Below are 57,671 nucleotides of genomic sequence, written 5' to 3' on the forward strand. Positions count from 1 at the left end.
CTCCCGGTGATCATTGGCTTTGGACTACCGGATCCGGTAGTCAAAAGCCAATGATCACCGGGAGGAGGGGGAGGAGGGAGGTGGGGTGGTGGTGACGCCGTGCAGATGACACGCGGCAAACTGCTCCACGCTGGCACTCCCACCCACGGCCTGCAGCACAGGATCGTGATCGGGGCACGGCTCGAACACCTTCGGACACCGGGTGCGGAACCGGCACCCCGACGGCGGCGCGGCGGGGCTCGGGATGTCGCCAGCCAGGACGATCCGCCGACGCTCCCGCTCACGTTCCGGCTCAGGCACCGGCACCGCCGACACCAACGCCTCCGTGTACGGGTGTTCCGGCTTACTGACCAGCGACGACGCTGCCCCCACCTCCACCACCCGGCCCAGATACATCACCGCTACCCGGTCCGCGATCTGGCGGACCGCCGCCAGGTCATGTGACACGAACAGATACGTCAGACCCAGCTCACGCTGGAGCCGCACGAGCAGGTTGAGCACCGTGGCCTGCACCGATACGTCGAGGGAAGCAATCGGCTCGTCACAGACGATGAAGTCCGGCTCGCCGGCCAGCGCGCGGGCGATCCCTACCCGCTGACGTTGACCGCCCGAGAACTCGTGTGGGTACCGACCCCGGTGATCAGGGTTGAGCCCGACGATCTCCATCAACTCACCGACCCGGGCGGCCCGCCGGGCCCGGCCGCGGTGCAGCCGGTGGATAGCCAAGGGCTCACCGATGCAGTCACCCACGGTCCGACGTGGATCAAGCGAGGCGTACGGATCCTGGAAGATCATCGCCATCCGGCGCCGCAACGAGCGCAACTCGCTCGCCGGCAACGACGTCACGTCCGTACCGTCGAACTCGACCCGGCCCGCGGTGGGCTCCACGAGTCGCAGCAATGCGTTGCCCAAAGTGGACTTCCCGCAGCCGGACTCTCCCACCAAGCCGAGTGTTTCGCCCCGACGAACCTCGAGGTCGACGCCGTCGACGGCGCGTACGTGCCCGACCACACCCCGCAACGGCGTGCCGGACCGGATCGGAAAGTACACCCGCAGCCCTGAAGCCGCCACCAGCACATCGGCGCCCATGGTGGCCGGACGATCCGCGGCAGTAGGCCCAGTGGTCTCGTCGTCGCCCATCATGCACCCTCCGGCGAGTAGAACGTCGCCGCCCAGTGCCGCCGGCCACCGGCTACCGGGGTCAACGGCGGAACCTCGTGTGCACACCGCTCGTCGGCGCGGATCGGGCACCGCGGGAAGAACGCGCACCCGGCCGGCAGCGCCACCGGATCCGGTGGAAGACCCGGGATGGTCAGCAGCGGGTCCCGCTCACGTGCGGTGCGTGGATCGTCGACGACGGGCATCGCACCCAGCAGGCCGCGGGTATACGGATGCACCGGCGCACCGAACATTTCGGCCGCGCTGCCTTCCTCGACCGTGCGGCCGGCGTACATGACGAGGACGTGGTCGGCGATCCCGGCCACCACTCCGAGATCGTGGGTGATCCACACCACCCCCATCCCGCGTTCGTCCTGCAATCGCCGGATCAGTTCCAGGATCTGCGCCTGCACCGTGACGTCGAGCGCGGTGGTGGCCTCGTCGGCGATGAGAACCCGTGGTTCACCGGCCAGCGCCACCGCGATCATGACCCGCTGGCGCATCCCTCCGGACAGCTCGTGGGGATAGGCGTCCAATCGCGATGCCGGGTCGGGGATGCCGACTTCGGCTAGCAACTCCGCAGCTCGGCTCCGGGCGGCCGCCTTCGGCACCGACTGGTGCGCCCGGATCGCCTCGACGACCTGCCGCCCGACCGTCAGCACCGGGTTGAGGGAGGTCATCGGGTCCTGGAACACCATGCCGATGCCGGCGCCTCGGACCTGCCGCAGCTTGTCCTCCGACCGGCCGACCAGCTCCGCTCCGTCGAAGGTAGCGCTCCCCCACACCTGAGTGGTGGCCGGCAAGAGACCCAGCAGTGCAAGGATGCCGACGCTCTTTCCGGACCCGGACTCACCGACGATGGCCAACGTCCGGCCCGGCGGCACGTCGTAAGAGATGCCGTTGACGACGTGGGCCAACCCGCGCCGGGTCCGGAAGGCGACCCGCAGGTCGCGCACCGCCAACACTGCCGAGCCCGCGGCGCCGTCCGCACCGCCCGGCCCGGCCCCACCGCCCGGCCCGTCCGCGCTGCCCGGCCCGGCACCACCGGGCCGGTCCGCTGCGGGGCCCCCCACTGCCATCATCGTCCGGCCCCTTTCCCGGTCAGCACCGATCGCTGCCGCGGATCGAGCACGTCCCGCAGCGCGTCGCCGAGCACGTTGAACGCCAGCACCACGAAGAAAATCGCCAACCCGGGGAACAGCGCCATCCACCAGGCGTGCTCGACGAACCCACGCCCCTCGGACAACATGAGGCCCCACGACGGGTTGGGTGGTTGGGTGCCGAGGCCGACGAAGCTTAGCGCCGCCTCGGACAGGATCGCGAAAGCCAGGCTGATCGTGGTTTGGACGATGATCGGCGGCGCGGCATTGGGCAGCACGTGCCGGAAGATGATGCGTAGGCTGCCCGCGCCGCTGGCCCGGGAGGCCCGGATGAACACTTCCTCCCGCACGCTGAGCACACTGGCCCGGGTCACGCGGGCGAAGATCGGCGTGTAGACGATGCCGATGGCGATCATCGCGTTGTTCTCTCCGCGCCCCAGGATGGCCAGCACGGCTATCGCCATCAACAGTGCGGGGAATGCGAAGAGCATGTCCATGAACCGCATCAGGGCGTCGTCGAGCCATCGGCCGAAGTACCCGGCGAACAGGCCGATCAGCACCCCCGCTACCAGAGAGATCCCGACGGCGACCGCGCCGACCCGCAACGACACCTCGGCTCCCATCAGTACCCGGGAGAACACATCACGGCCGAACTCGTCGGTGCCGAACCAGTGATCGGTGGATGGTGACTCCAACTGGCCACCAACGAACTGCTCGTTGTACCCATACGGAGCCAGCCACTCGCCCAGAACCCCTACCAGGACGAGCAGCAGGAGCACCAACGACGCGGCTACCGCCATCGGGTTCCGCGCCAGCAGCAGGAGTGTCTCCTGCCATCGGGGACGGTGTTTGTCTCCGACGACGTCGAGCCGGTCCGTTGCGCCGAGCCGGTCCGTTGCGCCGGGCTGGGTCGGCCCGGCCGCGCCGGTCGGCCCGCCGCCTCTCGTCTCGTCGTTCATGAGCCCGCCCTCTGGTAGCGGATCCGGGGGTCGAGTTTGGCGTAGAGCAGATCGACGACGAGGTTCACGACGAGGAAGATGACGGCGAACAGCAGCACCGCGCCTTGCAACAGTGAGTAGTCGCGGCCTTCGACGGCTTGCAGCGCCATCTGTCCGAGCCCCGGCCACGCGAACACGATCTCGACGATGACCACCCCCGACAGCAGGTAGGCCAACTGCACGCCGCCGACGGTGACCAGTGGCAGCATCGCGTTGCGCAGAACATGCCAGGTGAGGACGTCACGGGCCCGCATCCCCTTGGCTCGTGCGGCCCGCACGTGGTCTTGACCCAAGGCCTCCAGGACCGACGAGCGCACGAATCTGGTCAGGATCGAGCCGCTGGCCACGCCAGCGGTAATCGCGGGCATGATCAGGTGCCGGGCCCACTCCACCGGATCGTCGGTCAGCCCGACGTAACCGCCTGAGGGAAGCCAGCCGAGTGTCCCGGCGAAGATCAGGATGAACATGATGCCCATCCAGAAGTCGGGGATACTCAGCCCCGCCTGGCTACTCACCGTCGCGAACCAGTCGACGACCGAACGTGGACGCAGCGCCGAGATCGTGCCCAGCGGGATCGCGATCAGCAGGGCGACGACGATCGCCGCCAGCGCCAACGACACCGTGGCCGGAACCCGTTCCAGGATCAACTCGCTCACCGGCCGGCCGCTGCGGAAGCTCACGCCGAGGTCGCCGGTCAACGCGTTGCCGATCCAGTTGAAGTACTGCACTACCAGGGGGTCGTCCAACCCGGCGCGTTCCCGCATCGCCAGGTAGGTGGCTTCGGTGCCGCGGGTGCCGAGGGCCTGCCGGATCGGGTCACCCGGCACCAGATGCATGATCGCGAAGACGAGGATGCTCACCCCGATCAGCACGATCACCGCTTGGAGCAGGCGGCGCAGGACGTATCCGCTCACTGATCACCGACCCAGGCAGCACCCGCCACCACGGCCCGACCATGATCGTCGTCCGTCCGGAGGGGCTCTGCCTCCCCAAGACGGACAACGATCACGCCGCGGCGGCTCCGCAGCCCCGGAGACATCACTCCGGCAGCGTCACGTTCTCGAAGTTGATCGCCCGGTCGGGCCGGATCTCGTAGCCGCCCAGGCCGTCCGCCCAGGCCTGCACCACGTCGGGGTTGTACAGGTAGATGTAGCTCGCCTCACCGGCGATCAGCTCCGCGGCTTGGTCGTACAGGGCCTTCCGGGCGTCCTGATCGGTCTCGGCGGCGGCTTGCTCCAGCAGACCGTCCAACTCGTCGTTGTGGTACCCCTGGGCGTTGAAGCCACCCTCGCTGTAGTGCTGAGCGTGGTAGAAGTCGAACGGGTCGAGGTTGCCCAACCAGGACCACATGAACGCGTCGAACTCCCCCTCAGCCTGCCGGTCCAGCCAGGTACTGCTGGGCTCCTGCTCGATGGTGACGTCGATGCCGATCTCGGCGAGGTTGGATTCGATCACCTGAGCGGCCTGTACACCCTCGGTGTCCTGGACGACCATCAGGCCGAGCGGCTGCCCCTCGTCGACGCCAGCCGCGTCGAGCAGCTGACGGGCCTGGCCGGGGTCATGGTCGAACGGCGTGTAGTCGTGGTACCAGAAGCTGTCTTCGGGGATGGCGGTCTGGTTGACCGTTGCCGCGCCGAACTGTGCGACGTCGACCACCTGCTGGCGGTTGATCCCGAACGCGACCGCCTGCCGAGCCTCGATCTGGTCCCATGGTTCGACGGCCTGATTGAGTGCGACGTACCAGTAGTCGACGCTGGGCGAGACCCCCACCTCGATACCGGATTCATCGCCAAGACCGTCGATGTCCTGCGGCGGGATGTTGTCGGTCCAGTGGATCTCACCGGTGCGCAACGCGGTCAGCGCCGTGGTCGCCTCACCGATGTAACGGAACTCCACCGCCTCGATCGAGGCGGGGCCACCCCAGTACTCGTCGTAGGCGGTGATGGTGATCCCCCCTGCGCCCAAGGTGCCGAGCTCGAACGGACCGGTGCCCACCGCCTCCGTCGCGAGATCCACCTCGTCGGCGGCTCCCTCCGGGATGATCGACATACCTTTGAAGCCGCCGATGTTGGCCAGCAATGCGGGTGTCGGCTCGGTGAGGGTGATGACGACGGTGTGATCGTCCGCGGCGCTGATCTCGTCTACCGAAGCGAACCGGAAGGCGTTGGCCATCTCGTCGTCGATGATCCGGTTGAACGAATAGACGACGTCGGCGGCGGTGAAGTCGCTTCCGTCGTGGAAGGTCACCCCCTCGCGAAGCGTGAACGTCCAGGTGAGGCCGTCGTCGCTGGTGTCCCACTCAGTGGCGAGACTGGGCTGGAACTCACCGTCCGCGTCGGGCGCGACGAGCGTGTCGTAGACGTTCTCCAGCACCTGGAAACTCGCGTAGGCCGAGGTGGCGTGGGGATCGAACTGGTCCGGCTCACCCGAGATCGCGGCGATCAAGGTGCCCCGCGGCGCTTCGTCGGCGTCGGGATCGTCATCCGCGGCGCCGGGGTCTTCGGTGTCGTCGGCCGGGGCGTCGTCGATGGGTACCCCTTCGTCGTCGCCGCCACACGCCGCCAGCGTCAGCGAGAGCCCGAGCGCCAGCGCACCCAGTGTTCGGAGTTGTCGTCGTCGTGTTGGCGCCATCGCCCTCGTCACCCTCTCACCACAGCTTCATGTCCGCGACACATTAGTGATCGCCCAGGATCGGCCGGGGCCGCGCCGCCTTAGAGCTTCCGCTCTTAGCAGTCGCTTACCCATCTCTCCTCCTTTCGACCCTGTCGAGCCGACCCCTACAGCCGTCCACCCGATCCCCACCTTCACCCATGTTCGTTGCCGTTTCGTGACAAGTGTGTGATTGAACTGCCCGGCGTGTCCGGCCCGGAGAGCCCGCGACGCCCGGCGCGGACATCGGGTACCCGGCCGGCCCGCACCAGGCTTCGGCGCCGGGGCTGGCCGTACGTTATCCACAGGTTCGGGGTCCGAGCGCCGATCAGTTATCCACATTCGCTCGAGACCCTCCTGACAGGGCCGCTCCAGCGGGTCAGGCTCATGCGTCATGAGCACCTCTCGACAACCGCCGTGGTACCCACACCGCAGCTCGCGGCGGCGCATCGTGGCCGCTGCCGTCGCCGTGGTCATGGCTGTCGCACTCACCCCAGGAACCCCGCTGGCCAGCACTCACCTGGGCGGCTGGAGTTACCCCGTGGGCCACCACGACGGACCCGCCGACGTCGTGCGTGGATTCGACCCGCCCGACGAGCCATGGCTCGGCGGGCACCGCGGAGTCGACCTACACGCCGCCCCAGGCTCGACGGTGCGGGCCGCAGCCGCCGGACACGTCACACACGCCGGACTGGTCGCCGGCCGCGGAGTCGTCGTCGTGCGGCACGGCACACTGCGCACCACGTACGAACCCGTCGACGCGATCGTCGACGCGGGCACGGACGTCGCCGCCGGAGCGCCGATCGGTACGTTGAGCACCATCGGCAGTCACTGCCCACCGGCGGCGTGCCTGCACTGGGGCGCTATCGACGGCGAGCGTTATGTCGACCCACTCCGGCTGGTGCGCTCCCCCGCTGTCCGGCTCCTGCCGCTGGGCGAGCGAACACTGACCGAACGGCCGCCTCCACCACCACGTCGGCCCGAGCCAACCGGCCTACGATGGCCGGTGCGCAACCCCTACGTCACCTCTCCGTACGGCATGCGCACACACCCCATTACCGGCGTGCGCAAACTTCACGACGGCACCGACCTCCGGGCCCCATGCGGCACACCTATCCTCGCCGCGGCCGCCGGTGAAGTGGTTAGCGTGGGCAGCCGCGGCGCCTACGGTCTCCAGGTGGGCATACACCACGGCACATTCGGCTCGACCACTCTGGCTACGTCCTACAGTCACCTGTCTCGGTTCGCCGTCGAGCGCGGGCAGCCGGTCGACGTGGGCGAGGTGATCGGCTGGGCCGGCACCACCGGGTTGTCCACCGGCTGCCACCTGCATTTCATGGTCTACGCCGACGGCCGGCTCACCAACCCCACGGACTGGCTGCCCGCGGACGAAGCGGCGGCGCGTTCCCCGGCCGGCCCCAACCCGTGACGGCGTCCCGCCAGGCGGATAGGTCCTATTCCGGTCTCGAATGATCGCTGTGCCGCCCCCGGTCCGCTGCCACACTCGGCATTGCTGCCCCGGCGGGAGCGGTCCATCACCGGCCTAGTGTCGGCAGACGGGGGGCTCCCGCCGGGCCCGTTCCAGTCCTGGGCGTGGGCGACCGTGGGGCCGCCGGCCGTCGAACCAAGCATTGTCGTACGCCTCACCACGCAGCGCCGTGGGCCCAGCACCGTCGTCCCGCGGGGCTCACCCGGCCGATGTCACTCGCCCCACGCGCGGACGACGCCAGCGACGTCGAAACAACCCAGGAGGCGAGCAGGTGCCCACCGCCGATTCACCACCTGACACACCTCCGATGAGCCCCCCGCGGTCACCCGCGGATCAGCCCGGCTCGCACCCACTCCATGGGGCGCGGCGCGTCGTCGTCATTGGCGGTACCGGCGGGATCGGCGCGGCCGTCGCCCAGCGTTTCGCCCGCGACGGTGCCGACGTCGTCGCCGCTGGGCTGAACACTCACGCCGGGCCGATTCCGGTATCCGACATCGGCACCGTCGAACTGGCCGAGTTGGACATCCGCCGAGACGGCGCGGTCGAATCGCTCATCGCCGGCCAGGACCGGCTGGACGTCCTCGTCAACGCCGCCGGTGTGCTCCGTCGCGACGACGAGTTCAGACCAGACGTCTTCGTCGACGTGCTCCAGGTCAACCTCGTCGGCACCATGCGGGCGTGTGTAGCGGCTCGACCACTGCTGGCCGAATCCGCTGGGTGCATCGTCAACGTCGCATCAATGCTCAGCTACTTCGGCGGTCCACGGGTACCCGCCTACACGGCCAGCAAGGGCGGCGTGGCCCAACTCACCAAGTCGCTGGCGGTGGCATGGGCGGCCGCCGGCATCCGGGTCAACGCCGTCGCCCCGGGCTGGATCCGCACCGAACTGACCAGGGAGTTGCGCGAATCCGACCAGACCGGCAGTCGGATCGTCGAACGCACGCCGATGGGCCGGTGGGGTGAGGCCCACGACGTCGCCGGCGCCGTGGCGTTCTTGGCCAGCCCCGACGCCGCCTTCATCACCGGCGCGATCCTGCCCGTCGACGGCGGCTACCTCGCTACCTGACCCACCGACGGCTCATCGAAGGAGTGTCCTCATGGCCACCGCACCACACATCGCGATCTCCGCCGACTATCCGGACGAGATCTCCGTCGCCGCCCAGCCGGATGACCCGCGGGTCTGGGTTCCGCAAGCACCCAACGTGTGGTTTCGCCCGTTGATGTTCAACACCGTCGTCGGCCAGTGGTGCAATCTGCTCAAGGTCACCGCGGCTGGCATCGTGTCTCGGCATCGCCATCCGGGCGCCGTGTTCGGCTACGTGATCAAAGGACGCTGGCACTACTACGAGCACGAGTGGGTGGCCGAGGCCGGTCACTTCGTCTATGAACCACCCGGCGAGATCCACACGCTCGCCGTGCCGGAGGACTGCACCGAGATGATCACCTTCTTCAACATCACCGGCGCCATGGTGTACGTCGACGAAGAAGGACACCAGATCGGCTACGAAGACACCTTCACCAAGATCGACATGTGCCGGGTGCACTACGAGAACGTAGGCCTCGGCGCCGACTACGTCGACCAGTTCATCCGGTAACCCGTCAGAGGGCACCACGCGGACCAGCCACAAGGAGGCTTACTGTCGCCAGGGCCACCACAAGGAGGCTTACTGCTGACGCGCACGAGCCACCATGTGACGGGATCAACCAGCCGGGGCCGAGGCAAGGCATACTGGTTCACGCTGTGAACTTTGCCAACGCCTTCCCGTACCGGCTGGACTGGATCGTCAGCTTCGTCGCCGTCGCGCGCGCCGGTGGTTTCTCGGCCGCCGCGAAAGCACAACACCGGTCGCAACCACGCATCAGCAGCCACATCGGCGCGCTCGAACGGGTGCTCGGCGCCACGCTGTTCGACCGTTCGGTGCACCCGGCAACCCTCACCCCCGAGGGACGGGCGTTGCTGCCACACGCCGAGGACATTCTGGCGCGGCTGGCCATCCTCGGTGAGGTGACCGGCGCCACGGGCGGCACCAAGCGGGGCGTGGTGCGAGTCGGGATGTACCCGAGCGCCGCGGCATTCCTGTACCCCCCGCTGGTCCGGCGGTTGCGGCACGCTGCCCCAGGGGTCACCGCCGTGCTCCGCGAGGGAGACACCCTCGCCTTGGACACCCTTCTGGCCGACGGCGACATCGATCTGGCCGTCCGTCCGGTGCTGCCACCGGTGCGCGCCGACCAGCTGGCCTACCGGCGCCTCTGGTCCGAGCCGCTGGTGGCGGTGGTTCCCGACGGGCACCCACTATCCGACGACGAGGCCACGACGTTGGCCCGGCTTGTCGGGTTCCCGCTGGTGACCATCGGTGAGCCGGACAGCGGCGAGCGCCAGTTCGAGACCAACCTGGCGTTCCTGCAAGCTGGCCTCCAGCCGAACATCGCGTTCCAAACCAACCAGCCTCAGACGCTGGCCGCCCTGGTCCGGTCCGGTCTCGGCGTCGGCTTCACGAACCGGCTGGCGATGACCACCACCGACCACCACGGGCTGGTGCTTGTGCCGGTCACCGCCGCACACGCCGAACGTCAGGTAGCAGTGTGGTGGCACGCCGCCCGGCCCGAGTCGCCGGCGACGACGCTGGTCCGCGATGTGATCGCCGTACTGCCACCACCCTCCCTAACCCCATGATCGTTGGCTTTTGACTACCGAATTCGGTAGTCAAAAGCCAACGATCATGGGGTTAGGCGCGTGGGTGGGCCTGCCGGTAGGCGGCCCGGAGCCGCTCGACCGAGACGTGCGTGTAGACCTGGGTAGTGCCCAGCGACGCGTGGCCGAGCAACTCCTGCACGGTGCGTAGGTCCGCGCCGCCTTCCAGCACATGGGTGGCGGCGGTGTGCCGCAGCCCGTGTGGTCCGAGATCCGGTGCCTGAGGAACCGCCCGCAACCGAGCGTGCACCATGGCACGCACCGCCCGCTGGCCGATGCGCCGGCCTTTGACTCCCACGAACAACGCCCGGCCCGCGGCGGCGACGGCAAGCTCTGGACGGGCCGCGTCGATCCACCGGCGCAAGGCACGTTCGGCAGGGACGCCATACGGCACACTGCGTTCACGCCCGCCCTTGCCGTAGACACGGAGCAACCGCCGGCCCGCGTCGATGTCGTCGAGGTCCAGCCCGGTCAGCTCACCCACCCGGATGCCGGAGGCGTACAGCGTCTCGAGGATGGCGTGGTCGCGGACCGCCACCGGATCACCGTCGGCCGCTTCGTCCGCGACGGCATCCAGCAGTTCGGTGGCCTCCGCCGGACGGAGCACCTCGGGCAGATCGCGCTGCGCCTTCGGCGAGGCCAGGCGGACGCCGGGATCGGTGCCGAGACGTCCCGTGCGGTGCGCCCAGGCGGTGAACACCCGGGCCGCCGACGCCCGACGAGCCAACGTGGTCCGCGCCTTCCCGCGGGTGTGCAGCAACGCGAGCCAGCTACGCAGAACGGCGACGTCGACGTCGGACACCTGGGTGGCGCCCATCCGGCTGGCATGCTCCAGGAGGCTGGCGACATCACCGACGTAGGCCCGCACGGTGTGGGTGGAGCGCCCACGCTCGGCCGCGAGATGCCGACCGAACTCGTCGAGGGTCGCCGCCATGTCCGGAGGCAACTCCGCGGGCGCGGGCTCCGGCGTAACACCAGGATCCGCAGCGTCATCTCGCATGCTCACGTGTTCACGGTGTGCTGCCGGGCGCGAAAGGTCAAGCACCGCCACCCCACAACCCCCAGTGTTGGAGGTGTTGGGGTGAGGACGATGGAGCCGGTCAGGGACGGCCCGGCGGGAGAGCACGGGCCAGCACTTCGGCGAGGTGGACCGCCCGACGCCCGGTCAGGTGCTCGATCTGAGTGCGGCAGCTGAACCCGTCGGCCAGGACGATGGCCTCGGGGGAAGCCGCCTCGACCTCGGGAACCAGCACCCGCCGAGCGGCCGCGACCGACACGTCGTAATGCCCCTTCTCCATCCCGAAGTTGCCCGCCAATCCGCAACAGCCGGAGTCGAGGGTACGCACGTTCACACCGGCCCGGTTCAGGACCTGCTCGTCGGCGACGTTGCCGAACACGGCGTGCTGGTGGCAATGCTGCTGGGCGATCGCCGCTGCGCCCACCTGCACGAACGCGGTATCCGGAGCGTACTCGGCGAGGAACCCCGCCAACGTGTAGACACGGTCCGGAACGCCGTCCAGTTCCCCGTCGGGCAGGAGTTCCCGAGCGTCGTGGCGCAGCATCGCCAGGCAACTCGGCTCCACCCCGACGATCGGCACAGCCTCCCCCGCACCCGGCCGCAGCGCCCGCACGGTGCGTCGCAGCACCCTTCGGGCGGTCCCGAGCTGCCCAGTAGACATCCACGTCAACCCGCAGCACACCGGTCCCCTCGGCAACCGCACGTCGAACCCGGCGTGTTCCAGCACCCGTACGGCCGCGACCCCGACGTCGGGGGTGAAGTAATTGGTGAAGGTGTCCGGCCACAACATCACCGCCGGCCGGCCATCGCCGGACCCGCGGCGGCGCCGTCGTAGCATCCGACGCAACGTGGTGGGGGCGAAGCTCGGCACCGGCCGCTCCGGCGCGATACCACCTGCCCATTTGAACACCGGCGCAACACCCGGCATACGCAGCATCGTGTTGGCCGCCCCTGGGGCCAGCGCGGCCAGGCGGGCCACCGCCGGCAGGTAACCAAGCGTGTAGTGGCTGGCCGGCCGGACCCGATTCGCGTAGTGGTGATGCAGGAACTCCGCCTTGTATGTCGCCATGTCGACGTGGACTGGGCAGTCGGACAGGCAGCCCTTGCAGGCCAGGCACAGGTCCAACGCGTCACGCACCTCGGTCGAGCGCCAGCCGTCGGGGACCGTCTCGCCGCGCATCATCTCGGCCAGCAGCCGGGCCCGCCCCCTGGTGGAATGCTCCTCACGGCCGGTGACCATGTAGCTGGGGCACATCACACCCGACGACGTGTCGATACAGGCGCCGACACCAACACAGCGCCGGGTTGCGGTGGCCAGCCCGCCGTCGTCGTGTGGATATCGCAGCGTGATGGGCAGCTGCCGCACCGGGCCGTCGAACCGGAGATCGGCGTCGAGTGGCCGCGGTCGGACGAGCACGCCCGGGTTGAGCCGGCCATCCGGATCCCATACCCCCTTGAACCGCTCGAACAGGTCGATCATCGCTGGCGGGTACATACGCGGCAGCAGCTCGGCGCGGGCCTGTCCGTCGCCGTGTTCGCCGGACAACGACCCGCCGTGGGCGACGACGAGGTCGGCCGCCTCCTCGACGAACGTGCGGTAGCGCCGCCGCCCGTCGGATGTAGTCAGCTCGAAGTCGATCCGGACGTGTAGGCAGCCTTCACCGAAGTGACCGTACGGAATGCCGCGCAGGTCGTGTTCGCGCAGTAGTGCCCGGAATTCGCGCAGGTATCCACCGAGCCGCTCCGGAGGGACCGCGGCGTCCTCCCAACCCGGCCAGGCCTCCGAACCGTCCGCCATCCGGGTGGCGATACCGGCGGCTGCTTCCCGGATCGCCCAGAGTTCGCGCTGGTGTGCCGGGTGGTGCGCCACCGTCGTCGTCGCCCCCGTGGCTCGGCGCAACGCCCGTGCCACCTGCCTCCCCCGGCGGATGGCGTCGTCGGCGCTATCGCCACCGACCTCGACGAACAACCAGCCGCCGCCGTCGGGTAGCTCACCGAGCGCGGCCGGGCGTCGCCCCCGGGCCACCATCGCCTCGATCAGGTCGGCCCCCATCCCCTCGACGGTGAGGGGTCCGAGCGGCAACACCTGTGGCGCGGCGTCGGCGGCGGCGACGTCGTCCTGATAGCCGGCGACGACGAGCACCCGCGCGGCCGGCGCCGGAACCAGACCCACCGTCGCCTCCATGACCAGCACACACGTGCCCTCGGTGCCAATCAACGCGCGGACCAGGTTGCCGCCGTTCTCCGGCAGCAGGTGATCCAGCGCGTAGCCCGAGACCCGCCGTGGCAACACCGGGAATCCCGTGCGCAACAGGGCAAGGTTCTGTGCGACCAACTCCTGGAGCCCACGGTGGATCTCGCCCTTCCGGCCGGGTTGTGCGGCGAGGTCGGCCGGATCGTCCGACGTGGGGTGCCCGACGCTCATCCGGGTGCCGTCGGCGGTCAGCACATCCAACCGCACCACGTTGTCCGAGGTCCGACCCCACGCCACCGAGTGGGACCCGCAGGCATCGTTGCCGATCATTCCCCCGATCGTGCATCGGCTGTGCGTGGACGGATCCGGCCCGAACGTCAACCCGTACGGTGCGGCCGCCGAGCGCAGGCCGTCGAGGACCACCCCAGGCCGCACTCGGGCGATGTGCTGCTCAGGATCGATCTCCAACACCTGGTTCAGGTAGCGGGTGAAATCCAGCACGAGCCCACGCCCCAGGGCTCCGCCGCCAATGCCGGTGCCGGCGCCACGGGCGGTGACCGGGACACCGTGTTCATGGCTCAGGCGGAGCGCTGCCACGACGTCGTCGGTGGAGCGTGGGAACAGCACAGCGGCCGGGACGTGCCGGTAGTTGGAAGCGTCCATGCTGTACACAGCCCGGGCGGCCGGGCCGTCCTCGACGTCACCCGCGACGTTGGAGCGCAGCTGACGGACGAGTCGCCGCGCCTGCTCGTCGTCTGGGATCATCCCGCGGTGCCCCCGCCATCTCCGTTCGTCGCCGCTACCGGCCCGACGTCACCGACCGGGTGGCTCGTCGATCCGCCGCATGCCGCCATTCTCGCACGTCGAGTGCGCTGCGACGCCAACGTGCCGCGGGCACCGGCGCACGCCTCAGGTGGCTCCACGCACCCGCACCCACCCATCGTTCCGCTCGGCCACGAGGCCGTCCCGCTCGAGTGTGCGCAGCGCCGAGGCGACGGACGAGGCGGGATACCCGCTGCCGGCGGCCAGCGCCGCGCCGGTGACCGGCGCCCGCGTCGGCATCCGTTCGTACACGTCACGCACCCGCGGCGGGTAGCGATCCAACACGCGGTCTTCACCAACCGGCGCGGCCACCGCGTCGACGCCCAACCGACCCGCCGCGTCGACCACCTCGGCCGCGTCGGACACCAGTGTGGCGCCCTTGTTGCGGATCCACTCGTGGCAGCCCGCGGACAGCTGCGAGGTCACCGGGCCAGGGAGCATCATGACCGTACGGCCCAGCTTGGCCGCCCAATGCGCGGTGTTCAGCGCACCCGAGCGCAACGCCGCCTCCACCACCACGGTGCCGGCCGTCAACGCGGCGATGATCCGGTTGCGCGCGATGAACCGAGAACGCATCGGGGTAGCCCCCGGTGGCAGCTCGCTGAAGACCAACCCGGTGCCGGCGATCCGCTCCAGAAGCTCCCGGTGCGAGCGCGGATAGGCGATATCCAGGCCACACGCCAGGACGGCGAAGGTGCCACCAGCCATCGCCAGCGCACCACGATGGGCCGCGGCGTCGATCCCATGGGCCGCACCCGACACGACCGACCAGCCGAGCATGGTGAGATCGGCGCCGAGGTCGGTGGCGACCCGGATCCCGTAGGGTGAAGCCGCCCGCGCCCCCACCACGGCGACTGCCCGCGGGCCCGGTGGGTCGATGGCGCCGTCGCCCCGCACCCACAAGCCAAACGGCGGTGGGACCGCGTCGGCTCCCGCCACCAAGGTGGCGTCCATGGTCGCCAACTCGGCTGGCCAGGCGGGATCTTCCGGACAGACGAACCGGATGTCGAGGTCCGCGGCCCGGGTCAGCACGGCGGCGCCGTCGATGCCGGCCGCCCGGCGCGCCAACGCTCCGTCCCGGTCGAACGGCTGACCACCAGCGACGACGGCCCGCCACGTAGCAACCGCACCGTGCTGGGCGACGTGCCGAGCTACCCGCACCGCGCCGGGTTCGACGACCGCGGACAGCGCCGCCCGGGCGACCCGCTCATCTCGTGGTGTCGTGCTCATCCGGCCTCCCCTAGGCGCAGCCGCGCCGCTCGTTGGACGTGGTCGGGGCTGGGTCGTCCGCTCCCGTCGAGATCGGCCACCGTCCAGGCCAGCCGTAGGATGCGATCCATGCCACGGGCGGTTACCGTCCCTTTCCGCAGCTCCGCGTAGGCCGGCGCCATGGCTTCGACGCTGAGCGGGAACTCACGGCGGAGGAATGCCACCGGGACCTCACCATTAACCCGCCACGGGGTGCCGGCCAGCCGCCGCGCCTGCCTGTCCCGAGCCTCGGCGACCCGCTCGGCGACCACCTTGGTGGTCTCGGCCAGGCTCAAACCCACGTCGATATCGGTGACGGATGGTGGGACGACACGTTGGTGCAGATCGATACGGTCCCGCACCGGCCCGGAGATACGCCGCTGATAACGCCGTACCGCATGCGGCGGGCATTCACACTCGCGGCTCCGGCTGCCATGGTTGCCGCACGGGCACGGGTTCTGCGCGATGACCAGCAGGAAGGACGCCGGGAAGACCGCAGTGGAGTTGACCCTCGAGACCACGATCTTGCCGTTCTCCAAGGGCTCACGGAGCGAATCGAGCACTTGACGCGAAAACTCCGGGGCCTCATCGAGGAACAACACCCCGCGGTGGGCGAGGCTCGCCAGCCCGGGCCGCACGATGGTGCCCCCACCGATCACCGACGCCATCGAGGCCGAATGATGCGGATCCGCGAACGGCGGCCGCACCACCAGCGGCCGATCCGCCGGAAGCACCGCGGCCACCGAGTGGATGACGGTGACGTCAAGCGACTCTTCGGTGGACAGATCCGGGAGCAGGCCGGGGAGGCGGCGAGCCAACATCGTCTTGCCCGCGCCTGGTGGCCCTTCGAGCCTGATGTGGTGATGTCCAGCGGCTGCGATCTCGATGGCCGCCTTGGCCTCTTGCTGTCCGGCGACCTCGGCGAGGTCGAGGCCCGGATCCTGCGGCACCGACTCCGGGCCGGCCGCCACCTCCTCCGGCTCCTCGTCCGGGATCTCGGCACCCCGCAGGAAAGCGATCACTTGTCGTAGCGACCGAGCTCCGACGACGGTCACATCGGGGACCTGGGCGGCCTCGCCGGCATTACGTTCGGGCACCACCACACGTCGTATCCCGGCCTTCGCCGCGGCCAGAACCGCTGGCAGCACGCCGGGTACTGAACGCAGCCGCCCGTCGAGGGCCAATTCGCCGAAGAAGATCACCCCGCTGGTGGCGGCTGCGGGGATCTCGTCGGCGGCGCTGATAATGCCAATGGCCACCCCAAGGTCGAAATGGCTGCCCCGCTTCGGAAGCGCGGCCGGCGACAGACTCACGGTGATCTTCTGCAGCGGCCAGGCCACTTTGCTCGACAACACCGCGGCCCGCACGCGGTCCCGAGCCTCGTACAGCGATGCATCCGGCAGTCCGACCAACGTGAACCCCGGCATCCCGCCGATGTGTACGTCGATATCGATGAGCGTGCCCTGAACCCCGATGAGCGCGACGCTGCGGCAGCGTCCGAGCCGCATCAGAACGCCCCACGGACATGCTCGACATGTGGTGGCCGCGACGACCGCCGGTGCACGGCGACCACGTCGACCCGTACCGGCAGCCCGGCGCGCCCGTTGGCCTCCAACCACGCCAGGGCAAGCCGCCGCAGCCGCGCGCCCTTGCGCCACGTGACCGCCTCGAGCCCGCTGCCGTAACCGGGCCCGCTGCGGGTTTTCACCTCGCAGACAACAACGGTGTCGCCGTCCAGCGCCACGATGTCGATCTCGCCCTCGGCGCACCGCCAGTTACGGGCGAGCAGCACCATTCCTTGATTTTCCAGATACCGGGCGGCGATATCCTCGCCATAAGCCCCGACACCATCCTTGACTCGCACCGGCCTCACCTCCGGTCACGAGCCTGTCCCGCGTGGCCCCGGCCGCACCAGGGGTTACCGACGAGTTGTGGATAACTTAGGTCGGCTCAGCTCAACATCTGTGGACAACTTCGCTCGGAGCCCCCTTGGCCGCACCAAGCCTTTGAGCACTGGCAAGGCCCAACCGACGAGTGTGTCCGGCGCGCGGAAGCTCCTAGTCGGTCTTCGGGATCTCGAGGTCGTTCTTGGCCAACTCTTCGACGTTGACGTCCTTGAACGTCACCACCTTGACGTTCTTGACGAACCGCGCCGGCCGATACATGTCCCACACCCAGGCATCACTCATGGTGACCTCGAAGTACACGTCGGCGCCATCACCACGGACCTGAAGGTCGACGTTGTTGGTCAAATAGAACCGGCGCTCGGTCTCGACCACGTAGGAGAACAGCCCCACGACGTCCCGGTACTCCCGGTAGAGCGAGAGCTCCATGTCGGATTCATACTTCTCAAGATCCTCAGCGCTCATTGGTCACGCTCCCCTTCTCGCTGCGACCCGGCGACCGTCACCGCGCCCGCCGAGCTACTGCCGACCAGCGGCACATCCGTCTCCAGCTCAACGTCCAGCACACCTGTGGCCGGGTCGGCCCGCTCGTTTTCGACGTCCAGGTCCGGCGTCATCAGCCGGGCCACATTAACGTAGGACCGACGATGCACCGGGCTTGGTCCCAGCCGCTCCAACGCTTGCTGGTGCACCTCGGTGACGTAACCCTTGTGCTCGTCGAACCCGTATCCCGGCCAACGCCGCGCGGCCTGCACCATGATGCGGTCCCGCGTGACCTTGGCGATCACCGATGCCGCCGCGATGCAGGCCGCCACTTGATCGCCCTTCCACATCGCCAAGCCGGGAACTCCCAACCCGGCGACTGGGAAGCCGTCGGTGAGCACGTAGCCGGGGGCGACATCCAACTTGGCCAGCGCCCGCCGCATCGCCTCGATGTTGCAGCGGTGCAACCCGATCCGGTCGATCTCGTCCGGCTCGACGATCACCACCGACCACGCCAGGGCCCGCTGCATCACGGCGTCATAGGCACGCTCACGGGCGGCCGGGGTGAGCAGCTTGGAATCGGCCAGCCCGGGAACTCGGCCTCGGTCGCCACCGGCCAGCACCGCGGCGCCGACCACGAGTGGCCCGGCGCACGCACCACGGCCGGCTTCGTCGGCGCCGGCCACCGGGGCGAAGCCGGCCCTGGCCAGGACTCGTTCATACACGTAGATCCCAGCGTCGCGGCGCACCCGCGCTGGTGGTCGGTCAACGAGGACGGTCATGATGAAGCAAGCTTACGGAGCGACGCCATCGATTCGACACCCAACACTCACCTTGGAGCCAGTTCCCTACCGCGGTTGCTACTCGGCGCCGACTGTTCAGTCCGGCGGCGGGATGTGATCGAAGGCGTCGCCGCCGGACATCGACGACCACCGGTTGAACGGCCACACCACCGCGAACGCACGCCCGACAACGAGGTCCTCCGAGAAGGTTCCGTTGTTCCGCGAGTCTCCCGAGTTGGATCGGTGGTCACCCATGACGAACAGGTGGCCTTCCGGAACCTCGGTTGGCTCGAACTCGTACGATGCGTTGTCGCCCGGGTACAGGTACTCGGATTCGTCGACCGGTACGCCGTTAACCATCAGCAGGCCATCGTCGTCGCAACATTCGACCGTGTCGCCGCCGAGGCCGATTACCCGCTTGATCAGGTGCCCCTCGGAGTCGTCCGGTAACACCCCGACGAACTGGAAGAAACTCTTGATGGCGCCCCCGACACCACCGGCCTGCTGCGGCTGTCCCCCGAGCCATCCGTTCGGGTCGGCGAACACAACCACATCGCCACGGTCCACGTCACCGAAGCGCAAGCTGATCTTGGACACCATCACGCGGTCGCCGACCTGAAGGGTGTCCTGCATCGACTCGGACGGAATCAAGAATGCCTGGACCAGGAAGATCCGGACGACGGTGGCGATCACCAAGGACAGGGCCACCACGATGGCGGTTTCCTTGAGGATCGCCAACCCGCGTCGGGGCTTACGCTCCGGCTGAGACTCCGACTCTCCCGGCTCGTCCTGCTCGCCCGGGGGCACGCTCTCCTCGATCACGCCCATCCCAGTCGGCAGGCGTCAGGCCGAGTCGCGCTTCTCGCGGATCCTGGCCGCCTTGCCCCGCCGGTCGCGCAGGTAGTACAGCTTGGCCCGACGCACGTCGCCACGGGTCATGACCTCGATCTTCTCGATGACCGGTGTGTGCACGGGGAAGGTTCGCTCCACCCCAACACCGAAGCTGACCTTGCGGACGGTGAACGTCTCGCGGATGCCGGAACCCTGGCGGCGGATGACCACACCCTGGAATATCTGAATACGGGACCGGTTGCCCTCGACCACCCGGACGTGCACCTTGAGGGTGTCGCCAGCGCGGAAATCGGGGACGTCGTCGCGCAGCTGCGCGGCGTCTACAACATCAAGCTTGTGCATGTCGACGTGTCGCTTCCTTGCAGGTGCCACGGGCCACCCACAGTGTCAGAAATACTGGATCCCGGCTTCACGATGGTGCTCCCCCCGTGGCAGGGGCAGCCAACAGGCCGGGCACGGACGATCTAGTGTGCCACACCGGGCCGCTTTGGTGGAAACTGACCTACCCGTACCCCAAAGCAGTCACCCAACCCTCGGTGATCATTGCCGCCTTCGTGTCGCTATAGCGACACGAAGGCGGCAATGATCACCGGGGATCTGGTGGTGTCACCCGTCCGTGTCAGCCTCGGCGAGCACCTCGCGGTCACGCTCGTCCAGGGCGGCCGGATCGAGCCCGGCCACGAGATCTGGCCGCCGCCGTGCCGTCAGCCGCAACGCTTCGTCCCGCCGCCAGCGCGCCACCCGCGCATGATGGCCGGACAGCAATACCTCGGGGACGTCCAGGCCACGCCACGACGGCGGCTTCGTATACACCGGGTACTCCAGCAGACCATCGGCGCCGTGTGACTCCTCACGCAGCGATTCCGGATTGCCCACCACACCGGGCAGCAACCGCGCGACCGCTTCGACGACAACCAGGGTGGCCACCTCGCCGCCGTTGAGCACGTAGTCGCCGATGGACACCTCGGTGACCCGCATCCGGGTCCGGGCGTCGGCCACCACCCGCGCGTCGATGCCCTCATACCGCCCACACGCGAACACGAGCCACGGATCACCAGCCAGGTCGGCCGCCATCCGCTGGTCAAACGGGACCCCGGCCGGTGTGGGCACGATCAGATGCGGTGGCACCTCAGGGTCGGAGCCGACGACGTCGTCAAGCGCCGTCCCCCACACGTCGGGCTTCATCACCATGCCGGCCCCACCGCCGTACGGGGTGTCGTCGACGGTGCGGTGCCGGTCGGTCGCCCACCCCCGAAGGTCGTGCACCCGTACGTCCAGCAAGTCCGATTCCCGCGCCTTGCCGACCAGCGACAAGCTCAGCGGCGCCAGATAGTCCGGGAAGATCGTGACGACGTCTACCCTCACGACGGCTCCTCGGGCGCCGACGAGCGGGCGAGGTCGAGCAGGCCAGGTGGTGGATCGACGACGACCCGGCCACCCGGCACGTCGATCTCGGGCACGATCTGCGTCACGAACGGAACCAGGATCTGCGTGCCATCAGCCCCGGCCACGGCCAAGATGTCCTGGCCCAGCCCGTGTCGGATCTCGCTAACCGTCCCCACCTCGGCGCCGTCGACAGTGACCACCCGCAACCCGACGAGTTGGCGGTCGTAGTATTCGTCCGGCCCGGGAGGCGCTTCGTCATCACCGACCTCCACTTCGAGCCGGATACCGCGCAACGCCTCGGCGGCGGTCCGGTCGGCGACCCCGGCGAACTGGACCAGCAGCCTCTGTTGATGCCAGCGGCAACGCAGAACCGTCAGGGTGCGTGTCGGGCCGGGTTCAGCGATCCGCAGCACGGAGTCCGGCGCGAACCGCTCCTCCGGCGAGTCGCTGTGAACCTGCACCGCGACCTCGCCCCGCACACCGTGCGGACGCCCGACGGTGCCGACTGTCACGAACACCATGGATGTCTCCCTCCTTGCGGCCATCATCGACGCTGGCCCCGGTCCGGCGCTGGCTGGAGCACGGTAGCGGGAGCCACCTTTTGACGACGAAGCGCCCGCGCCAGGGTCTCCCTCCGCTGACACGGGCGCTTCTGCCGGGCGCCGGCCGATCTATCCAACCGGGTGCACCGCGACGTCGGGGTGCGGACCGCACCACCGACGACCGACGGGCACCGGCCGGATGGGTTTTACCGTTCGTCGACGTCGACGAAGTCGATACGCACGCGATCGTCTGCGAGAGCACCGATGACGGTCCGGAACGCGGTGGCCGTGCGGCCACTGCGCCCGATGACCTTGCCGAGATCATCCGGGTGGACGTGCACCTCTAACAGCCGCCCACGCCGCTGTTGCCGGGCACGCACCACGACGTCGTCCGGATGCTCGACGATTCCGGCCACCAGGTGTTCCAGAGCCTGAGCAAGCATCGGCCCAGCCTCACTCGGCCTTGGCATCGGTGCCGGACTCGGCCACCGGAGTGTCGGCGGCAGGTGCCTCAGGCGCCTCTGCCGGGACGTCCGCCGCGGCGGGCTTCTCGTCCTTGGCCGCAGGCTTCTCGTCCTTGGCCGCGGGCTTCTCGTCCTTGGCCGCGGGCTTCTCGTCCTTGGCCGCGGGCTTCTCGTCCTTGGGCTTGTCGTCCTTGGCCGCGGGCTTGTCGTCCTTGGGCTTGGCGGCCTTCTTCGCCGTCTTCTTCTTGGCGGTGGTGGCGTCACCCTTGGGCTCGCCATGCACCTCGGCCAGCGCGGCGTCAAAGGCGATCCGCTTTTCGGCCTTGGGCTCAGCGACCTTCAACGTGCCCTCGGCACCGGGCAGACCCTTGAACTTCTGCCAGTCTCCTGTGACCTTGAGGATCGCGAGGACGGGCTCGGTGGGCTGTGCGCCGACCCCAAGCCAGTACTGCGCCCGCTCGGAGTCGACCTTGATCAGGCTCGGCTCGAGCTTGGGGTTATACAGACCGATCTCCTCGATGGCCCGGCCATCGCGGCGGGTCCGGGAGTCGGCGACGATGATGCGGTAATGCGGGGAGCGGATCTTACCCATCCGCTTGAGCTTGATCTTGACAGCCACGGGTGTGGAGTCTCCTTGTGGTGTTCACGCGCGGGTGAACCATCGTCGCTCGAGTGGGGACCGGCGACGAAGGTCCGGGTGGATCCGGCAGCCACGGGTGAGAGGGCCACGTGGACGCCGGTTCAGCGGGCTATTCTGCCAGATCCGCACGGCGATCCCCAAACCACGTCGCTGCCTGTGGTGACGGTGGCCGTACGTCCCGGCCGCGCGCGGCGCTCCCGCACGCTCGGCAAGGTCAACAGTCGCCATGAGCGCTCAGTTCACGCGCCCGGCTCCGGGCCGCGGACCTGTCCACCCGACGTGCGATGCGGTACAGCAGCGCTGACCACCACCAACGGCGCCGGGCGCGCATGTGCTCGACGAGCATCCGCCGTCGCCGAATTTCGCTTCGACGCAGATCATGGGGGTCGTGCCACGGCGGCCGGTCGCCCAGCACCGCCCAGGCCCTTTCGATCATGGCTACCCCTTTCGGCGGTGGACTTGGCGAGCCGGGTCGTGGCCAGCACCCGCGGTGCCGGCGCTCCTGGCGTCGGTGGCGCTTCGCTCGGCAGCGGCCAGGGCTTTCGGTGAAACTCGGAAGACGACGACGATGACGGCGACGACGAACAGCGCGATGGCGGCCCCGAAGACCACCGGAAGCCCCGCGATGCTGCCGAGCGCTCCACCGCCCAAGGCGCCGACGGGGATACCGCCCATCCCGATCATTCGATACGACGCGTTTACCCGGCCCAGCAAGATGTCCGGCACCAGCCGCTGGCGCATCGATACGACGATGACGTTGACACCTGCGCTCGCGGCGCCGATGAGCAATGCGGCCGGAAACAGCACCCGCGGCTCCGGCGCCAGCACTGGTACCGCCATCACCGAACACATCGTGGCCAGCGCGGTGAGCAACGTCTGCGCGGCCCCGAGCCGGCGCACGACCCGCTCGACCAGCAGCGACCCGACGACCGCGCCGACGCCGAGCGCACTGGCCATGAGCCCGTATTGGGCCGCGGTGAGCCCCATACGGGACTCCTCCCCCACAACCCACAACACGAAGACGGCGAAGTAGGCGTTGCTCCCCAGATTGATCAGGCCGGACGAGACGGCCAGACTCCTGAGCAGCCGATGGTCCCACAGGTATCGCAGACCGGCGGCTATGTCGGTACGCATCGGTCGGGTCGACACCACGTCGACCCGGTATCGGCCACGGACCCGCAAGAGCAGCAGACCGGCGAGCGCGTAACACAGGCCCGCCGCGCCGAACACACTCGCCGCCGCAACACCAACCAGCACACCCGCCAGTGGTGCGCCGAGGAAGTGGTTCGACACCGTCTGAGCTGCGATCAGGCGCCCATTCGCATCACCGAGCCGACTTCTCGGCACCATCATCGGCAAAATCGACTGCGCCGAGGTATCGGAGAACACTTCGGCGACACCCACCAGCAGTGCAGCGGCGTACAGGACCGGAAGGTTCAGCTCCCCCCGCGCGACGAGCACCGCGACGGCGGCCAGCCCCACAGCCCGGCTCCAACTGGCGACCATCATGACCCGACGCCGGTCGAGCCGGTCAGCCAGCGCCCCCGCGGGTAGTGCGAACAGCAACCACGGCAACCACACCGCCGCCGTAACGATCGAGACCAGGAACGGCGACCGGGTCACCGTCACCGCAAGCAAGGGTCCGCCGATGAGCAGGACGCCATCCCCCAGGTTGGAGATACCCGACGCCGCCCACAGGTAGCCGAAGCGCCGTCCTAGGGGCGGGCGTCGGCCGGCGGCGCGCCCAGGATCGACCGCCCAGCCGGGATCTACCGGGGTGGACTCCGGTTCGGCGTCCCGCAGGTCGGTGATCGTGCCGGTCAGTGGCTCATCGGAAGCGAGGGCCAACGGCGGGCTCTGATACTTGCTCGGCGTCGTGCTCATACATCGCCCCGGCCGCCGCCGTCGTCGTCATCCTCGGCATCGCTGCGCAACCCGCTGTCTTTCAACCCGTCGGCACTCGGGGTTGCGCCGGGCCGGTCCGGGTCGACCGAGGTGGCACCGACGAAGCGGACCAGACGGGCCCCGTCGGGCCGGGCAGCTGGGTTGTCAAGGCGGTCTCGGAACCGGTCGGTGAGTTCACCCAGCGCCTGGCTCACCTCGGCGAGTTCGTCGGACGTCGCCCAAAACGTCGACGTCGCGATGGTCGAAGCCTCGATCCACTCCCGGGGTTCGTCGCGGCTACGAGAGATCCAGTCACGTACGTGTTGCGCCGCTTGCTCGATGGCTAGGTAGGCCACCTGTTCCAACGCGTTCACCGAGCCAGGGTCGTCGAAGTCGGCGGTGGCGGTGAACGATCGGTGCACAACACGCCATGGCCGCTCCCGACCCTGAGGTTCGGCGTGTTCGATGAATCCGTACTTGGCCAGCATCCTCAGGTGGAACGAGCAACTCGCCACGCTCTCCCCGGTGAGCTCCGCACAGCGGGTGGCGGTGGCCGCACCTTCGATCCGCAAGACATCCAACAGCTGGTTACGCAGCGGGTGCGCCAAAGCGCGAAGACGCTGCGGATCGGTGATCTGCGCTTCGTTTCCTCGGACCATAAAACTAAAGATAGCTTTAGCAAGCTTTCTTTAGCAAGACTTCTTTAGGATTACGCGGTCATGTTTGGCCGTCGCACCCCTCCCGCCCCGCGGCCTGATGCGTTGACCGCCTCCACAAAGCACATATAACGGGCACGCCGACCGGCGCTCAGCGCACCAGGGCAGTCCACCGGCGACGCCGCGGCAGTGCCGGGCGGCCTGAGAGAAGACTTTCGTGGACTAGTGCGCCGCGTGGACTAGCGAACGCCGCGTGGACTAGCGAACGCCACGTGGACTAGCGAACGACGCGGCCGCGCATGATCACCCGCGCCGGATCCAGCAACGTGCCCGGGTCGACCCGAGGGTCGTCGGCATAGACGCAGATGTCCGCCACCGACCCCTCCTCCAGCAGTCCAGTACCACCCAGCAGATAGGCGCGAGCCTTCCACGACGCCGCCGCTACCGCGTCGGGCGCCGGGATGCCCGCGGCCACCAGCTCCAGCACCTCCTGGGCAATGAGCCCGTGCGGCATCACCCCACCGGCGTCGGTGCCGGCGAACACCGGGACTCCCGCCTCGTAAGCGGTGTGGACCGTCTCGTAACGCCGTTCGTGCAGGGCGCGCATGTGTGCGGCGTACGCGGGGAACTTGGCGCTGCCTTGCTCGGCGAAGGTAGGGAAGTTGGCGATGTTGATCAGCGTCGGGACCAGTGACACACCTCGCTCGGCCATCAGCGCGATGTTGTCCGCCGACACCCCGGTGCCGTGTTCGATGCCGTCGATACCCGCGGCCAACAGATCGGGCAACGCGTCTTCTCCGAACACATGGGCGGTGACCCGCGCACCTAGCTCGTGAGCGCGGGCGATCGCCGGTTCCAGTACGTGCTGTGGCCAACAGGGACCGAGATCACCTTTGTCACGGTCGATCCAGTCGCCGACCAGCTTGACCCAGCCGTCACCCTTACGTGCTTCCCGCTCCACGTAGGCGACCAGGTCCTCCGGTTCGATCTCCCAGCCGAAGTTCCTGGTGTAACGCTTGGTGCGGGCGATGTGCCGGCCGGCCCGGATGATCCGCGGAAGGTCGTCACGCTCGTCGATCCAACGGGTGTCGGCCGGTGATCCAGCGTCGCGGATCAGCACCACACCGGTGTCGCGGTCGGTGATCGCCTGCTCTTCCGCGACGTCGTCGGGCACCGCACCGTTGGCGTCGAGCCCGACGTGGCAGTGGAGATCGACCAATCCGGGCAGGATCCAGCCGGTGGCCACCGTCTCCGCGCCGGGGATGGCCTCGAAGGTGACCTTGCCGTCGCGGACCCAGAGATCGCGATGCTCAGCAGACGGGAGGACGACGCCGCGGAGGTGAATCGCACTCATCGTCAGGTGGTCAGCGGCGGTCGAGGAAGTTGGCGATGTCGTCGGGCAGCTCGAAGTCACTGGCGTCGGCGGACGTGGAGCCGTCACCACCGAAGGCCGACGGCACCTGGCCGGGGGGCGGTGCCTGGTTGCGACGCTCCTCGGCAGCGGCCAGTTGGGCAGCCCGCTTGGCGGGATTACCCGACCGGGCACCACGCTTCTTGTCCTTCTTGGACTGTTTGGCCTGCCGGCCCTTGGACTTCTTGCTACCACCAGGCATACCCGGCATGCCGCCCATCCCAGGCATACCACCCATGCCGGGGAAGCCGCCCATCTTGCCCTGAGCGGCCTGACTCATCATGTCGCGGGCCATGAAGAACCGCTCGACCAGCTGGTTGATCTCACTGACCTGAGTGCCGGAGCCGCGCGCGATACGCGCCCGCCGCGAGCCGTTGATGATCTTCGGGTTCTCGCGTTCCGCCGGGGTCATCGAGTAGATGATGGCCTGGACCCGGTCCAACTCGCGGTCGTCGAAACTGTCCAGCGCTTCGCGCATCTGACCAGCACCCGGCAACATCCCGAGCAGGCTCTTCAGCGAACCCATCTTCTTGACCGCCTGCATCTGATCCAGGAAGTCGTCGAAGGTGAAGTTCTTGCCACCCTTGTCGGACAGCTTGCGGGCGATCTTCTCGGCCTGGGAGGCGTCGAACGCCTTCTCCGCCTGCTCGATGAGCGTCAGCATGTCGCCGAGATCGAGGATGCGTGAGGCCATCCGCTCGGGATGGAAGACGTCGAAGTCGGTGAGCTTCTCACCCGCCGAGGCGAACATCACCGGACGCCCCGTCACCGAGGCCACCGACAGCGCGGCACCACCCCGGGCGTCACCGTCAAGTTTGGTGAGCACCACGCCGTCGAAGCCCACGCCGTCGAGGAACGCGTTGGCGGTGTTGACCGCGTCTTGTCCGATCATCGCGTCGACGACGAACAACGTCTCGTCCGGCGACACGGCATCACGAATGTCCGCGGCCTGCTTCATCATCTCTTCGTCGACGCCCAGCCGGCCGGCGGTGTCGACGACGACGACGTCGAACAGCTTGCTCCGGGCGTGCTCGATACCGGACCGAGCCACCTGGACGGGGTCGCCGACGCCGTTGCCCGGCTCGGGGGCCCAGACCGAGACGCCGGCCTGCTCACCCACCACCTGCAACTGGTTGACCGCGTTGGGGCGCTGGAGGTCGGCCGCGACCAGCAGCGGCTGTTTGCCCTGGTTCTTGAGCCACAGCGCCAGCTTGCCGGCCAGTGTCGTCTTACCGGCACCCTGAAGGCCGGCCAGCATGATGACCGACGGTGGCTGTTTGGCGAACCGCATCCGACGGGTCTCGCCGCCGAGGATCTGGACCAGCTCCTCGTTGACGATCTTGATGACCTGCTGGGCGGGATTCAGCGCCTCGGAAACCTCGGCGCCCCGAGCCCGCTCTTTGATCGCGGCGATGAACTCTTTGACCACGGGCAGGGCGACATCCGCTTCGAGCAACGCGATGCGGATCTCGCGCGCGGTGGCGTCGATGTCGGCCTCGGACAACTTGCCCTTGCCGCGCAGCGTCTTGAACGTCGTGGTCAGACGGTCGGAGAGTGTGGCGAACACGTGGACGAGACCTCACGTTTGGCTGAAGGCAGGTGTCTGGCAAGGGTAACTCACCGATGCCCGCGCGGCAGAACACCCGCGCCGCCCTCTCTCATGATCATGAACACTTTGCCGTGTGATAGCACGGCAAAGTGTTCATGATCATGAGAGAGGTGGGCGGCGGGGCACCATCGCGATCAGCACACATCCGAGTAACGCGAACCCGGCGAACAGGTAGAAGTTCCACTGGTAGCCGAGGGTGCTGGCCACGATGAAGCCACCAAGACTGGGGCCGGCGATCGCACCGAGCCGCCCGGTCCCCAACGACCAGCCGAGTGCACTCGCCCGACTGCCATCCGGGTAGTGCGTAGCAACGTAGCCGTTGATGAGGATCTGCGTCCCGGTGCCGGTGCCAGCGGCTGCCACCAGCACGAAGACCAACCCGTAGGGCAGGTCCGCGGACAGGCACACGATGGACCCGGCGGCCAGCAGGAACGCCCCGACGGCCACCACCTTGACGCCGATCCGGTCCGCCACGTGGGACATCGCCACGGTGCCCACGATGCCGCCGATATTGAGCGCCAGCAGGAAGCTCAGCGAGCTACCAAGCCCGTGTCCGGCGTCGTTCATGATCTTCGGCAGCCACGTGTTGAGCCCGTAGACCAGTAGCAGCCCGCAGAAGCTGGCGGCGGCGAAGATGAAGGTCGCGGCCACGTACCGCCGGGCGAAGAGTGGGCGCATCGCGGTGGTCAGACCGCGCCGGGCCGGGCCACCCGACTCCGCCGGTGGGCTGCTCGCGACGTCGCCTGGTGTGATCCCGTACTGGGCCGCGAGCCGCGCCGCCTCGTCGTGCCTCCCGGCCGCCCGGAGGAAGGTGATCGACTCCGGCAGGTACCGCCAAGCGATGGGAACGACGGTCACCAGCGGTAGCCCACCGAGCAGATACATAACCCGGAAGTCGGTGTCCGGCAGCAGCGCCATCCCGACCAGCGCGGAGAGGATCGCGCCGACGAAGAACCCACTGAACATCAACGCGTTGTTGAGCTGACGACGGTGCCGCGGTGAGTACTCGACGGTGAGCGCCACCGCCGTCGGGACCACACCGCCGAGACCGATACCGGCAACGAATCGCAGCAGTCCGAAGACCTCCGCGTTCGGCGCGGCGGCGGTCGCCACCATCGCCAGCGAGAACCAGATGACCGAGAAGAGCATGACCTTACGGCGGCCGAGGATGTCGGTCACCGCTCCGACGACGAGCGCACCAACCAGCATGCCGATCAGCGCGTAGCTGCCGATGACGCCGGCCTGATCAGGGGTAACCCCCCACTCGTCGAAGGCGAGGATCGACGGGAGGGTGGTGCCATAGACGACGAGATCGTAGCCGTCGAAGACGATCGTGACGAAGCAGATGAGCACAGCGAAGCCAGCACTGCGCTGGCCCGCCGCGGGTCGCGCGACAGTCGTTCCCTGAGACATGTCCACGTCCTTTGCCTGGGCGAAATCTGGGTGAAGTGTCGGGTTCCCCGAATGGGGATGGACGCTCGCGGCGCGGCGGCCCCGGGGAGCGCGTCATGATGGAGGTCACGGACCGGTCAGATCAGGTGGAGGCAGCGGACCGATCGAGCGGCAAACGGGCTCAGTCGAGGTGCTCTTCTCGGTAGATACCGAGGGCGCGATGCACCGGCTCGTTGGTGTAAGACATCAGCAGTACGTCGTCGCTGCGCGAACCGTTGATGTGCCGATGCCCCACCCAGCCGGGTATCGCGAAGACGTCCTTCTCCCCCCATTCCAAGACCTCCCCGTCGACCTCGGTACGCCCGGAACCGGACACCACGTGATACACGGTGCTGGAGGTGTGCCGGTGGGCCGCGCCGTTGAACCCGGGCCTGAGGCGGGCGATCCGGCACGAGATGGTCGGCATCACCGGACCACCGGTGTGCGGGTTGGTGTATTCGAGGAGCACGCCGTCGTACCGGCTGCCGTCGGCGTCGTCTCCGATGCTGGCCAGCGCCCGTTCGGTTTCGGTCCACGGATAGTTCCCGATCGGTGAGTTGACCGGGTCCGGCTGGATCCAGAGCGGGTTGAGGCGGCCGTGAATGAACTGCCGGTGTGAGATGTCGTCGGGCCGTTCGGCTGGCTGGCTTCGCTGGCCGTACAGCTGGAAGAAGCCGGCTTCGAGAGCGTTGATCAGGGGGTAGTCGAGGCCGTCGAGCCACATCATCGGGCCGTCGCCCTCGTGGTAGTGGTCGTGCCAGTGCCAGCCCGGTGTGAGGAGCAGGTCACCGGGGCGCATATGGACCCGTTCGCCGTTGACGGTCGTGTAGGCACCTTCACCCTCGATGATGAAACGGAACGCGTTGGCGGTATGCCGGTGCGCCTGGGCGGTTTCACCAGGCAGGATGATCTGGATGCCGGCATACAACGAATTCACGGTGGCCGGCGGTTCGGTCATTCCGGGGTTGACCAGCATGAGCACCCGCCGCTCGGCCTCCTCCAGCGACAACGCGCCGGCGAAGTGCAGCATGTGCGGACGTAGCGCCTGGTAGTTCCAGACATAGGGGACGGCTTGGTTCTTAGGCGCTTCCGCGAACAGCTCGCCGAAGTACTGCCACAGCGGCGAGGTGCCCAGCGCCTTGACGGCCTCGTAGTGGTCGACCGCTGGGGTGACGGTCTCTGCAGACATCGGTTGTCCTCCTGGGGTGTGAACTGGTGGCGTTAAGTGAAACAGATGATTGACCGAACGTCAATGATATGTTTCGATACGTGCATCTTCCCACCACCAATCCCGGTGATCGTCGCCAGCTTCTGGTCGCTATAGCGACCCGATCTGGGGTTTGATCACGGGGCGGTTGGCGACATGAACGAGGAGGTCACGGACGTGAAGGTCCGAATCATCGGTGGTGGCCCCGGTGGGCTATACCTCGCCGCCCTCGTCCGCGAGGCGGTACCGCAGGCCGACGTCGTGGTGTTCGAGCGCAACCGGCCGGACGAGACCTACGGCTTCGGCGTTGTCTTCAGCCAGCCCACCCTGCGGCACCTCCGCGAACACGACCACGCCGGCTTCGAGCGCTTGTTCTCCCCCGCGGTCCGCTGGCCCGGCATCGACATTCACATCGGTGGGCGGTCGTGGCGCTGCGGCGGGCACGGCTTCGCCGCCATCGAACGCCGGCTGCTCCTAGCCGAACTGGCCGAACGGGCACGCCGTGCAGGTGCCGAACTCCGCTACGAAACAACCGTCGACCCCGGCTCGGCCGAACTCGCGGACGCCGACGTCGTGGTCGTCGCCAACGGTGCCAACAGCGCCTGGCGCACTACCTACGCCGGCCAGCTCGGCGCCACCGTGGACACCGCCACCGCGAAGTTCATCTGGTTCGGCACCACCCACGTCTTCGACGGGATGACCTTTCTGTTCGAGGAGAACGAACACGGATGGTTCGCTGCCCACGCCTATCCGTACAGCCCCGAGCGCAGCACCTTTGTCGTCGAGACCGACCACGCCAGCTGGCGGGCAGCAGGTCTCGACGGGTTCGACACCGAGCAACCTCCCGGGCCATCGGACGCCGTGAGTGCCGCCTACGCCGAACGTCTCTTCGCCCGGCACCTCGGCTCCGGCCGCCTCGTCGTCAACAACTCACGCTGGGCCAGCTTCCGTACGGTGCGCACCGGCAGATGGATCATCGATGACCGCACCGTGCTGCTGGGAGATGCCGCACATACCGCGCACTTCTCGGTGGGCTCCGGCACCAAGATGGCGATGGAGGACGCCCTATCGCTGGCCGGACACCTCACCGCCGCCGCCACCGGCCACATCAGCGTCGGCGCGGCACTACACGCCTACCAAGCCGACCGCCAGCCCGAGGTGCGCCGGATCCAAGACGCGGCCCGGCCAAGCCTGTCCTGGTGGGAACATTTCGGCGAATACGCGACCCTTCCGCCCGCACAGTTCGCCCTGCATTTCCTGACCCGCAGCGGCCGGGTCGGCCGACACCGGCTCCAGCGTTCGGACCCGGAGTTCCTCGGCGACGTGCTCACCGAACTACTGGGTGATGCCGACGCCGCCGCGCTGAACCGCCCGCTCACGCTGCACTCCGGGCATCCCCTCCCCCATCGCCTGGTGGCCCTCGATCCGGCGGGAGGCGGACGCGCCTCGGCGAACAGCGACGACGCCACGCCGCACCTAGCTGACCTCGGCTCCAGCATCGCTCCCGGTCACGTCGCACATTCCAGTGTCGACGGGGGCGCGGCCAGGGTCGCCTGGTGTTGTGCACCGGCGGATCCGGCCGCGGTGCCAGCGTTTGTTGAGGCACAGACGTCAGCGCTGCTGTCCGCGGATCTCATCGTCGTCGAGGCGGCCGACGCCGACGAGTCCGGTGGCCCAGGGGTGGACGCCCAACTAGCCCAGCAGCGAGTGGCCGAGATACTCCGGCTTCGTCTGGGCCGGACGGTCGCCCTCGTCCGACGCGACATCACCGCCGACGACGCCGCCGCGCTCGTCCTCGCCGGCCGGACCGATCTGATCGCGGTCCCGACCCTCCGCGTGGCCGAACTGCTGGCCGACGACACCGGCGACGCATCGCCCGCCGCCGCCCTCACCCCACCCACCCGAGACGAGGTGCGATGACCACCACCCACCACACGTCCACCGGACCCGCCGCTTCATCCGAGGTCAACGCTGGTCCGCTCGCCGCGTTCGTTCAGCCCCGCGCCATCGCCGTGGTGGGCGCGTCGGCGGATCCCACCAAAGCCGGCGGCGCGATGATCCGCTCCCTTGACTGCTACGACGGGCCGGTCCATCCGGTCAACCCACGGGCCACCGAGATCCTCGGGCGTTCCGCGGCCGCTACCCTCGCCGATATCGACGGGCCGGTGGACCTCGCCGTCGTCGCCGTCCCACCACCCGTCGTTCCTCAGGTGTTACGCGACTGCGCCGACGCCGGAGTCTCGGCCGCCATCGTGTGTGCGGGCGGGTTCGCCGAGTCCGGACCCGACGGCGAACGGCTGCAGCACGAGGTGGCGGACATCGTCGCGGCCAGTGGCCTGCGGCTGCTCGGACCTAATACGTCCGGGCTGCTCGTCCCAGCTCACCGGCTGTTCGCAACCTTCATGCCGGGGGTCGCCGACCTGCCGGCCGGCGGGCTGGCGATCGTCGCCCAGAGCGGTGGGGTCAATCTGGCGTCGGCGTTCCTGGCCGCACGTCTCGGCGTTGGAATCAGTCTCGCCGTGGGGCTGGGGAACGCGGTCGACGTCGATACCGTCGACGTGCTCGACCACGCCGCCGCTGACCACCGGACAACGGCCATCGCCCTGCACATCGAAGGGGTCGACGACGGCGCCGCGCTGATGGCGGCCGTCGAACGGGCCAGCGCGATCAAACCGGTGGTTGCGCTCAAGGTCGGGCGGGCCGACGTCAGCGAATTCGCCCGCTCGCACACCGGTGCGCTGGCTGGCGACTGGGCGGTGGCCGCCGCGGCTTTGGAGCAGGCCGGCGCGGTAGTAGTGGACTCGTTGACCGACCTGGTGGAGGTCGCCGCGGCGTTGTCGGTCCGCCGGCTGCCCGCCGCTGCCGATCCCGGCATCGGTGTCGTCACCGGGCAGGCCGGGCCGGGGCTGATCGTGGCCGATCACCTCGCCACCACCGGTGTCCGACTGCCGAGCCTCGCCACCCCGACCACCAATCGGCTGGCCGGACTGCTGCCGCCCTTGACCTACCAGCAGAACCCGGTGGACACCGGCCGCCCCGACGCGAGCTTCATGGAGGTGATGCGCACCGTCAGCGCCGACCCAGCCATCGACGCCCTACTCGTGTACGCGCTGCAGGAACCCGTCACCAGCGACATCGCGGAGGCGTTGGCCGACCGAGTCCGCCGTGGTGAACTACCTCCCGTCGTGATGGCGACGGATGGACCCGCCGCGGCGGTCACCGCCCAAAGAGCAACCCTCCACGACGCCGGAGTGCCAGTGGTCCGCGCGCCGGACCGGGCCGCGACCGTCCTGGCCGCCATGGTGACCGACGCGCGTCGCCAGCACCGGCGCGGCCGGACCGGCGGCGAACCAGCGGTCGAGATTCCGGTCGCCCGGCTGAGCGGGGCGGGCGCGCTAGACGAAGACGCCGGGAAGACACTGCTCGGCCAGCTCGGGATCGCCACCCCGCCCCGGCGGGTGTGCGACACCGTCGAGCAGGCCCGGCAGGCCTGGCGGGACCTCCCCGGGCCGCTCGTCGTCAAGATCCTGGACGCCGAGATCACCCACAAGGCGGCGGCCGGCGGGGTGCGGCTCGGAGTACGGACCGAGGATGAGTTACTCGACGCACTCAACACCACCGCAGCGGCGAGCCAACGGCCCCGGTGGCTGCTCGAACAGCAGGTCGAGCCGGGCATCGAGGTGATCGTTGGTGGTACCCGCGACGCAGCGTTCGGCCCGATGGTCCTCGTTGGCGCTGGTGGCACCGGGGTCGAGTGGGGGCCGGCTCCGGTACTGCGGCCCGCCCCGCTGAGCAGCGCCGACGCTGACGAGCTGGTATCTGGGCTGCCTCCGGCGCTGCTGCTGGATCTCCGGCCAGATCGCCGGTCCGAACTGGCGGCTGTGGCGCACACCATCAGCTGGCTGCTCGCCGGACACCCGGAGATCACCGAACTCGACATCAACCCCCTGCGGGTCACGGCCGCCGGATTGATCGCCCTCGACGCCGTCATCGTCGTCGACGAAAGCACCTCCGGCCGCGACACCAACACCCGGCCGCCCAGCTGACCGACCGCGACCTCTTAGCCCCAGGAGAACCAGAATGAGACTCGCCCGATTCGACGGCGACCGGCTCGGCCGGCTCGACGGTGACCAGGTGGTGGACGTTTCCGACGCGGTCATCCCCCACCCTGATGGCGGACGGCTGCATGGGTGGATCACCTCGGTCGCCGCCGGCACCACACCGTCGTCGCTCGCTGCCGCCGACGGCCCCCGTCGTCGCCTCGCCGACACCCAGCTGACCTGCCCACTCCCAGCGCCCCCAAAGATCATCGCCGCGCCGGTGAACTATCTCGATCACAAACAGGAGATGCGAGTCGAGCACACCGTCGCCAACCTGGGCATCTTCCTCAAGGCCCGGACCAGCGTCATCGGGCCCGGCGACACCGTCATGCTCCCGTACACCGATCAGCGATTCGATCAGGAGGGTGAGCTGGGCGTTGTTATTGGGCGGCGAGCCCGCAACGTTCCGGTCGAGTCAGCCATGGACGCGGTGTTCGGCTATACGTGCCTGCTCGATATGAGCCTGCGCTCGACCGAAGACCGGTCCACCCGCAAGTCATTCGATACCTTTACCCCCATCGGACCCTGGGTCGTCACCGCCGATGAGATCCCCGACCCGGCCGCACTCGGGCTGCGCTGCTGGGTAAACCAGACGCTGCGCCAGGACTGCTCCGTCGCCGATCTCGTCTTCGACGTGCCGACGCTGGTGGCCTACGCCAGCTCGGTGATGACCCTCGAGCCGGGTGACGTCCTCGCCACCGGCACCCCGCAGGGTGTGGGTCCGGTAGCCGATGGTGACCACATCACTCTCGAGATCGACCGGGTCGGCCGGCTCGACGTCGCCGTATCCAGCCGCGACGCCATTCCGTATGCTGCGCGGGTCGGCGCGGCCAGCACGGGACCACGAGGAGGATCTAATGGGTGATACGGTCCGCGACGGATTCGTCGCCTGGCCTGCCGAGCTAGCCGCCGAGTATCGCGCGAAGGGCTGGTGGAGCGGAGAACTCCTGGGGTCGCTGCCGGACACCTGGGCGCAGGCCCGAGGCGGCGCACCAGCTGTCGTCGAAGACGGCCGGGTGGTCACCTTCGGCGAGCTGGCCGCGCAGGCTCGGGTTCTCGCCAGCCGTCTACATGCGCTGGGGTTACGCGGCGGCGCCAACGGTGACCGGGTGATCGTCCAATTGCCCAACACCACCGAGCTGATCGTGCTGGTGCTGGCATGCACCCGGGTCGGCATCGTCCCGGTGCTCGCCCTGCCGGCACACCGGGAAACAGATCTGCAGCACCTGATCGACGCTTCCGGGGCGCGGGGGATCGCCGTGCCACAGAGCTTCCGCGGTTTCGACCACGCCGGGCTGGCTCGGAGACTGGTCGCGGCGACGCTGAGTCTGGAGCATGTGCTGGTGGTGCCGGACGCCGACAACCCGGTGATAGACGAGGGCCACCACGACCTGCGGGAGTTATGCGCTCAAGGTGGCGCCGCTGATGCGGAGATCGGGGCCGGCGAGCTGCCCCGGCCCGACCCGTCCGACGTTGCACTGCTGCTGCTTTCCGGTGGCACCACCGGTACGCCGAAGCTCATCCCACGGACCCACGACGATTACGTGTACAACATCCGGGCCACCGCCCAGGCCTGTGAGTTGGGTGCGCACACGACCTTCCTGGCCAGCATCCCCATGACCCACAACTTCGGGCTCGGCTGCCCGGGCGCACTCGGGGTGCTCGACGCCGGCGGGCAAGTGGTGGTGGTACCGAGTCCGGAGCCGCAGGCCGCGCTGCGGGCCATCAGCGACCACTCCGTCACCGACGTGGCCGCCGTACCCGCCGTCCTCCAACGGTGGATGGACGAAGTGCGCGCGTCGGGCCTAGCCCTGCCGAGCCTGCGTGCGATCCAGGTCGGCGGAGCCCGGCTCGCCGAGGAGGTGGCCCGGGAGGTCGGACCGGTGTTCGGTGCCACACTCCAGCAGGCGCTCGGTATGGCCGAGGGCCTCATCAACTACACCCGGCTCGACGACCCGGTCGATATCGCCTGCACCACGCAGGGGCGGCCGGTGAGCCCCGGCGACGAGATCCGCGTCGTCGACCCCGACGGCCGCGACGTGGCCCCCGGTGACGTGGGTGAGCTGCTGGCCCGCGGCCCGTACACCATCCGAGGCTACTGGCGAGCGCCGGAGCACAACGCGGTGGCGTTCACCCCTGATGGCTGGTATCGCAGCGGCGATCTCGTCCGTATCCATGCCAGCGGCAACCTTGTCGTCGAGGGCCGGGTCAAGGACGTCATCAACCGCGGCGGCGAGAAGATCTCCGCCGAAGAGGTGGAGAACCTGCTCTACGGCCTGCCGGGGATCGCCCGGGCGGCGGTGGTGTCCGCCCCTGACGACGTACTCGGCGAACGGGTGGCGGCTGTGGTTGTGCTCGGAGACGGCGGCCGGACGTGGACACTGGAGGCGATCCGCACCGCGCTGGCCGAGGCCGGGGTCGCCCATTTCAAGATCCCGGAGCGGATGATGATCGTCGACGAACTCCCCCTCACCAAGGTGGGCAAGGTGAACAAGGTGGAGCTGCGCCACATGGTGGCCAACTCCGCCTGATCGGCACGGGCCCACGCCGGGGTGAACGCGTGGAGGGTGTCACACGCCGGCCGTGGCCCGCTGCTCGGTGATGTCGCGGTAGAAGCTCATCGCCTCGTCCTCGAGCGAGGAGAAAGCAGCGAGGAACGCCTCATAGGCAGCGAGTGCTGGCCAATCGTCCGGCAACAGCTCACCCGGCAACTGCGGATCGCGGAAGGGGAATTTGCGGTACTCGTGGACCAGCTTGGTCCGGGTGGTCATCGCCGATGCCCCAGTGAGCGCCCCCGGCCCGGCGGCAAGAATGTCGGTACACCGCGCGGTGAACGCTTGGTAGTCCGTGGCCAGGCCGTCCAGGTCCCAGCACTGGGCGGCCCGCTCCAGGTCGGTTCGCTGCCCCTGACTGGTAGCGGCGAACAGATCGAAACGGGCGCTCTTCACCGCCGCCAGTGCCGCTTCTGCGTCGGCGAGCCGATCATGCGGCGATACCCAGGTGGACGGGGCAAGCTGCCCGAAACCCAGCCACGACAGCTTCGCCTTCAGCCGAACCCGCGCCGCCCGGTCCTTCTCCGGCACGCTGAAAATGACCATGTACCAGGTGCCCCGCCAGCTCTGCTCGACGGGCCGCTGCATGATCCGCTCCAGACCAGAGTCGAGTAACTCCCAGCCACGTTCTGAGGGGGTGTAGATGCTGCTGCGCCGGTCTCGCTCGACGTCGAACCATCCCTCTCTGGCCAGCCGGGACATCACGACGCGCGCGGAGTCGGGAGGGACGTCGAAATGGCCGAGCACGGCGGCCAGCTTCTGCAACGAGATCCGCCCACCGTTCTCCCGGACATAGTCGCCGAACACGTCGAAGACGATGGAGCGCGCACGCACGTCGTTCCTCCTCAATGGCTCATCACCACTCTAGAGGGTCGCCGGCCCGCCTTCCTTGCGTCCTGCGGCCGGTGCCCTGGGGTGCACGCTGCGCAGGACGCAAGGAAGGTTAGCGGAACTGCCCGAAGTCGGGGTCCCGCTTCTCGGTGAACGCTTTGGCGCCTTCCATGCCCTCGTCGCTCTGCGTGAACAGCTCCAGGCCGTCGAACGCGAGGTGGGAGATGCCAGCCAGATGATCCGTGTCGGCGTTGAACGAGTGTTTGAGGAACCGCAGTGCCGTCGGCGAGTAGCCGGCCATCTTTCGACCCCAGGCCAACGCCGTCGGGAGCAGCTCGTCGGCCGCCACCACCTCGTTCACCAGGCCCCACCGTTCCGCCGTCGGCGCGTCGTACAGGTCCAGCAGGAACCAGATCTGCCGGGCCCGCTTCTCGCCGACGACGCGGGCCAGGTAGGCCGAGCCGAAACCCGCGTCGAAGGAACCCACCCGTGGTCCGGACTGGCCAAACCGGGCGTGTTCGGCCGCGACGGAGAGGTCGCAGAGCACGTGCAGGACGTGCCCGCCGCCCACGGCCACCCCGTTGACCGCGGCGATCACCGGCTTGGGCACATCCCGGATCATCCGGTGCAGCCGCTCGATCTCGAACGTTCCCCACTCCGTCTCGCCGTAGCTCCCGGTCTCCGCCCGCTCCTTGACGTCGCCGCCAGCGCAGAACGCCTTCTCGCCGGCCCCGGTGAGTACGATCGCGGCGACGTCTTTACTGGCCCAGGCCGTCTTGAAGGCGGTGATCAGTTCATCGACGGTGCGGCCCCGGAAGGCGTTATAACGCTCCGGGCGGTCGATGGTGATGACGACGACCCCGCCGTCGTGTACCTCATATCGGACGTCGGTGAACTCGTCGATCCTCATCGTCTCTCCTCCTGACTGGTCCAACCCCGGGCCGCACTGTCTCCTGTGGATCGCGGTCCTTTACACGCGGACCACCACGGCCAGGCCCTGGCCGACACCAATACACGCCGCTGCTACCCCTACACCGCCGCCTCGGCGCCGCAACTCCCGAACACAGTCGACGATCACCCGCGGCATGGACGCACCCAACGGGTGCCCGAGCGCGATGGCCCCGCCGTGTGGGTTGACCCGGCCGGGGTCGATCCGCGGTTCCTGGTCGAGGACCGACAACACCATCGCGGCGAACGCCTCATTGATCTCCCAGACCGCGACGTCTCCGTAGCCGATGCCAGCCCGGTCCAGTGCTCGTTCGATGGCGGGCACCGGAGCCAGACTCCACCGGTCCGGTTCGACGCCCACCGCCGTCGTCGCCACTATCTCGCCCAGCGGTTCGACGCTGATCCGGGCCGCGGCGTCGGCGGTCCCCATCAGCAGGGCGATGGAGCCGTCGTTGATCGGCGAGGAGTTACCCGCCGTCACGGTGCCGTCGGCGGTGAACGCCGGGCGCAACGCCCCCAATGATTCGGCTGTACTACCCGGCCGGATCGACTCGTCACGTTCAACGACGCTGCCGTCGGGCGCGGTGACCGGGTGGACGTAACTGTCGTGCAGCCCTTTCTCCCAGGCCTGGTGGGCGAGGGTGTGCGAGCGCAGCGCCCACTCGTCCATGGCGGCCCGGCCGATGCCGAGTTCGGTGGCGACCCGCTCGGCGGCCTCTCCGAGTGGGCGTGTCCAGCTGTCCGGGAATGCCGGGTTGACCATCCGCCAGCCCACGGTGGTCTGGTGCAGTTCCATCGACCTGGGCAGGGCGTCGTCGGGTTTTTGGAGGACGAACGGTGCGCGGCTCATCCCCTCGACGCCGCCCGCGACGGCTAGATCCATGTCGCCGGCTCGGATCGCCCGCGATACCTGCGCGACGGCCTCTCCCCCGGAACCACACAGCCGGTTGACCGTCACACCCGGCACGGTGACCGGCAGTCCGGCCAGGAGCACAGCCATCCGGGCGACGTCCCGGTTGTCCTCGCCGGCGCCGTTGGTGTCGCCATAAACAACGTCGGCGATCTCGGCCGGATCCAGCTCTGGATGGCGCCGGACTAGCTCGGCCAGCGGGACCGCGGCGAGGTCGTCCACTCTGATCGCGGACAGGCCCCCACGATGCCGGCCGAACGGAGTTCGGACCGCGTCGAGGAGCAAAGCACGTGTGTCCTTCATATGACGCCATCTTGACGGTCGTCACCAACACTTGACAAGGTGTTCACGTGGAAGAATCTCGTGTGTGCTTGATCACCGGCGGTGGCCGGGGCATCGGCGCGGCCGTCGCTCAGCGCCTGTCCGCCGAAGGCCACCGTATCGCCTTAACCGCGCGGTCCGAGGCACAATTGGCGACCGTCGCGGCGTCGCTGCCCGGTGAATCGCTGACCGTGCCGGCCGACCTCACCACCGACGGAGCCGTCGACGACGTGGTTGGTGCGGTCGAGCGGCACTGGGGCCCGGTGGAGATCCTGATCGCCAACGCCGGGGCCGGAACGTCGGCCCCCATCCCGAAGATCACCGAAGCCGACTGGCAACAGATGCTCGACCTCAACCTCACCGTGCCGTTCCGATGCGTACGCCGGGTGCTGCCATCGATGACGTCGGCGGGATGGGGGCGGATCGTCGTCGTCGCCTCCGTCGCGGCCAAACGCGGCGAACCGTACATCGCCGCCTACACCGCGGCCAAACACGGGGTCCTCGGCTTGGTACGTGCCGCCGCCGCCGAGACCGCCCGCACCGGCGTCACCGTCAACGCGGTCTGCCCCGCCTACGTCGACACCCCAATGACCGACGCATCCGTGCAGGCCATCGCCGACAACACTGGACGCACACTCGAAGACGCCCGGGCCGCACTGGAGCGCAAACAGCCCATCGGCCGGCTGATCACCACCGACGAGGTCGCCGATGCGGTCGCCATGTGCCTCGGCAACGCCGCCATCACCGGGCAAGGCATCAACGTCGACGGGGGCGCCGTCCAGTCATGACGTCGTACCCGTACTAACACCTGACCAACACCACATACCCGACGAGACCCTCAACGAGACCAACGACGAGAGCCTCAGCGGATCGACGACGAGGGGACAAACCGGGTGACCAGCGAGAAGGGGATGACGGCGTGACCCACGAGATCATCCGACCACCCGACCTGGCGACTCCATCGGGATTCGCCCACGCGGTGGTCAGTACGGGCGGACGCACGGTGTGGCTAGCCGGGCAGACAGCGCTGGACGCCGAGGGTTCCATCGTCGCGGCCGGCGACGTCGTCACGCAGATGGATCAGGCGCTCGGCAACCTGCTGACCGCACTCGACGCCGCGGGCGGCCGGCCCGAACACCTGGTGAGCATGACCATCTACATCGTCGACGTCGAGGACTACCAGTCCCGTGCCCGCGAGATCGGCGCAGTGTGGCGCCGCCGGATCGGCGCCCACTACCCGGCGATGGCCGGCATCGGCGTGGCCCGTCTCTGGGACGCCGACGCGTTGGTGGAGGTCGCCGGCGTCGCCGTCATCAACTGACGCTTGGCGCACCCAGGACGGCGCGCGGACGACAACGTGCGCAGAACGGCGTGCACAGAACGGCGCGGCGGACGGCATGGGCAGAACGGCGCGGCGGACGGCATGGGCAGAACGACGCGGTGGACGCGCTGCCGATCAGATGCACACCCCGCTACCGCACACGTATGCCGCGCATCTGATCGCCTCCACGATCCGGACGGGCAACGATCAGATGCACCAACCGTGCTGTCCACCGCCGTTCACACACCTGATCACTCCTTGGGGTTGGGCGAGCTGCCCGGTCACCCGTTCAAGGGGCGCCGACGACGGCGACCGCCGCACCGTGCGCGATGGTGAACCGGACGATCGCCAGATGCCGGCACAACATCGCGCACTTCGCTACCGCCAGATGGGGTTAACGCCCGAATCCGGCGCTTAACACCATCTGGCGGTAGCGAAGTCCGGGACAGGGCAGCCCGGTCCTCACCACAAGGGAACCGTGTTGATTGCCAGGACGACCACAAGGAGGCTTACTGCGGCATCCGCCCCGGACACAAGGACGCCTACTGTCGCCAGAGCGACCACAAGGAGGCTTACTGCACCCACCCGCGCGCCGTAAGGAAGCTTGTTGCGCCCAGCCGAGGGGGGCGCCACCAACCACGGCGAGACCAACCCGGCAAGACGAGTGCGATGGGCACGGTGGACGCCCTGACGATCAGATGCATGCCGTGCTACCGCACACGTTTGCGATGCATCTGATCATCGACGCATCCGCATCGTGAGACGCGATCAGATGCACCACACTGCGCCGCCCACCGCCGTTCACACACCTGATCGCCCCCACGAAAACGATCAGGCGCCAAAACGGAGATCAGGTGCACAACGGGGTTAGGGGGTGGCGCTGTCGAGGTAGGAGCGGGCCGGGCCGGCCAGCCGCTCGCGCAGCTCGAAGAAGAGCTCCGCCGCCGCCGCGCCCTTCCACTCCGCCGGTAGCAACTCCGTTGGCAGGCCCGGATCCAGGTACGGGAGTCGCCGCCAGGCGGTGAGTGTGTAGGCATAGTCGCTGAACGCCGCCTGGGCGTCGACGCTCTCCGCCGCGCGCCACCGGTCCAGCACGGGTTGCCATGCGTCCAGGTAGGCCGCATAGGACTGCTGGAGCTGCTCGAGGTTCCACCACCGGCCGATCTCGTCACGGAGGTCGGCGAAGGCGAGGTATCGGGCGTCGAACAGGTCGACGTAGTCGGCAAGGCCGAGCCGGACCAGGACGTCACGGGCTTCGTCGGCGAGGTGTCCCGGGGCGACCCACACCCCTGGGGCGACTGTGCCGAAGCCCAGCCAGGCCAGTCGGGATCGCAGGGTGTGGCGGTGTGCTCGGCGGCTCTCCGGCACGCTGAAGATCGCCAGGACCCAGCCGTCGTCCGGCTGGGCGGCTCGGCGGTCGAAGATGCGCCGGTCGCCTTCACGCAAGATGGCGCGGCCGTTCTCGGAGAGTGCGTAGCCGGCCGAACCGGCGTGGCGCTCGGCGACGAGGATGCCGCGCCGTTTGAGCCGTGAGATGGACGAACGCACGGCGGGTTCGTCGACGCCGAGTGCTCCCATCAGCCGGATGAGTGCGGCCACCGACAGCCATCCGCCCACGTCACGGGCGTAGATGCCGTAGATCGTCACGATCAGCGACCGTGGTTGGACCGGTCGCGCCCCTTGGGTGTCGTCGAGTTCGTCGACTGACACGGCTATCGAGTCTTCGTGCACATCCGTCACGATAGCGACATGTCTGATCCTCGGAGTGTTCTGACCCGCCCGGCGCCCGCACCAGATCTGACGGTTCGGTACGGGCCGCTGCCCGATCACGTCGCCGATGTCCGTCTGCCGGCGCCCACCGACCCGCACTCGCCGGCGCCGTTGGTGGTTGTCATCCATGGCGGTTTCTGGCGGCACCGTTACGACCGAACCCATACCGGTCCGCAGTGCGCCGCCCTCGCCGCGGCCGGGTTCGCCGTCGTCGCCATCGAGTACCGCCGCACCGGCGGTGGGGGCGGCTGGCCGGAGACGTTCGACGACGTGGCCCTTGCACTGGACACCGTGCCGGAACTCGTCGCCGAGGCCGCACCGGGCCGGGTGGACACCACCCGCGTCGTCCACCTGGGCCATTCGGCCGGAGGGCACCTCGCGGTCTGGGCGGCCTCGCGGACCCGGCTCCCGGCCGAGTCCCGATGGCGGCGACACGATCCCGATCCCGCATTGCGCGGCGTGGTCTCCCTGGCCGGTGTGCTGGATCTGGCGGCCTGTGCCGACGCCGATCTCGATGACGGCGCGGTACGCGCGCTGCTGGGCGGCGACCCGCACCAGATACCGGAGCGTTACGCCGAGGCCGATCCACTTCAGCTGACTCCGCCCGGGGTACCAACGGTGCTGATCCATGGCACCGATGACGACCGCGTCCCACCCGAGTTCAGCACGCGGTACGCTGCGAAGGCCGGACATCAGGCAGACATGGTCTCCCTGCCCGGTATCGAGCATTTCGGGGTCATCGACCCGCTCTCCTCGGCCTGGCCGGAGATCGAGCGACAGGTCTCAGCTTTGTTGCGTGCTATTGACGACCGCTAGCCACGCGCGATATGACGTGTGTCTCACGTTGTCACCACGAGCACCCACCGCGGAGGCGGCCATGCAGACTCCACGTCATCTCACGAGGGCGCGATCCCGCGCTCTCCCACCACTCATCGCATGTTGCGGCCTCGCCCTGACCCTCACCGCCTGCGGCGGCTCCAGCCTCGGCAGTGAGGGATCCAGCGACGGCGACGACGGGCCGGTGCGCATCGGCCTACTCGTCCCGCAGTCCGGCATCTACACGTCACTCGGCGACGACATGAAGAACGCCTTCGAGATGTACGTCGACCTCAACGACGGCCAGCTCGGCGGTCGCGACGTCGAGGTCATCCTGGCCGACGAGGGCGAGACCGCCGACTCCGGGCAGGCCGGAGCCACCAAACTGATCAAGTCCGACGACGTCCACGCCGTCACCGGAGTGGTCAGCTCGGCGGTTATGAACGCGATCAAGGACATGGTCGAGGACGACGGCGTTCCACTGGTCGGCTCCAATGCCTCCCCCACCGACCTCGTCGACGTCGATTACATCTGGCGCACGTCGTACGTCAACGACGAGCCCGGCATCGCCCTCGGCGAGCACGTCGCCAACACCGTCGACGGGCCGGTCTACCTGATCGCAGCCGACTACCAGGCCGGCAAGGACGAGATCGAGGGCTTCAAGGAGACGTTCCTGCCGGCCGGCGGTGAGGTCGCCGACGAGGTCTACACCCCGTTCCCAGCCACCACCAACTTCCAGCCCTACCTGGCGCAGATCCAGTCCAGTGACGCCGCCGCCGTGTTCACCTTCTACGCCGGCGGCGCCGCCGTCGACTTCGTCAAGCAGTACGACGACTACGGCCTGGCCGGCAACATCCCGCTGTACGCTCCCGGCTTCCTCACCGAAGGCGGCGTGCTACCCGCCCAGGGCGCAAGCGCGGAGGGCATCTTCACCTCGATGAACTACTCGGCCGACCTCGACACCGAACTCAACAACGAGTTCGCCAGCGAGTACGTCGAACGCTACGATCTCGAACCCACCACGTACGCGATGGCCTCCTACGACGCCGCGGCCGTCCTGGACCAGGCGATCGCCGCCGTCGACGGGGACCTCACCCGGGACTCGATCAACGACGCCATCGCCGGTCTCGGCGAGATCGATAGCCCACGCGGCCCATGGCGGTTCAACGACGGCGGCACCCCCGTGCAGACCTGGTACCTGCGTGAGGTCGCCGACGTCGACGGCGACCTGAAGAACGTGGCCATCGGCGAACTCGGCGAGCTGGGAGACTGACCCAGGTGGATGCGCTGGCCACCAACCTGGTGACCGTCGTCGAAGGGATCGCCTTCGGACTGTTGCTGTTCACCTTGGCCGTCGGCCTGTCCCTCGTGTTCGGCATGATGGACGTGCTCAACCTGGCCCACGGCACGCTCTACCTGGTCGGCGCCTACGCCGCCTACGCGTTGTCCGACGGCTCCTGGTGGGGGTTGGCGCTGGCGGTGGTCGTCGGCACGGTGGCTGGAGCGGCCGGCGGCGGCTTGTTGGCCGGGATGACGTTGCCGTTGTCCCGGCGCGGCCATCTCGACCAGGCATTGCTGACCCTCGGCGTCGCCTTCATCGCCGCGGAGCTGTTCTTCGAGGCGTTCGGCCACGAGGTGGTCCCCACCGCGCCGCCGGAGGCGCTACGCGGCAGCGTGGAGCTGTTCGGGCGGCAGTACCCGGTCTACCGGCTCGTGTTCATCGCCGTCGCCGCGGTCCTCGCGCTCGCGGTGTACCTGGTGTTCGAGCGCAGCACCCTCGGCGCCCTCGTCCGCGCCACCGTGGCCGATCGGGAAATGGTGCATGCGATGGGCGTCGACACCCGCAAAGTCCTGTTCGGTGTGTTCGCCGTCGGCGCCGCCCTGGCCGCCATCGGCGGTACCCTCGGCGCGCCGCTGCTCGCGCCGGGACCCGGCATCGACGAACGGGTGCTGGTTCTCTCGCTGGTGGTGGTGGTCATCGGCGGGCTCGGCTCGGTGCGCGGAGCGTTGCTCGGCGGACTGCTGATCGGCCAGGTACAGACGTTGGGTGTGTCGCTACTGCCCGACCTGGCACCATTCCTGCTGTTCGGAGCGATGCTCGTCGTACTCGCGATCAAACCCGCCGGACTCGTGCCCGCCGGAGGACGCCGATGAGCCCCGACCCCGACCTGCGCCGCGCCCTGCGCTTCGGCCTCCGGCCGGGCCGGTGGACCGTTCTGGCCTGGGCCGCCGTGGCCGTGGTACTCGCGGCCGCACCGTTCCTGCTGAACAACTACCAGATCAGCACGTTATCGCGGATGCTGGTGTTCGGCCTGCTCGCGATCAGTGCGACGCTGCTCACCGGGGTCACCGGGCTACCCACGCTGGGGCAGGCGGCCTATTTCGGCGTCGGCGCGTACACCGCGGCCATCGTCGCCCGCGATGTCACCGCCATCGGACCGGTCCAGGTCCTGCTGGCCGCGGTGGCGGCCGCCGTCGTCGCGCTGTTCACCGGCACCCTCGCCACCCGCGCGCGCGGGGTGCCGTTCCTGATGATCACCCTGGCCATCGGCGAGATCGCGCACAGCGCTGCCACGTCATGGAGCTCGATCACCCGGGGGTCGGATGGATTGTCCGGCATTCCCCGAGTAGTGCCACTGCCGGGTATGAGCGAACTACGCCTGGACGGCCTCGTCTACTACTACGTGCTGGTCATGGCAGCCCTCGCCTACCTGCTGGTTCGCGCCCTGGTCCGCTCGCCGTACGGGCTCGTCCTGCGCGGCGTCCGGGACAACGAGGCGCGGCTGCGGGCCATCGGCTACCCCACCGGCCGCTACGTCCTGGCCGGGTTCACCGTCGCTGGCGGGCTGGCCGGAGCGGCCGGTGCCCTGCTGGTTTCGGTGCAGCGGTTCGTCTCCCCCGGCGACGTCGGGTTCTCCGTCGCCGCGGTCGCGCTGCTGGCCGCGATCATCGGCGGCGTCGGCTCGTTGCCCGGCGCGATGGCCGGTGCCGCCCTCGTCGTACTCGTGCGCGACTACATCGGCACCGACCTCGGTGGACGCGGACCGCTACTGGTCGGCGCGATGTTCGTCGCCGTCGTCTATCTCATGCCACAGGGGCTGGCCGGTCTCGGCCATCAGCTACGACGGTGGTTCTCGTGGCGACGACGATCTACACCGCCACCAGCCGGGGCACCATCCTCGGCGGAGCCGGAAACGACGCCGGACGACCCGCAACCAAGCGTGGGATCCGATCGGAGCGCGACATGACCACCGAATCCACCAATGCGGTCGCGCTACACGACATCACCGTCCGATTCGGCCAGCTGACCGCGCTGGCCGGGGTCAGCCTCGAGGTACCGGCCGGGCAACGGCGGGCGATCATCGGACCGAACGGCGCCGGGAAATCCACCCTGTTCAGCGTCATCGCCGGCACTCGGCGGCCCACCGGTGGCCGGGTGCTGGTCGACGGCCGGGACATCACGTCATTGCCGGTGCATCGTCGCGTCGACGCCGGTGTGGTCACCACGTTCCAGCACTCCAGTCTGTTCCTGCGGGAGACCGTCCTGGAGAACGTCCTGCTCGCCGTCGCCCGCCGGGCACGCGTCGCCCATCGCTGGTTCCGGCCGGCCGGCGCCTACCGTGACCTGCTCGACCACTCCGCCACCCTGCTCGCGCGGGTAGGTTTGGCGGGCCGGGAGGCACTTCTGGCCGGTGCCCTGTCCCACGGTGAACGCCGCCAGCTGGAGGTCGCGGTGGCTCTCGCCGCCCAGCCCCGGGTCCTTCTGCTCGACGAACCGGCAGCGGGCATGTCACCGGCCGAGACCGACCGCCTCGGCCAACTCATCCGGGGCCTGCCCGCGGACATGACGGTGCTGCTGGTAGAGCACGACCTCGACCTCGTCTTCGACCTGGCCGACGAGGTAACCGTGCTCCATCTCGGCGAGCACCTAGCCACCGCCGGAGTGGCCGAGATCCGCGCCGACGAGAACGTGCAGCATGCCTATCTCGGCACCGCGGACGTCGACGAGTTGTTCTTCGAGGAGACGTCATGACCCATCTCGTCATCCGCGACCTACACAGCGGCTACCAGGGATCAACCGTGCTGCACGGCGTCGACCTCGACGTCCGGGGTGGTCGGGTGCTCGGGTTGCTGGGCCGCAACGGAGTCGGCAAGTCGACGCTCATCAACACGGTCTGCGGGTTGGTCCGCGCGTCGTCGGGATCGGTCCAGCTCGACGGCCAAGAGCTGGCCGGTCAGCGGCCGGACGTGGCGGCCCGGGCGGGCATCGGGCTAGTGCCACAGGGACGCCGGATCTTCCCCGACCTGACCGTTGCCGAGCATCTCGACGTCGCCACCCGGGTCAGCCGCGCGGGTGCCTGGGACCGGGCCGCCATCCTCGCGTTGCTCCCCCGGCTCGGTGAACGGCTCTCGCACCGCGGCAACCAGCTGTCAGGTGGCGAGCAGCAGATGCTCGCCATCGCGCGGGCGCTGCTGACCAACCCGTCGGTGCTGCTGCTCGACGAACCGTCGGACGGGCTGGCTCCGCAGCTGGTGGCCCAGGTGGGGGCGACCATCTCCGAGATCGTCGAGTCGGGGACCGCCGTCCTGCTGGTCGAGCAGGACCTCCGGCTGGCGTTCAGCGTCGCCCAGGAGATCGCGGTGATGGACAAGGGGCGGATCGTGCTGCACGAACCAACACGGCAGTTCCGCTCCGACGCCGCTCGCGCCCGCCGGCTGCTCGGCGTCGCGTAGCCGACTCACCTGACCCGCTCTCCCGTCCCCACCCGCCCCCGCCGCCTGGTCCCTGCTCCCGCCCCCGTCCCCCCGTTCCCATGATCATTGGCTTTTGACTACCGGATCCGGTAGTCAAAAGCCAATGATCATGGGGACTGGGGACGGGACTGGGGGCGGGACGGGCGGCGGAGGCGCGCGGGGTCTTGACGCCATGGGAAACCGAGCATTAACGTAATCGGAACACGACTTCATACGTATTAAACAATCACCGCAGCAACCGCCCGACCACCGCTGGCTGGGTGCCACGCGCACCGTTGACCAGCTATATCGTCCTGCCGTTGGGCAGATGGGAGCCTTGCCGATGCCGCCTCGCCGCCGCCGGCCTACTCAGGTGGACATCGCACGCCATGCCGGTGTGTCGCAGGCCACCGTGTCGTTGGTGATCAGCGGCGGGTCGGCCAGCGAGAACGTCGCCGAGGCCACCCGCCAGGCGGTCCTCGCGGCGGCCGACGAACTGGGTTACTCGGCCAACGCCGCTGCCCGCAGCCTCAAAGGCGGCCGCAATCACCTGCTGGGCCTCTACACGTTCGAGCCGGTGTTCCCCGTCGACCAGCGGGACTTCTACTTCCCGTTCCTCCTGGGGGTCGAGGAGGAGACCGCCGCGCAGGGTTATGACCTCCTGCTGTTCAGCTCCGCCGGCGGCCCGGGTGAGCGGCGGGTCTACGCCCGCGGCGCCAACCGGCTGAAGGTGGCCGACGGATGTGTCCTTCTCGGCCGGCACCTGCATCGTGACGACCTCGCCCACCTCGTCCGCGAAGACTTTCCGTTCGTCTTCATCGGCCGGCGCGAGGTGCCCGGCGCCGAGTTGTCCTACGTGGCGGTCGACTACGCCGCCGCCACCCGGGACGTCGTCGCCCGGCTCGCCGGCCTCGGCCACCGCACCATGCTCTATCTGCAGGTGGTCGGTGGCGACGAACCCACCCGGGATCGCGAGGAGGGGTACCGCCGCGGTCTCGCCGACGCGGGGCTCCCGGTCGACGAGTCGCTGATCCGGCCACTCAACGACGCCGCCGACGTCACCCCCCAACAGCTGCGCCGGTGGGTCGACGACGGCGTCACCGCGATCCTCGTCGAGCCCACCGAGGACGACACCACGGTCGGCGCGGTCGAGGCCGCGGCGGACCGGGCCGGGCTGCGTATCCCCGACGATGTGTCGGTGGTCATGCTCGGCGACCCGCCGCTGAGCCGGGCCTCCGACCATGACTGGACCCGCTACACACTCCCCCGGGCCCACATGGGCCGCGAGGCCGTGCGGCTCCTCCTCGATCTTCTCGACGACCAGACGGGTACCCCGCGCCAGCAGTTCGTCGCCGCCGGCTACGTCGCCGGCCAGACCATCGCCGCACCGCGGCGCACCGATGGGCGGCCAGCATGATGCGGATGATCGGGCGCCGGCTCGCGCTGGGCGCGTTCGTGATGTGGGGCTGCGTGACGCTGATCTTCGTCATCGTCCGGCTCGCGCCGGGTGATCAGGCCAGCGTCGCGCTCGGCCCGGACGCCACCGCCGACGAGATCGCCGCGGCGCGCACCCGGCTCGGCCTCGACGAGCCACTCGTCGTGCAGTACGTCAGCTACCTCGGCCGGGTACTGCGGCTCGACTTCGGTGAGTCCTACCGGCTCGGCCAGCCGGCTATGGACGCGGTGTTGAGCCGGTTCCCCGCCACCCTCCAACTCACCGTGGCCGCGATGGCCATGGCGATCGTCGCCGGGCTGATCCTCGGCTGCCTGGCCGGCGGCCGGCCCAACGGGGTGGTCGACCGCGTGCTCTCCTCCACGGCCATAAGCCTCCAGTCGTTCCCCACCTTCTGGGTCGGCATCATGCTCATCCTCGTCTTCGCGCTCCATCTGCGAGCCCTGCCGAGCGCCGGGTCCGGCTCGCTGAGCCACCTGGTGTTACCCGCCGTGACCCTGGCCCTGCCGCAAACCGCGATCGTCGCCCGGCTCACCCGGAGCAGCCTGGCCGAGTCGATGCAGGACGGTTACGTCCAGACCGCACGCTCGAAGGGCCTCACCGAGCGGGAAGTGCTGGTCGGGCATGCACTAAAGAACTCGTTGATCCCGGTGGTGACCATCATCGGAATCCAGACCGGCGTGTTGCTCGGTGGTTCCGTGGTGGTGGAGAACGTGTTCGCCTGGCCCGGGCTGGGATCGCTGATCGTCGACTCGGTGGCGGCCCGCGACTACGCCGTCGTCCAGGCGGCGGCCCTCCTCATCGCGGGTGTCGTCGTCGTCCTCAATTTGCTCGCCGACCTGACCTACGCGCGGCTCGACCCGCGGATCCGAGTGGGGGCGGGCGCATGACGACCACCAGTCATCCGGTGTCCACCTCCGTCGGCCACGACGCCGCAACCACCACACCGCCACTGCCGGAGATGCGGCGCCGTTCCGCCCGGCGGGTGCTGGGTTGGTTGCGTTTCCTGCCGCATGCGGTGATCGCCGGGTACCTGTTTCTCGCTGTCGTCGGCCCACTGCTGGTCGACTACGACCCGATGGTGACGTCCATCACCGACCGGCTCCTTTCGCCGGGGTCCACCACCTCCGACGGCAGCACGGCCTGGCTGGGCACCGACGGCGTGGGCCGCGACGTCCTCGCCCAGATCGTCCTCGGCGCGCGCACGTCGATCACCATCGCGGTGCTGACCGTCACCGTCTGCGCCGTCATCGGTATCGCCGTGGGCCTCGTCGCCGGCTACGTGGGTGGCTGGGCGGACACCGTCGCCGCCCGCCTGATCGACGTCCTGATCGCCTTCCCCGGCATCCTGCTAGCCATCGTGATCGCCGGGCTGTTCCGGCCCAGCATCGCGATCGTCGTCATCGCGCTGTCCGCGGTCGGCTGGATCGGATTCGCCCGGGTGGTCCGGGGCACGGCGTTGTCGCTGCGGGAACGCGATTGGGTCAGCGCGGCCCGGGTGATGGCGGTGCCTCGCCGCTCCATCCTCACCCGGCACGTGCTGCCGTTCGTCGCCGGACCCGTCGTCGCGATGGCCACCCTGGAGTTCGCCCTGGTGGTCCTGGCCGAGGCGGGCCTGAGCTTCCTCGGCATCGGATTACCTCCGACGGCTGTCTCGTGGGGGCAGACGGTCGCGGCCGGCAAGGAGTACCTGGAGATCGCCTGGTGGATCTCCACCTTCCCGGGCCTCGCCCTGGCCCTGCTCGTCGTCTGCGTGGGGCTGGTCGGCGACCAACTGACCGCGCGTTACGGAGGGAAGAGATGAGCGAGCCGCTGCTCGACGTCCGCGACCTCGATGTCTTCCTGCCCACCCGGTCGGGACCAGTGCACGTGCTCGACGGCGTGTCGTTCAGCGTCGACGCCGCCCGCACCACCGGTCTCATCGGCGAGTCGGGCAGCGGGAAGACGATGGCCGCGATGGCCATCATCGGCCTGCTGCCCGCCGGAGCGGTCACCCGTGGACAGCTGTGGTGGCGTTCGGAGGACCTGCTCGCGGTGTCGTCCCGGCGCCGCCGCCAGGTGCGCGGCCGGGAGATCGCGATGATCTTCCAGGATCCCCTGGCCAGCTTGAACCCCGGTCAGACGGTCGGCCGGCAGGTCACCGAGATCCCGCGCCGCGACGGTATGGGCCGGGCCGAGCTGGCCCGGACCGCCACCCATCTGCTGGACCGCGTCGGCATCCCCGACCCGGCCCAGCGCACCGGCAACTACCCGCATCAGTTCTCCGGGGGACAACGCCAACGGGCGATGACGGCGCTGGCCCTAGCCGGGCAGCCGCAGCTAATCCTGGCCGACGAGCCGACCACCGCGCTGGACGTCACGGTGCAGGCCCGCATCCTCGACCTGCTGCGCCACCTACGCGACACCGAACACACCGCGATGCTGCTGGTCAGCCACGATCTGCGGGTCATGGCCCATGTGGCCGACGACCTCGTCGTCATGTATGCCGGCCGGGTGTGCGAGCGCGGCCCGGCCCAGGCCGTGCTGCGTGAACCCCGCCACCCGTACACCAAGGCGCTGGTCGCCAGCGTGCCCGCGGTCCGCGCCCGCACCGCCATCGCCGACCCACTACCGGGCTCGCCGGCCGATCCGGCACACCGCCCGGCGGGGTGCGCGTTCCATCCCCGCTGCCCGCTGGCCGTGCTGCGCTGCCGGGTGGAACGCCCCACCGTGCGCGAGGTGGCACCGGGTCGCTGGACCGCCTGTCACCTGGCCGAGGCCGACGGTCTCCCGGACGCGGCGGAGGTGCGGCCATGAACGATGCGGGACTCACCGTTCGGGGGCTCCGGGTCAGCTTCGGCGGAAGCCGCGGGATGTTCGGCCGTGGCGGCCGCCCGGCGGTCGCTGCCGTCGCCGGCGTCGATTTGGACGTCGCCGCAGGAGAGATCGTCGCCGTGGTTGGTGAGTCCGGTTCGGGCAAAACCACGGTGGCCCGCTGCGTCGTCGGCCTCGTCACACCGGACGACGGAACGTTGAGCTACGACGACGTCCCACTCGGCTCCACCCGGTCTCGCCCGCCGGCCATCCAACGCGCCATCCAGATGGTGTTCCAGGACCCACGCTCGTCGCTGAATCCGCGGATGACCGCCGGCGCCATCGTCCGGGAAGCGTGGCAGGCCCACCCGGCCGCCGCCCCCTCGGGTGATCAGGACGCCGCGGTGCGGAACCTCCTGGCCGAGGTCGGCTTGGACGCCAGCGTCGCCGGTCGCCGACCGAGCGCGTTGTCCGGCGGGCAGTGTCAGCGGGTGAGCATCGCCCGGGCACTGGCGCTGCGCCCCCGGCTGCTGGTCTGTGATGAGGCGGTGTCCGCCCTCGACGTGTCGGTGCAGGCCCAGATCTTGCGGCTGCTCTCCGACGTGCGACGGGACCACGGACTATCGATGCTGTTCATCTCGCACGACCTCGGCGTGGTCCGGCAGATCGCCGACCGGGTGGTGGTCATGCGCTCCGGCGAAGTGGTGGAGCAGGCACCGGCGGAGGACCTGTTCACCCGGCCGACCCATCCCTACACCCGCGCGCTGCTCGACGCGGCCCTCGACCTGGAGGGAGCCGCCAGCTAATCCACCGGCCGGTGGCCCGCACCGGGCCGTCGCACACCCTCGATCTAATACGTAACAGCACTTTGATTCCTTGATTGGAGACGACGATGGCGCACCACCGCACGTTCCGTCTTCCCCTCGTCCTCGGAGCCGCGCTCGTCCTGGCGGCCTGCGGCGGGAGCGACGACGACACCTCCAGCACGCCGGATGCCGACGACACCCCCGGCGATGCCGACACCAGCGCGGAGGACGACGCCGCACCGGGCGGCGGCGGTCTGGTGACCGTCGCTACCCAGCGGCCGGTTACCACCCTCGACCCGCACGGTGACATGGGCGCCGACCTCGGCACCCAGCTCGCCGGGCGGGCCGTCTTCGAACGGCTCGTCGGAGCCACCGACGACGGATACGAACCCGAACTGGCCGCCGGCTGGTCGGTATCCGACGACGCCACCGAGTGGACGTTCACGCTGCGCGAATCCACCTTCTCCGACGGGTCTCCGGTCACCGCCGACGACGTCGTCGCCTCCATCGAACGGATCCAGGACCTCGAAGGCCCGGTGTCCGGAAACGTCGCCGGAGTGCAGGTCGAGGCCACCGCCGACGACACCGTGGTGTTCAGCTCCGAGGCCGGAAACCCGGCACTCCTCGGCCAGCTCACCAACGTCTGGATCGTCCCGGGCGAGCACCTCGACGACGACGGCTTCTTCCACGACCCGATCGGCTCCGGACCGTTCGTCGTCGACGCGTTCACCCCGGAGGAGACGCTGCGGCTCACCCCCAACCCGGACTACTGGGCCGGCGAGCCGGCCGTCGACGGCATCGACATCCGGTACATTCCCGAGATCGCCGCCCGCATGACCGCCCTGCGCACCGGCGAGGTCGACATCACCTGGGGGGTGCCGGACGACCAGGTCCCGGCGCTGCGCGACGAGAGTGGAGTGACCGTCGAGGCAATTCCGAGCAACGCCACCTACACCATGTGGTTCAACTCCAGCCGGGATGCCTTCGCCGACGCCGAGGTGCGCCGCGCGCTGTGGCAGGCGGTCGATTTCGAGGCGATCATCGCCGCTCTCCACCCGGAGACCGGCCAGCTGGCCGACTCGATCGTCGCTCCCCCGGTGCTCGGCTACGCACCGCAGGACGCGGTGACCCACGACCCCGAGGCCGCGCGCGCCGCGCTGGAGGCCGCGGGCTTCGACTTCGACGCCACCTACGAACTGCAACTGCGCGGCTCGGAGTTCCGGGAGTTCGCTCAGGCGGTCACCTCGGACCTGCGCGCGATCGGGGTCCAAGCCGAACCGGTGGAGAAGGAGCCCGGTGTCTGGATCGACGACCTGCTGGCGCTGAACTGGGACATCAACTTGCAGTCGGTGTCGGTGCCGTCGCTGGACGCGGCTACCAACGTCGGCCGGCTGTACCCGTGCGCCGCGGAGCGCACCGGCTACTGCAACGAGGACCTCGACGCCATCCTGGCCGAAGCCGACTCGGTGGCCGACGTCGACCGCCGCGAGCAGCTGTACGCGGACGCCGCGGAGATCATCTGGACCGACGCCGTGGGTATGTTCCCGATGTTCCCGCAGATCGTGTACGCCTGGCAGGACCGGGTGGACGGGGTCGACCTCGACCCGTCGTCGGTGCCGGGCTTCGCCGGCCTGACCTACGGGGCGGGCTCGTGACCGACACCTCCACCAACCCGGCGGCCCGCTCCATGGCACCGCGAGCCGCCGGGTGGAACACCTGGGACGTCCAGTTCCACACCGGCTACACCCATCTGCCGTCAGGGCTGCGGGTACGGTTCGCGCTGGCCGGGCCGGACGAGACGGTGTTCGACGGCTTCACCTGGCGCCACGGCCTGGTCCGGCTGGGCCACCACACCGTGGACGGCCGCTACGCCGAGGTGACCGTGAACGCACTGGACACCGACCTGGATCTGCGGTTCACCGGCGACAACACCACACTCGACGCGACGGCCGCGGTGAGCGGACCGGCGGGTGTGGTCGTGATCGTCGACCGGATGCCGCATACCGGTGACGGTGCTCCACCTCGGCTGGTCAACGCCGACGCCGCCGCCCCCGGCGAGTCCGGAACCGGCTCGTGGTCCACCGTGATCGAGCTGGATGAAGACCGCTGGCGCCTGGAGCTCTCCACCCCGCCTCACTCGGGTGCGACGAGCGACCCAACTGACCTCGGCGATGATCACGCCATCCGGCTCACCGTGCCCACAGCGGCAGCGTCGTCGGCCACATCGACGACGGCGGCGACGCTGACCGTCCGGCTCGTTCCCGACGGCGCCGACCGGCCGGCCGCTTCACCGGACGACCGGATCGCCGCCGCTCGCAAAGCCGCCCTGACCGACACCCTGCATACCGCCGGCTGGTTGGGTACCGCGGGGGAAGCCTACGTGCGGTCGGTCACCTGGAACACGATCTACGCCCCCGACATCAAGAAGGTGCTGACGCCCACCTCGCGAGATTTCGTCTGCGCCGAACGTGAAGGTTTCTACGGCCGGTGGGCGCTGCACGTCTGGGACACCTTCTTCACCGGCCTCGTGGCCAACTGGATCGACACGTCGTACGCCCACGGGATCTTCCGGCAGATCCTCGATCAGGCCACCAACAGCGGCATGCTGCCGAACCGGGTTTCCGACGAGCGCGGGCGCACCGACGACCGCTCGCAGTCGCCGGTCGGCGGGCTCACCGTGCTCAAGGCGTATCTGGGCAGCGGCCTGGGTGAAGCGACCCGGGACCGGCGGTTGCTCGCCGACTGTTATCCGGGGCTGCGCCGCTGGCACGAATGGTGGCCGGCGGCCAGGCGTGGACCGTTCGGGCTGTTGGCGTGGGGTTCGGAGCGGCGAGGCGACGAGCGAGCGAAGTGGCCGGTGCAGCGAGGAACGAGCGAAACCGTCCGCGCAGCGAGTGAAGAGCCGAGCGCGACCAATGTGACAGACGTCGCCATCTTGCTCGACCGGTCCAAGCGTGAGTCGGGTCTGGACGACTCCCCCATGTACGACGACGTCAAATGGGACCCGACGACACACACCCAGAATCTCGCCGACGTCGGCCTGAACGGACTACACATCGCCGACGCCGAGGCCGTAGCGGAGATCGCCGAGCGGCTGGGTGATCAGGCCACGGCCACGCTGCTGCGGCAGCAGGCCGCCGCCGCCCGGACCGAGGTGAACCGGCTGCTCTGGGACACCGAGCACGGTGAGTACCGGAACCGGTGGGCCTCCGGAGAGTTCTCCGAACACGTCGCCCCCACCATGCTGTACCCGCTGCTGGGCGAGGTTCCGGATGCCAAACAGGCCCGCGCTCTGGTGGACCGGCTGCTGGCACCGGACGTGCTCGGCGGCGATCCGCCGATGCCGAGTGTGGCCCGCAACGATCCGGGCTTCAACACCCGGTACTGGCGGGGCCGGGTCTGGGGGCCGATGGCCTACCTGGCGGTGGCGGGACTGCGCCGAGGTGGGTTCGACGCGGAGGCCAAGGATGTGGTCACCGCACTGCTGCGGCTGTTCCTGCGGGAGTGGGACGAGCACAGCCACGTCCGGGAGAACTATCCGGTCCAACCCGGTGAGGACGTACGTCCATTGGAGGCCCGTTCCGACGGGTTGATGTCGTGGGGGTCGCTGCTGGCCTATCTCGCCTTCCAGGAGCTCGCCGATCCACGGGAAGACGGCTGGCGGTTCGCCCATCCGGGCACATCCGCGGAGCTGGAC

General features: G+C 69.0%; 52 protein-coding genes (1 of these 52 only partly in view). 23 read left to right on the forward strand and 29 right to left on the reverse strand.

Going from position 1 to position 57,671, the window contains the following annotated elements; genetic code table 11:
* Positions 1 to 54: 54 nt before the first annotated feature.
* The 5 genes from G8760_RS13160 to G8760_RS13180 all read right to left on the reverse strand — a co-directional run bounded on the left by G8760_RS13160 (position 55) and on the right by G8760_RS13180 (position 5,887).
* The gene (locus G8760_RS13160; RefSeq protein ID WP_425502324.1) at positions 55 to 1,140 is read right to left on the reverse strand and encodes an ABC transporter ATP-binding protein; all 1,086 of its coding nucleotides are present in this window, start codon (positions 1,138 to 1,140) and stop codon (positions 55 to 57) included.
* Positions 1,140 to 2,240 (reverse strand): ABC transporter ATP-binding protein, encoded by a 1,101-nt coding sequence (locus G8760_RS13165; protein WP_246222536.1) that lies wholly within the window; start codon positions 2,238 to 2,240, stop codon positions 1,140 to 1,142. The genes G8760_RS13160 and G8760_RS13165 overlap by 1 nt, the downstream gene beginning before the upstream one ends.
* Positions 2,237 to 3,058 (reverse strand): ABC transporter permease, encoded by an 822-nt coding sequence (locus G8760_RS13170; protein ID WP_425502325.1) that lies wholly within the window; start codon positions 3,056 to 3,058, stop codon positions 2,237 to 2,239. The genes G8760_RS13165 and G8760_RS13170 overlap by 4 nt, the downstream gene beginning before the upstream one ends.
* Before the next feature lie 155 nt (positions 3,059 to 3,213).
* Positions 3,214 to 4,170 (reverse strand): ABC transporter permease, encoded by a 957-nt coding sequence (locus G8760_RS13175; protein WP_166351692.1) that lies wholly within the window; start codon positions 4,168 to 4,170, stop codon positions 3,214 to 3,216.
* Positions 4,171 to 4,294: 124 nt separating this feature from the next.
* Positions 4,295 to 5,887: an ABC transporter substrate-binding protein gene (locus G8760_RS13180; RefSeq protein WP_166351694.1), complete on the reverse strand. Its 1,593-nt coding sequence runs from the start codon at positions 5,885 to 5,887 to the stop codon at positions 4,295 to 4,297.
* Positions 5,888 to 6,299: 412 nt separating this feature from the next.
* Between G8760_RS13180 and G8760_RS13185 the strand changes: the two genes are divergently transcribed.
* The 4 genes from G8760_RS13185 (at position 6,300) to G8760_RS13200 (ending at position 10,068) form a co-directional block, all read left to right on the forward strand.
* Complete coding sequence (locus G8760_RS13185; RefSeq protein WP_166351696.1) at positions 6,300 to 7,334, forward strand: M23 family metallopeptidase; 1,035 nt, start codon at positions 6,300 to 6,302, stop codon at positions 7,332 to 7,334.
* A gap of 367 nt (positions 7,335 to 7,701) precedes the next feature.
* Entirely contained in the window at positions 7,702 to 8,460 is a 759-nt protein-coding gene (locus tag G8760_RS13190; protein WP_166351698.1) for an SDR family NAD(P)-dependent oxidoreductase, read from the forward strand.
* Positions 8,461 to 8,491: 31 nt separating this feature from the next.
* Positions 8,492 to 8,989 (forward strand): 2,4'-dihydroxyacetophenone dioxygenase family protein, encoded by a 498-nt coding sequence (locus G8760_RS13195; RefSeq protein WP_166351700.1) that lies wholly within the window; start codon positions 8,492 to 8,494, stop codon positions 8,987 to 8,989.
* A gap of 146 nt (positions 8,990 to 9,135) precedes the next feature.
* Positions 9,136 to 10,068, forward strand: a complete 933-nt coding sequence (locus G8760_RS13200; RefSeq protein WP_166351702.1) for a LysR family transcriptional regulator — start codon at positions 9,136 to 9,138, stop codon at positions 10,066 to 10,068.
* 52 nt (positions 10,069 to 10,120) lie between these two features.
* On the opposite strand, the gene G8760_RS13205 is transcribed toward G8760_RS13200, so the two are convergent.
* The 20 genes from G8760_RS13205 to G8760_RS13300 all read right to left on the reverse strand — a co-directional run bounded on the left by G8760_RS13205 (position 10,121) and on the right by G8760_RS13300 (position 30,601).
* Entirely contained in the window at positions 10,121 to 11,086 is a 966-nt protein-coding gene (locus tag G8760_RS13205; RefSeq protein ID WP_166352099.1) for a tyrosine recombinase XerC, read from the reverse strand.
* 100 nt (positions 11,087 to 11,186) lie between these two features.
* Entirely contained in the window at positions 11,187 to 14,063 is a 2,877-nt protein-coding gene (locus G8760_RS13210; protein WP_166351704.1) for an FAD-binding and (Fe-S)-binding domain-containing protein, read from the reverse strand.
* A 144-nt stretch (positions 14,064 to 14,207) separates the two neighbouring features.
* Positions 14,208 to 15,350 carry a DNA-processing protein DprA gene (dprA, locus tag G8760_RS13215; protein ID WP_166351706.1) on the reverse strand — a complete coding sequence of 381 codons (1,143 nt, stop codon included), beginning with the start codon at positions 15,348 to 15,350 and terminating at the stop codon, positions 14,208 to 14,210.
* Positions 15,347 to 16,876: a YifB family Mg chelatase-like AAA ATPase gene (locus G8760_RS13220; protein WP_166351708.1), complete on the reverse strand. Its 1,530-nt coding sequence runs from the start codon at positions 16,874 to 16,876 to the stop codon at positions 15,347 to 15,349. The genes dprA and G8760_RS13220 overlap by 4 nt, the downstream gene beginning before the upstream one ends.
* Positions 16,876 to 17,232 (reverse strand): YraN family protein, encoded by a 357-nt coding sequence (locus G8760_RS13225; protein ID WP_166351710.1) that lies wholly within the window; start codon positions 17,230 to 17,232, stop codon positions 16,876 to 16,878. The genes G8760_RS13220 and G8760_RS13225 overlap by 1 nt, the downstream gene beginning before the upstream one ends.
* Before the next feature lie 193 nt (positions 17,233 to 17,425).
* A complete protein-coding gene (locus G8760_RS13230; protein WP_166351712.1) occupies positions 17,426 to 17,737 on the reverse strand; it encodes a DUF2469 domain-containing protein in 312 nt (103 codons plus the stop codon).
* Complete coding sequence (locus G8760_RS13235; protein ID WP_166351714.1) at positions 17,734 to 18,537, reverse strand: ribonuclease HII; 804 nt, start codon at positions 18,535 to 18,537, stop codon at positions 17,734 to 17,736. The genes G8760_RS13230 and G8760_RS13235 overlap by 4 nt, the downstream gene beginning before the upstream one ends.
* A gap of 96 nt (positions 18,538 to 18,633) precedes the next feature.
* Positions 18,634 to 19,359 (reverse strand): signal peptidase I, encoded by a 726-nt coding sequence (gene lepB / locus G8760_RS13240; protein WP_207782315.1) that lies wholly within the window; start codon positions 19,357 to 19,359, stop codon positions 18,634 to 18,636.
* Positions 19,360 to 19,380: 21 nt separating this feature from the next.
* Complete coding sequence (rplS, locus tag G8760_RS13245) at positions 19,381 to 19,731, reverse strand: 50S ribosomal protein L19 (RefSeq protein ID WP_166351719.1); 351 nt, start codon at positions 19,729 to 19,731, stop codon at positions 19,381 to 19,383.
* Between the two features lie 264 nt (positions 19,732 to 19,995).
* Entirely contained in the window at positions 19,996 to 20,754 is a 759-nt protein-coding gene (gene trmD, locus G8760_RS13250) for a tRNA (guanosine(37)-N1)-methyltransferase TrmD (protein WP_166351721.1), read from the reverse strand.
* Complete coding sequence (rimM, locus tag G8760_RS13255; protein ID WP_166352101.1) at positions 20,751 to 21,293, reverse strand: ribosome maturation factor RimM; 543 nt, start codon at positions 21,291 to 21,293, stop codon at positions 20,751 to 20,753. Before rimM ends, trmD begins: the two co-directional genes overlap by 4 nt.
* 230 nt (positions 21,294 to 21,523) lie before the next feature.
* A complete protein-coding gene (locus G8760_RS13260; protein ID WP_166351723.1) occupies positions 21,524 to 21,760 on the reverse strand; it encodes an RNA-binding protein in 237 nt (78 codons plus the stop codon).
* A 10-nt stretch (positions 21,761 to 21,770) separates the two neighbouring features.
* A complete protein-coding gene (gene rpsP / locus G8760_RS13265) occupies positions 21,771 to 22,400 on the reverse strand; it encodes a 30S ribosomal protein S16 (RefSeq protein WP_166351725.1) in 630 nt (209 codons plus the stop codon).
* A gap of 235 nt (positions 22,401 to 22,635) precedes the next feature.
* Positions 22,636 to 22,857: a hypothetical protein gene (locus tag G8760_RS13270; RefSeq protein ID WP_166351727.1), complete on the reverse strand. Its 222-nt coding sequence runs from the start codon at positions 22,855 to 22,857 to the stop codon at positions 22,636 to 22,638.
* A 2-nt stretch (positions 22,858 to 22,859) separates the two neighbouring features.
* On the reverse strand, positions 22,860 to 24,305 hold the full coding sequence (locus tag G8760_RS13275; protein ID WP_166351729.1) for an MFS transporter: 1,446 nt from the start codon (positions 24,303 to 24,305) through the stop codon (positions 22,860 to 22,862).
* Positions 24,302 to 24,964, reverse strand: a complete 663-nt coding sequence (locus tag G8760_RS13280; protein ID WP_166351731.1) for an ArsR/SmtB family transcription factor — start codon at positions 24,962 to 24,964, stop codon at positions 24,302 to 24,304. The genes G8760_RS13275 and G8760_RS13280 overlap by 4 nt, the downstream gene beginning before the upstream one ends.
* Positions 24,965 to 25,238: 274 nt before the next feature.
* On the reverse strand, positions 25,239 to 26,315 hold the full coding sequence (locus G8760_RS13285) for an amidohydrolase family protein (protein WP_166351734.1): 1,077 nt from the start codon (positions 26,313 to 26,315) through the stop codon (positions 25,239 to 25,241).
* Between the two features lie 10 nt (positions 26,316 to 26,325).
* Complete coding sequence (gene ffh, locus G8760_RS13290; protein WP_166351736.1) at positions 26,326 to 27,939, reverse strand: signal recognition particle protein; 1,614 nt, start codon at positions 27,937 to 27,939, stop codon at positions 26,326 to 26,328.
* Between the two features lie 141 nt (positions 27,940 to 28,080).
* Positions 28,081 to 29,394, reverse strand: a complete 1,314-nt coding sequence (locus G8760_RS13295) for an MFS transporter (protein WP_166351738.1) — start codon at positions 29,392 to 29,394, stop codon at positions 28,081 to 28,083.
* 160 nt (positions 29,395 to 29,554) lie between these two features.
* The gene (locus G8760_RS13300) at positions 29,555 to 30,601 is read right to left on the reverse strand and encodes a cupin domain-containing protein (RefSeq protein ID WP_166351741.1); all 1,047 of its coding nucleotides are present in this window, start codon (positions 30,599 to 30,601) and stop codon (positions 29,555 to 29,557) included.
* 174 nt (positions 30,602 to 30,775) lie between these two features.
* Between G8760_RS13300 and G8760_RS13305 the strand changes: the two genes are divergently transcribed.
* Genes G8760_RS13305 through G8760_RS13320 form a run of 4 tightly spaced genes read left to right on the forward strand, consistent with a single transcriptional unit; the run spans position 30,776 to position 37,250 of the window.
* Complete coding sequence (locus G8760_RS13305; RefSeq protein WP_166351743.1) at positions 30,776 to 32,539, forward strand: FAD-dependent monooxygenase; 1,764 nt, start codon at positions 30,776 to 30,778, stop codon at positions 32,537 to 32,539.
* Positions 32,536 to 34,665 carry an acetate--CoA ligase family protein gene (locus G8760_RS13310; protein WP_166351745.1) on the forward strand — a complete coding sequence of 710 codons (2,130 nt, stop codon included), beginning with the start codon at positions 32,536 to 32,538 and terminating at the stop codon, positions 34,663 to 34,665. The genes G8760_RS13305 and G8760_RS13310 overlap by 4 nt, the downstream gene beginning before the upstream one ends.
* Before the next feature lie 34 nt (positions 34,666 to 34,699).
* Positions 34,700 to 35,584 carry a fumarylacetoacetate hydrolase family protein gene (locus G8760_RS13315; RefSeq protein ID WP_166351747.1) on the forward strand — a complete coding sequence of 295 codons (885 nt, stop codon included), beginning with the start codon at positions 34,700 to 34,702 and terminating at the stop codon, positions 35,582 to 35,584.
* Positions 35,577 to 37,250 carry a (2,3-dihydroxybenzoyl)adenylate synthase gene (locus tag G8760_RS13320; RefSeq protein WP_166351749.1) on the forward strand — a complete coding sequence of 558 codons (1,674 nt, stop codon included), beginning with the start codon at positions 35,577 to 35,579 and terminating at the stop codon, positions 37,248 to 37,250. Before G8760_RS13315 ends, G8760_RS13320 begins: the two co-directional genes overlap by 8 nt.
* A gap of 39 nt (positions 37,251 to 37,289) precedes the next feature.
* Here G8760_RS13320 and G8760_RS13325 read toward each other — a convergent pair whose 3' ends face one another.
* From G8760_RS13325 to G8760_RS13335, 3 genes are all read right to left on the reverse strand, one after another.
* Entirely contained in the window at positions 37,290 to 38,105 is an 816-nt protein-coding gene (locus tag G8760_RS13325; protein ID WP_166351751.1) for a PaaX family transcriptional regulator, read from the reverse strand.
* 109 nt (positions 38,106 to 38,214) lie between these two features.
* Entirely contained in the window at positions 38,215 to 39,012 is a 798-nt protein-coding gene (locus G8760_RS13330; protein ID WP_207782316.1) for an enoyl-CoA hydratase-related protein, read from the reverse strand.
* Positions 39,013 to 39,072: 60 nt separating this feature from the next.
* Complete coding sequence (locus tag G8760_RS13335; protein ID WP_166351753.1) at positions 39,073 to 40,263, reverse strand: thiolase family protein; 1,191 nt, start codon at positions 40,261 to 40,263, stop codon at positions 39,073 to 39,075.
* A gap of 47 nt (positions 40,264 to 40,310) precedes the next feature.
* On the opposite strand from G8760_RS13335, the gene G8760_RS13340 reads away from it, so the two are divergent.
* Together G8760_RS13340 and G8760_RS13345 are read left to right on the forward strand one after the other, a co-directional pair.
* Positions 40,311 to 41,069, forward strand: coding sequence for an SDR family NAD(P)-dependent oxidoreductase (locus tag G8760_RS13340; protein WP_207782317.1), 759 nt, complete (start codon positions 40,311 to 40,313; stop codon positions 41,067 to 41,069).
* 131 nt (positions 41,070 to 41,200) lie between these two features.
* Positions 41,201 to 41,602, forward strand: a complete 402-nt coding sequence (locus G8760_RS13345) for a RidA family protein (protein WP_166351755.1) — start codon at positions 41,201 to 41,203, stop codon at positions 41,600 to 41,602.
* 867 nt (positions 41,603 to 42,469) lie between these two features.
* Here G8760_RS13345 and G8760_RS13350 read toward each other — a convergent pair.
* The gene (locus G8760_RS13350; protein ID WP_246222538.1) at positions 42,470 to 43,333 is read right to left on the reverse strand and encodes a PaaX family transcriptional regulator; all 864 of its coding nucleotides are present in this window, start codon (positions 43,331 to 43,333) and stop codon (positions 42,470 to 42,472) included.
* Between the two features lie 18 nt (positions 43,334 to 43,351).
* On the opposite strand from G8760_RS13350, the gene G8760_RS13355 reads away from it, so the two are divergent.
* The 13 genes from G8760_RS13355 to G8760_RS13410 all read left to right on the forward strand — a co-directional run.
* Positions 43,352 to 44,188 carry an alpha/beta hydrolase gene (locus G8760_RS13355; protein ID WP_166351757.1) on the forward strand — a complete coding sequence of 279 codons (837 nt, stop codon included), beginning with the start codon at positions 43,352 to 43,354 and terminating at the stop codon, positions 44,186 to 44,188.
* A 61-nt stretch (positions 44,189 to 44,249) separates the two neighbouring features.
* Positions 44,250 to 45,461, forward strand: a complete 1,212-nt coding sequence (locus G8760_RS13360) for an ABC transporter substrate-binding protein (protein ID WP_166351760.1) — start codon at positions 44,250 to 44,252, stop codon at positions 45,459 to 45,461.
* A gap of 5 nt (positions 45,462 to 45,466) precedes the next feature.
* Positions 45,467 to 46,342 carry a branched-chain amino acid ABC transporter permease gene (locus G8760_RS13365; RefSeq protein ID WP_166351762.1) on the forward strand — a complete coding sequence of 292 codons (876 nt, stop codon included), beginning with the start codon at positions 45,467 to 45,469 and terminating at the stop codon, positions 46,340 to 46,342.
* The gene (locus tag G8760_RS13370) at positions 46,339 to 47,436 is read left to right on the forward strand and encodes a branched-chain amino acid ABC transporter permease (RefSeq protein ID WP_166351764.1); all 1,098 of its coding nucleotides are present in this window, start codon (positions 46,339 to 46,341) and stop codon (positions 47,434 to 47,436) included. The genes G8760_RS13365 and G8760_RS13370 overlap by 4 nt, the downstream gene beginning before the upstream one ends.
* A complete protein-coding gene (locus tag G8760_RS29850) occupies positions 47,433 to 48,221 on the forward strand; it encodes an ABC transporter ATP-binding protein (RefSeq protein ID WP_207782320.1) in 789 nt (262 codons plus the stop codon). The genes G8760_RS13370 and G8760_RS29850 overlap by 4 nt, the downstream gene beginning before the upstream one ends.
* Positions 48,218 to 48,922, forward strand: coding sequence for an ABC transporter ATP-binding protein (locus G8760_RS29855; RefSeq protein WP_207782321.1), 705 nt, complete (start codon positions 48,218 to 48,220; stop codon positions 48,920 to 48,922). The genes G8760_RS29850 and G8760_RS29855 overlap by 4 nt, the downstream gene beginning before the upstream one ends.
* Positions 48,923 to 49,250: 328 nt before the next feature.
* The gene (locus G8760_RS13380) at positions 49,251 to 50,339 is read left to right on the forward strand and encodes a LacI family DNA-binding transcriptional regulator (RefSeq protein WP_207782322.1); all 1,089 of its coding nucleotides are present in this window, start codon (positions 49,251 to 49,253) and stop codon (positions 50,337 to 50,339) included.
* 5 nt (positions 50,340 to 50,344) lie between these two features.
* A complete protein-coding gene (locus G8760_RS13385; RefSeq protein WP_166351766.1) occupies positions 50,345 to 51,265 on the forward strand; it encodes an ABC transporter permease in 921 nt (306 codons plus the stop codon).
* The gene (locus G8760_RS13390; protein ID WP_166351768.1) at positions 51,262 to 52,179 is read left to right on the forward strand and encodes an ABC transporter permease; all 918 of its coding nucleotides are present in this window, start codon (positions 51,262 to 51,264) and stop codon (positions 52,177 to 52,179) included. The genes G8760_RS13385 and G8760_RS13390 overlap by 4 nt, the downstream gene beginning before the upstream one ends.
* Positions 52,176 to 53,171, forward strand: coding sequence for an ABC transporter ATP-binding protein (locus tag G8760_RS13395; protein ID WP_166351771.1), 996 nt, complete (start codon positions 52,176 to 52,178; stop codon positions 53,169 to 53,171). Before G8760_RS13390 ends, G8760_RS13395 begins: the two co-directional genes overlap by 4 nt.
* On the forward strand, positions 53,168 to 53,974 hold the full coding sequence (locus tag G8760_RS13400; protein ID WP_166351774.1) for an ATP-binding cassette domain-containing protein: 807 nt from the start codon (positions 53,168 to 53,170) through the stop codon (positions 53,972 to 53,974). Before G8760_RS13395 ends, G8760_RS13400 begins: the two co-directional genes overlap by 4 nt.
* A gap of 86 nt (positions 53,975 to 54,060) precedes the next feature.
* Positions 54,061 to 55,629, forward strand: coding sequence for an ABC transporter substrate-binding protein (locus G8760_RS13405; RefSeq protein ID WP_166351777.1), 1,569 nt, complete (start codon positions 54,061 to 54,063; stop codon positions 55,627 to 55,629).
* Positions 55,626 to 57,671, forward strand: partial view of an MGH1-like glycoside hydrolase domain-containing protein gene (locus tag G8760_RS13410; protein ID WP_166351779.1) — the 5' portion only. It continues 270 nt past the right edge of the window; only the first 2,046 of its 2,316 coding nucleotides appear in the window; it begins with the start codon at positions 55,626 to 55,628; the stop codon falls past the right edge of the window. Before G8760_RS13405 ends, G8760_RS13410 begins: the two co-directional genes overlap by 4 nt.

It is taken from the genome of Phytoactinopolyspora limicola (assembly GCF_011320225.1).
Lineage (GTDB): Bacteria > Actinomycetota > Actinomycetes > Jiangellales > Jiangellaceae > Phytoactinopolyspora > Phytoactinopolyspora limicola.

Coding starts and splice junctions, on each gene's coding strand:
- G8760_RS13160 (WP_425502324.1), bottom strand. CDS start 1,140: ATGGGCGACGACGAGACCACTGGGCCTACTGCCGCGGATCGTCCGGCC.
- G8760_RS13165 (WP_246222536.1), bottom strand. CDS start 2,240: ATGATGGCAGTGGGGGGCCCCGCAGCGGACCGGCCCGGTGGTGCCGGG.
- G8760_RS13170 (WP_425502325.1), bottom strand. CDS start 3,058: ATGGCGGTAGCCGCGTCGTTGGTGCTCCTGCTGCTCGTCCTGGTAGGG.
- G8760_RS13180 (WP_166351694.1), bottom strand. CDS start 5,887: ATGGCGCCAACACGACGACGACAACTCCGAACACTGGGTGCGCTGGCG.
- G8760_RS13185 (WP_166351696.1), top strand. CDS start 6,300: ATGAGCACCTCTCGACAACCGCCGTGGTACCCACACCGCAGCTCGCGG.
- G8760_RS13190 (WP_166351698.1), top strand. CDS start 7,702: ATGAGCCCCCCGCGGTCACCCGCGGATCAGCCCGGCTCGCACCCACTC.
- G8760_RS13195 (WP_166351700.1), top strand. CDS start 8,492: ATGGCCACCGCACCACACATCGCGATCTCCGCCGACTATCCGGACGAG.
- G8760_RS13205 (WP_166352099.1), bottom strand. CDS start 11,086: ATGCGAGATGACGCTGCGGATCCTGGTGTTACGCCGGAGCCCGCGCCC.
- G8760_RS13210 (WP_166351704.1), bottom strand. CDS start 14,063: ATGATCCCAGACGACGAGCAGGCGCGGCGACTCGTCCGTCAGCTGCGC.
- dprA (WP_166351706.1), bottom strand. CDS start 15,350: ATGAGCACGACACCACGAGATGAGCGGGTCGCCCGGGCGGCGCTGTCC.
- G8760_RS13220 (WP_166351708.1), bottom strand. CDS start 16,876: ATGCGGCTCGGACGCTGCCGCAGCGTCGCGCTCATCGGGGTTCAGGGC.
- G8760_RS13230 (WP_166351712.1), bottom strand. CDS start 17,737: ATGAGCGCTGAGGATCTTGAGAAGTATGAATCCGACATGGAGCTCTCG.
- G8760_RS13235 (WP_166351714.1), bottom strand. CDS start 18,537: ATGACCGTCCTCGTTGACCGACCACCAGCGCGGGTGCGCCGCGACGCT.
- rplS (WP_166351719.1), bottom strand. CDS start 19,731: ATGCACAAGCTTGATGTTGTAGACGCCGCGCAGCTGCGCGACGACGTC.
- G8760_RS13260 (WP_166351723.1), bottom strand. CDS start 21,760: ATGCTTGCTCAGGCTCTGGAACACCTGGTGGCCGGAATCGTCGAGCAT.
- G8760_RS13270 (WP_166351727.1), bottom strand. CDS start 22,857: ATGATCGAAAGGGCCTGGGCGGTGCTGGGCGACCGGCCGCCGTGGCAC.
- G8760_RS13275 (WP_166351729.1), bottom strand. CDS start 24,305: ATGAGCACGACGCCGAGCAAGTATCAGAGCCCGCCGTTGGCCCTCGCT.
- G8760_RS13280 (WP_166351731.1), bottom strand. CDS start 24,964: ATGGTCCGAGGAAACGAAGCGCAGATCACCGATCCGCAGCGTCTTCGC.
- G8760_RS13285 (WP_166351734.1), bottom strand. CDS start 26,315: ATGAGTGCGATTCACCTCCGCGGCGTCGTCCTCCCGTCTGCTGAGCAT.
- G8760_RS13295 (WP_166351738.1), bottom strand. CDS start 29,394: ATGTCTCAGGGAACGACTGTCGCGCGACCCGCGGCGGGCCAGCGCAGT.
- G8760_RS13300 (WP_166351741.1), bottom strand. CDS start 30,601: ATGTCTGCAGAGACCGTCACCCCAGCGGTCGACCACTACGAGGCCGTC.
- G8760_RS13305 (WP_166351743.1), top strand. CDS start 30,776: ATGAACGAGGAGGTCACGGACGTGAAGGTCCGAATCATCGGTGGTGGC.
- G8760_RS13310 (WP_166351745.1), top strand. CDS start 32,536: ATGACCACCACCCACCACACGTCCACCGGACCCGCCGCTTCATCCGAG.
- G8760_RS13315 (WP_166351747.1), top strand. CDS start 34,700: ATGAGACTCGCCCGATTCGACGGCGACCGGCTCGGCCGGCTCGACGGT.
- G8760_RS13320 (WP_166351749.1), top strand. CDS start 35,577: ATGGGTGATACGGTCCGCGACGGATTCGTCGCCTGGCCTGCCGAGCTA.
- G8760_RS13330 (WP_207782316.1), bottom strand. CDS start 39,012: ATGAGGATCGACGAGTTCACCGACGTCCGATATGAGGTACACGACGGC.
- G8760_RS13335 (WP_166351753.1), bottom strand. CDS start 40,263: ATGAAGGACACACGTGCTTTGCTCCTCGACGCGGTCCGAACTCCGTTC.
- G8760_RS13355 (WP_166351757.1), top strand. CDS start 43,352: ATGTCTGATCCTCGGAGTGTTCTGACCCGCCCGGCGCCCGCACCAGAT.
- G8760_RS13360 (WP_166351760.1), top strand. CDS start 44,250: ATGCAGACTCCACGTCATCTCACGAGGGCGCGATCCCGCGCTCTCCCA.
- G8760_RS13370 (WP_166351764.1), top strand. CDS start 46,339: ATGAGCCCCGACCCCGACCTGCGCCGCGCCCTGCGCTTCGGCCTCCGG.
- G8760_RS29850 (WP_207782320.1), top strand. CDS start 47,433: ATGACCACCGAATCCACCAATGCGGTCGCGCTACACGACATCACCGTC.
- G8760_RS29855 (WP_207782321.1), top strand. CDS start 48,218: ATGACCCATCTCGTCATCCGCGACCTACACAGCGGCTACCAGGGATCA.
- G8760_RS13380 (WP_207782322.1), top strand. CDS start 49,251: ATGGGAGCCTTGCCGATGCCGCCTCGCCGCCGCCGGCCTACTCAGGTG.
- G8760_RS13385 (WP_166351766.1), top strand. CDS start 50,345: ATGATCGGGCGCCGGCTCGCGCTGGGCGCGTTCGTGATGTGGGGCTGC.
- G8760_RS13390 (WP_166351768.1), top strand. CDS start 51,262: ATGACGACCACCAGTCATCCGGTGTCCACCTCCGTCGGCCACGACGCC.
- G8760_RS13395 (WP_166351771.1), top strand. CDS start 52,176: ATGAGCGAGCCGCTGCTCGACGTCCGCGACCTCGATGTCTTCCTGCCC.
- G8760_RS13400 (WP_166351774.1), top strand. CDS start 53,168: ATGAACGATGCGGGACTCACCGTTCGGGGGCTCCGGGTCAGCTTCGGC.
- G8760_RS13405 (WP_166351777.1), top strand. CDS start 54,061: ATGGCGCACCACCGCACGTTCCGTCTTCCCCTCGTCCTCGGAGCCGCG.